Raw genomic sequence first — 57,671 nt, forward strand, 5'->3', positions numbered from 1 at the left:
AGCTGTCTGCCCTCCGTAGCGTGAGGAAGGTGTCGCATCAGGGTCGACATCTGACGAAGCGCGTCAGCGGAGGGCAGGCAGCGAGGAACGAGCTGTCTGCCCTCCGTAGCGTGAGGAAGGTGTCGCATCAGGGTCGACATCTGACGAAGCGCGTCAGCGGAGGGCAGCGAGGAACGAGCTGTCTGCCCTCCGTAGCGTGAGGAAGGTGTCGCATCAGGGTCGACATCTGACGAAGCGCGTCAGCGGAGGAACCACCAGGCCGCCCCCTGCAGGAGGACGAAGGCGACCATGGCCGCCACGGACGGCCCGGGCCGCCCGTGGCCGAGGCGGTGGACGCCGAGGGCGGACAGCGGGGCCGCGAGGAGGCCGGCGAGCGCGACCGGCCAGGGGTGGACGACCAGGCTCAGACCGTATGCCGCCACACCAGCCACCGCCCCGAGTCGCCGCAGCACCGGGGCCCGCAGCCGGGTGGCCAGCGTGTGCTTTCCCGCCGCGCGGTCGGCGTCGCGGTCGGCCCACTGCGTCTCGAGCAGGTTGACGAAGGTCAGCAGCGTGAAGGGGAGGAAGGTGAGGGCCGCGGGCCCGAGCGCGGCACCGGCGACCACGGCCCCGGTGGCCGGCAGCAGCAGGCCGCCCAGGAGCGCGTTGGCCACCTCGCCCCACCCGTGCCGTGAGAACGGCCAGGGCCCGACGGAGTAGCCCCATCCGCCCACCAGACCGAGCACGAGCAGCGCGGCCACCAGCCCGCTCACGATCCCGGTCACCAGGCCGAGAGCTGTCAGCACCGCAGCGAGTGCCGCCGCCAAGACGGCGACGCGCAGCGCGAACGCGGCGGGCAGCCCGTGCTCCCTCAGGGCCCCGCTGCCGCCGGAGAACCGGGTGCGGACGGTGCGGGCGTCGGTCTCGACGTCGGCGAACTCGTTGACCACGTGCACGCTGGTCGCGACCGCGACGACCACCAGGGCGGTCAGGGCCGCACCGGCCGGGGGCAGCGCCACCCCACCGGTCCTCACCCCCGCCGTCCCCGCGACCCAGCCCACGGCGTAGACCGCGAGGACGAGCAGGACCTGGTCGGGGCGGCTCATCCGGACGGCCGCGCGCAGCCGCACCGGCGCCGGCGCGGCGGGTCCGCCGCGGCTCACCGCCACGTGCCGACGAGCACCTGGACGTGGCCGCCCCGTCGGACCCAGCGTCGGGGCCGGCTCAGCTCCGGCTCGACGACCACCCAGGGACGGGCCCCGATGTCGGCTCCGCCGAGCCAGCAGGCCAGCCGGGCCAGCGGCGCGGCCCAGGCGGCGGCGCCGGTGGGCGGCGCCATGTCGACGACGGCGACACCCGCGCCCGGCCGGAGCACACCGGTGACTGAGCGCCACACCCCTGCCGGGTCGGGGGTCAGTGACAGCGCGTAGGTCGCGATGACGGCGTCGAAGGGCAGGCCCGCGGCCGCCTCCCGCAGCGCCTCCGGGTCGGCCATGTCCCCCTGGACCAGCCGCAGCCGCCCCGGACCCGTCGCCGAGGCTCGCTTGCGTCGGGCCACCTCCAGCATCGCGGGGCTGCGGTCCAGGCCCACGACCGTGCCCGTCGGGCCGACATCGTGCAGGAGCGCCGGAAGGTTGAGCCCGGTCCCGCAGCCGAGGTCCAGCACCCGTTGGCCGGGTCGCAGTCCCAGTGCCGGGACGGCGAGGCGTCGGCCCACCGCGTACACCGGCTCGCCGGAGAGCAGGTCGTAGGACCGGGCCGTGAGCGCGCCGTAGCGGTCCACCCTCACCCCGCCGGCCCGCCGGGGAGCACGCCGGCCCTCGCCCCTGCGTCGCACAGCCTGATGAAGGCCCCCAGCTGGAGCACGGCCGCCGGGCTCGCCGGCAGGTGGGCGGTGAGCACCTCGGAGCGGATGAGCACCGCCCGCCACTGCGCCCGGGAGATCGCGACGTTGAGCCGGTTGCGGCTCAGGAGGAACCCCATACCGCGCGGGACGTCGGCGGCGGACGAGGCGGTCATCGACAGGATCGCGACGACGGCCTCCTGCCCCTGGAACGCGTCGACCGTCCCGACCCGGACCTGCCCCAGCCCGGCCTCGGCGAGATGCTCCCGGACGAGCGCCACCTGGGCGTTGTAGGGGGCGACGACGAGGATGTCGCGCTGCCGGAGCGGTCGCGGCCCGGAGTGGTCCTCGGGGTCGGTCCAGGTGGCCCCGAGGTGCGCCCGCACCTGGCGGACCACCTCGGCCGCCTCCTCCGGCGACCCGGTCCGGTTGCCCCGGTGCTCGAGCCGCACGACCTCCAGGCCTGGCTCCAGGCCCTCGAGCAGCCGCCGGGCCGGCGGGTCCGCGGAGCCCAGCTGGCCGGCGTAGGCCAGGTCGGACACCGGAGCGGTGAGCGCCGGGTGCATGCGGAAGGTGTGCTCCAGGAAGTACCCCCGCTCCGGCGGCAGCGTCTCCTCCTCCCCCATGAGCCAGCCCAGCGCCGACTCGTCCACCGGCTCGGCGTGCGTGCCCTGGCTGACCTGCGGCAGCTGCTGCGGGTCGCCCAGCAGCAGGAGACGGCGGGCGGACCGTGCGGCCCCGACGGTCGGGGCGAGCGCGAACTGCCCCGCCTCGTCGATGACGAGCAGGTCCAGGCCGCCGGGCTCGACCAGGTCGGGGTGGGAGAAGGTCCAGGCGGTGCCGCCGAGGACGCACCCGGTCCCCCGGTGCTCCTCGAGGTATGCCGCCCGCGCCGCCGTCGTGTCCGTCAGGGTGGTCCAGGTCGGCTCGGCGCTCTTCGGTGCCGACTTCGCGACCAGTCCTGCGTCGAGCCCCGCCCGCACCATGGCACCGAGGACGTTCTCGACGACGAGGTGCGACTGCGCCACCACGCCGACCCGCCAGCCGTGCTCCTCCACCAGCCGACGGACGACCCGGGACCCGGTCCACGTCTTGCCGGTCCCGGGCGGGCCCTGCACGGCGACGTAGGAGTCGTCCATCGCCAGCAGCGCCGCCACGACGTCACCGAGCGCCCCCTCCCCGCCGCCGTGCGGGAGCGCACCACCGTCGCGCAGCCTCGGTGGACGACGTGCCAGCAGGTCCAGGGCCGCCGCACCGGGCAGCTCATGCTGGGCCAGGGCCTCGGCGGCGACGGCCGCGATGGCGGTCGGGATGGGCTCGGCGGGAGGCGGACGGTCCGGAGCGAGGGCCACGGGCAGGTCGGCGAAGACGTCGTCGGGCGGGCGGGCCTCGACCAGCCGGACCACCCGCGGGTCGTCCGCGTCGAGCTCGATCCCGTCCGCCCGGGCCGCGGCGTAGGGCGCACCCTCCGGACCATCGGCCCGCGCGGGCCCGGGAGCGGCGTAGACCACCTGCGCGCGCCGGGCCGTGCTCCCCGGCCCCCAGTCGCCCACGAGCCGCAGGGTGCGCCGCCAGCTGCGGGCCTTGCCCTCCGGGGGCGTCCAGTCGGCCACCACCTCGGCGGACTCGACGGCGAAGACGTCGCGGGTGCGCGCCCAGCTCTCCAGGGGGTGCTGGAGCCGGTCGAAGTGGCCCCACCAGAACTGCTTGGCCTCCCGCCGGTGGTAGCCGATCGCCGTGGCCAGCATGGCCCAGGCCTGCTCCTGCTCCGTCCGGTCGTGCGCGGGCCCGGCCCCGGCGCGGGCCTGCAGCGCCTCCTCCAGCACGCCCTCCTGCTCGGCGCTCTCCCGGGCCTGCGGCACCAGCACCCGGGGCACGACCTGGTCGCGCACCCCGGCCTCCTCGGCCCGCTCCAGCAACCAGTCGCGCAGCCGCAGCGTCGAGACGCAGTCGTAACGGTTGTAGTCGGCCAGGTCGTCCAGCCGCCGGGTGGCCTCCGCGGGAGCGGCCTCCTCCAGGAGGCGGAACTCGTGGTAGGCCAGGATCGAGGCGTCACCGGAGCTCACGCCGTCCTCCGGGCGCAGCTGGGAGCCCATGTAGAGGGGCTCCAGCTTCTTGATGCTGTAGGACGGGGCGGCGACGAGGACCGAGCCGCGCACCACCGCGTAGAGGTCGACGAAGACCTCGGCCCGCAGGAGGTCGTCGAGCTCCTCCTCGCGTACCCGGTAGCGCATCGCCATGGCCTTGAGCGCGCCGGTCTCGTAGGGGGCGTAGTGGTAGACGTGCAGGTCCGGCCACCGGCGGCGTCGCTCCTGCAGGTCGTCGACGAAGGCGACGAAGGCGTCGCGCTCGGCCGCGAAGGAGTGCGCCCACGTCGGGGTGTAGCACCCGGCCGTGTCGAGCACGCCCCAGAGGTACTGCAGACCCGCGTGGGCCCGGTCGCCCTCGTCGTGGTGCGGGTCGCCCTCGAAGTCGAAGAAGAGGTCGCCCTCGCTGGGAGCAGGGAGCAGGGCCAGGGTCTGTGCGGCGGAGTTGGTCAACCGGTGGGCCACGGCGGCGCCGTCCGTGCTGCCTGCCTGCAGCTCAGCCTGGTCGCGCAGCCGGTCGAAGGAGGCGGCCACGATCCCCTCCGGCGCCTCCTGCGCGCCGGCCAGGTCGGCGACGGTCGCGATCCCCGCCTCCCGGAGCCGGCCACGTCGTCGCGCGTCCACCCCGGCGACGAGGAGCACGTCGTCCGCGGCCTCCGCGGCGGCCAGGCAGTCCTCGCAGCGTCCGCACACGGCATACCGGTCCTGGCCCCAGCGCACCGGTTCACCCTCCTCCAGGTGCCCCCGCACGAACCGTTCGAACCGTCCGCGCACCTCGGAGAAGACCGCGACGAGATCGTCCGTGGGCAGGTCGCGCCGCTCGCCGGAGCCGAGCAGCAGGCTCGCGGTGGCGGAGACCGGCACACCCGCGCGGCGGAGCTGGTCGGCGTAGGCGCCGAGCTGGACCAGCGCGAGCGCCGACTCCGAGCGGGCCAGCTTGGCGTCGCACACGCGCCAGCCGTCGTCCGCGCGCTCGAGCACGTCGGCGTAGCCGAGCATCCGCCCGTCGAAGAGGCACGCCTGGGACACCGCCAGGGCGTCCCCGGCGAGCGCGGCGCGGGTCGCCCCGGCGGCCTCGCGCAACGACTCCACCGACAGCGGCGGGGCCGGTCGCGTCAGCTCGAGGAGCCCGCCGCGGTCCCGGTATGCCGTGAGCAGCTCGGCCTCGTGCCGGTCGCCCAGCCGGGCGAGCAGGTCGCGCACGGGGTCGCGTCGCGGCTCCGGGCGCGGCGTCCGCCCCAGCGCGGCGTCGAGGTGCCGCAGGAAGGCGTACTCGCACCCCAGTGCCGCACGCAGGTCCGACGGGCTCCACACCACCCGCTGCGGTCCCAGCACGAGCATCCGCTCCACCTCCTCCGGCGCGCCCAGCCTCGCACACGGCACCGACAACCTCCCTCGGCGTCCCGTGCCCCGGCACCGGGCCTGGGATCATGGCGGGCATGAACCGCCTGGAGCGTTGGGAGTCGCGCACCCAGACCCCGTTGATGATCGCCGCCATCGTCTTCCTCATCGCCTTCGCCATCCCCATCGTCAACCCGGCGCTGCCCTCGAGCGTCCTGCGCACCTGCACGGTGGTCCAGGACGCCATCTGGGGCGTCTTCCTCGTGGACTACGCCTACCGGCTCGTCGTGGCACCCCGTCGGTGGCAGTTCATCCGCAAGCACCCCGTGGACCTCGCGGCGGTGGCGCTGCCCGCGCTGCGGCCCCTGCGCCTCGTCGCCGCCCTCTCCTTCGTCCACCAGGTGGCCGGCGAGAAGCTGCGGGGCCACGTGGCGCTCTACGTCACCACCGCGACCCTGCTGGTCGTCACGATCTCCTCCCTGGCGGTCCTCAACGCCGAGCGGGGCCACCCGGACGCGACGATCCGGACGTGGCAGGAGTCGTTGTGGTGGTCCTTCGTGACCGTGACCACGGTGGGCTACGGCGACTACGCCCCCGTCACCGGCGAGGGGCGCCTCTTCGCGGTGGGTCTCATGCTGTGTGGCATCGCGCTGCTCGGCATCGTCACGGCGAGCCTCGCCTCGTGGCTCCTGGAGCGGATCGCCGAGCCCGACCCCACCCGGCAGCCGGCGACGGCGGCCGACGTCGCCGAGCTCACGCAGCAGGTCCGCGAGCTGCGGGCCGAGGTGGCCGGGCTGCGCGGGCCCGACCACACCTAGGCACCCGGGTCCAGCGCCTCGCGCAGGCGGGCGGCGTAGTCAGCCGCCTCGGGGCCGGCATACCTCGTCCGCGGCCAGAAGAACCCGCGCAGACCGTCGCCCTTCGTCCGCGGCACCACGTGGACGTGCAGGTGCGGCACCGACTGGCTGACCACGTTGTTCATCGCCACGAAGCTGCCCTGGGCCCCCAGCGCCGTCCGCACCGCCCCCGCGACGTCACGAGCGGCACCGAAGAGCGGCACGACGAGGTCGTCGGGCAGCTCGGTGAGCGTGTCGACGTGGCGCCGGGGCACGAGCAGCACGTGCCCCTTGAAGACCGGCCGGGTGTCGAGGAAGCCGACGACCTCCTCCCGCTCGAGCACGGTCTGCGCCGGCTCCTCGCCGGCGACGATGCGGCAGAAGAGGCAGGCCATGGCGCCCACGCTAGCCGCCGGTGGCCCCGAGCACCTGGTGTATGCCGCGGGCCACCCCCGCGGCGATCTGGTCCACCTCGGCGTCGCTCACGACGAGCGGGGGGCCGAGCAGCAGCAGGTCGCCGTTCGTCCCGTCCGCGCAGCCGGTGCTCGGGTAGACGAGCACCCCCTGCTCCCGGCAGGCTTCGGTGACCCGCTCGGTCACCCGCTCGGCACGGGGGAAGGGCTCCCGGGTCGTCTCGTCCGCGACCAGCTCGACGGCCTGCAGCAGCCCGCGCCCGCGCACGTCACCGATGCCGGGGACCCGGGCGAGGTGGCGGTGGAGGGCGTCGTGCAGCCGGGCACCCTGCCGGGCCGAGGCCTCGACGAGGCCGTCCCGCTCCAGGATGCGCAGGACGGCCAGCCCGGTGGCGGCACCGACGACGTGGTGGGAGTAGGTGAAGCCGTGGACGAACCCCGCGCGGGACAGCACCTCGTGCACCGGGCCGCTGACGACCGCGAGCCCCAGCGGCCAGTAGCCCGAGGCGGTGCCCTTCCCGGCCGTGAGCACGTCCGGACGCAGGCCGACGTGCTCGCTGGCGAACCACCGGCCGGTGCGCCCGAAGCCGGTCATGACCTCGTCGGCGACGACGAGGACGCCGTGGCGACGGCATACCTCGGTCACCGCCGGCCAGTAGTCGTCCGGCGGGACGCAGGCCCCCAGCCCGGCACCCGCGACGGGCTCGGCGATGAACGCCGCCACGCGCCCGGGGCCGATGCGCTCGATGGTCTCCTCCAGCACCTGGGCGTGGCGCGCGCCACAGCCGTGCGGATGGGTGTCCGGGAAGACGCAGCGGTACTCGTAGGGGGTGCTGGTGTGCTCGGCGCCGGTGAGCCAGGGCAGGTAGGGGGCCCGCAGCCCGGCGCGACCGGACACGCTCAAGGCACCCCTGCTGTTGCCGTGGTAGGAGCCGCGTCGGCCGATGACGACGTCCCGGTCCTCCCCGCGGGCCAGGTGGTAGGCCCGCGCCATCTTCAGGGCCGACTCCACCGCCTCGCTCCCCCCGGAGACGGGGTAGATGCGCGGGTCCTCCAGCGGGAGCAGCGGGGCGAGGGCGTCGGCATACTCCTCCAGCACCTCGCTGGAGAAGGTGGACCCGTGCACGTAGGCGACCCGCGACGCCTGGGCGGCGGCCGCCTGCACGACCTCCTCCACCCCATGGCCGACGCCGACGACGACCGCGCCACCGGCCGCGTCGAGGTAGCGGCGCCCGTCGACGTCGACGAGGACCGCGCCCTCGCCGTGGTCGATGCGGACCCGGTCGCCGCCGCCGCGGGAGAAGACGTGCCGCGAGCCCATGGGGTCAGCCGCCGTGCGACGCCGCGCCTGCGGCGGCTGCGACGGCCTCCCCGAAGAGGCGCAGACCGGTGCGGGCCTCCTCCGGCGTGACCACCAGCGGGGGCGACATGCGCACGACGCTCTCGCCCGCCTCGAGCACGAGCAGGCCACGCTCGAAGGCGGCCTGCTGCACGGCGGCCGACAGGGCGGAGTCGGCGAACTCGACGCCGATCATCAGACCGACGCCGCGGACGTCGACGACCGCCTCGGGGTGGGCGGCCTGGATCTCGCGCAGCCCGGCCAGGATCTCCTCGCCGACGGCGCGGGCGTGCTCCAGCAGGCCCTCGGACTCGATGACGCGCAACGTCGCAAGCCCGGCCGCGCACGGGACGGGGCTGCCGCCGTAGGTGGAGCCGTGGGTCCCGGTGCCCCAGCTCTCCATGAGCGAGGCCTTGGCGATGAAGGCCCCCAGGGGCAGGCCCGAGGCGATGCCCTTGGCGGAGAGCAGGACGTCGGGCTCGACACCGGTCTGCTCGATCGCCCACATGGTGCCGGTGCGGCCCATGCCGCACTGCACCTCGTCGGCGATCAGCAGGATGCCGTGCTCGTCGCACAGCTCGCGCAGCCGGCGCATCCAGCCCGCGCCGGGGACGATGTAGCCGCCCTCGCCCTGGATGGGCTCGACGAAGATGGCGGCGACCTCGCTGGGGGCCACGTCGTGGCGGAAGATCGTCTCCAGGGCGTCGAAGGTCGCGGTGTCGGAGGCGTCCTCGCCGGCGGCCACCTTGGCCGGGTCCGCGTAGGGGACGTGCAGCACGCCCGGCAGCAGCGGACCGAAGCCCTGGTGGTACTTCGGCTTGGAGCTGGTGAGCGAGACGGCCCCCATGGTGCGGCCGTGGAAGGCGCCGAAGAAGCTGATGACGTAGGGCCGCTTGGTGGCGTAGCGGGCGAGCTTGAGAGCACCCTCGACGGCCTCGGCGCCGGAGTTGGTGAGGAAGACCCGCACCGGCTCGCTCATCGGCGCGGTCCGGGCGAGCGCGTGGCACATCTGCGAGTAGACCGGCAGGAAGAAGTCGCTGGCCGAGTAGTGCAGCAGGTCGGCAGCCTGGTCCTGGACCGCCCGCACCACCTCGGGGTGGGCGTGGCCGGTGGAGTTCACCGCGATGCCGGCGTTGAAGTCCAGGAAGAGGTTGCCGTCGACGTCCTCGATGCGGCAGCCGCGGGCGCGACGGGGGGCGAAGGGGTAGGCGCGCGGCAGCGACGGGCTGGTGATGGCCTGGTCGCCGGCGACGACCTCCCGGGTCAGCGGGCCGGGGAGCTCGGTGCGCAGGTCGGGCACCGGGCGGGAGGGGTCGGCCCAGTCGGTGGTCGGCTCGGCCAGGGTGGTGTCGGTCATGAGGACTCTCCTCGGGTCGTGGGTGAGGTCGGGGTATGCCGCGCGGCCAGGTCCTGTCCGGCCCTCGCCCGGGAGGGGCGGGGGCGGGAGGACGGTCGGGGGCGGGCGGAGGGGCGGTGGGACGGGCCGGGCGGACCCGGCTCAGCCGGTGACGACGGTCTGGGACTGCTCGCGCATGAAGAGCTGGACGTAGTGCAGGCCGCCGCCCGCCTTGCCCGAGCTGCCCGAGCCCTTCCAGCCGCCGAACGGCTGCACGCCCGGCCACGCACCGGTCGTGGCACCGGCGGGCCGGTTGACGTAGACCACGCCCGCCTCGATGCCCGCCAGGAAGCGGTCGATCTCGTCCTGCTCGCCGGCGAACAGCCCGGCGGTCAGCCCGAAGACCGTGTCGTTGGCGCGTTCCAGCGCCTCGTCGAGCCCGTCGACGGGCGCGACGACGGCCAGCGGCACGAAGAGCTCGCTCGTGAACAGCTCGTCGTCGGCGGGCAGGCCGGAGATGAGCGTCGGCTGGACGAAGTAGCCGGGGAGGCCCTCGGTGCCCTGCAGGACCTCGCCGCCGGCGACGACGGTCCCGCCGGCCTCGCGCGCGTGCTCGACCGCACCGCGGAAGCGCTCGACGGCCTCGGCGTCGATGACCGGTCCGCAGAAGGTGTCGCGCTCCAGCGGGTCCCCGACGACGACCGCACCCAGCGCCTTGCCCAGGGTCTGGACCAGCTCGTCGTGGACGGCCGCGTCGACGTAGACGCGGGAGCAGGCCGAGCACTTCTGCCCCGAGGCGCCGGCGATGGACCGGGTGATGCCCTTCGCCGCGGCCTCGAGGTCGGCACTCGCGGTGACGATCGTGGGGTTCTTGCCACCCATCTCGGTGATGACCGGTCGCGGGTAGTCGCCGCGGAAGGCGTCCATGACGGCCATCCCGCCGGCGTAGGAGCCGGTGAAGGTCAGCCCGTCGATGCCCGGGTGCGCGACGACCGCCTTCCCGACGTCGTCCCCGCCCGGAAGGATCTGCATGAGTCCCTCGGGCAGACCGCCCTCGAGCATGGTCTCGTAGAGCTTCCACGCGACGTGGGTGCCCTGGACCGAGGGCTTGAGGACGACTGCGTTCCCGGCCACGAGCGCGGCGGCCGCGGGGCCGGCGGCGAGCGCCATGGGGAAGTTGAAGGGGCTGATGACGCCCCAGACGCCGTGCGGACGCAGGACCGAACGGGTGGTCTCGGTGGCGGAGAGCTGCTCCATCGCCGCCTCGAACCCGCCGTTCTTCTCCACCTGGTCGCAGTAGTAGCGGAAGAAGACGGCCGACTCCTCGACGTCGCCCAGCGCCTCCAGGCGGTTCTTGCCGACCTCCATGGTCATGAGGGCGGCCAGCTCGTTGGCGCGCTCGCTGATGAGGTCGGCGACCGCGCGCAGCACCGGGAGCCGCTCCTGCCAGGGCGTGGCCGCCCAGGCGCGTCCGGCGACCGCGGCCGCCTCGACGGCGGCGTCGACGGCGCCCGGCGAGGAGGCCCGCACCCGCGCGACGAGCACGGAGGGGTCGGCGGGGCTGGTGACGTCGACGGGATCGCCGGGCGCCGGGTCGCCGGGGGCGGGGATCTCCGCCCCGAGCCAGCCGCGGGCCACCTCGACACCGGCCTCGTAGGCCGTGTGCAGGTCGTCGTTGTCAGCGGTCAGGGTCGCGTAGGTCACCTTGTAGGGCTCGGACACCGTCGTCTCCTCTTGTCTCGCAGATTGCCGAGTTCATCCGCCATCTTGCCAGATCTACAGGACGATTGACGGTCATATGCGCGATCCGCCGGAAATCCTCCGAAGCGCTATCCGACCACGAGGTCCGTCGCACCGAGCTGGTCGAGGACGAAGGCGATCTCGAAGGCGGTCTCGCGCCAGGCGTCGTACCGGCCCGTCTTGCCGCCGTGCCCGGCGACCATCTCGGTCTTGAGCAGGATCGGACGCTGCATCGGGTCGCTGGTGACGGTCTCCCGGAGCTTGGCCACCCACTTGGCCGGCTCGACGTAGAACACGCGGGTGTCGTTGAGGCCCGTCGTGGCCAGGATCGCCGGATAGTCCACCCGCCGGATGTTCTCGTAGGGGGTGTAGGAGCGCATGAGCTGGTAGATCTGCGCCGAGTCGACCGGGTTGCCCCACTCCTCCCACTCGCTCACGGTCAGCGGCAGCGAGGGGTCGAGGATGGTGGTGAGCGCGTCGACGAAGGCGACCCCGGCATGGACCACGCGGAAGCGCTCGGGCGCGAGGTTGAGGACGGCACCCATGAGCAGCCCCCCGGCCGAGCGGCCCTCCGCGGCCAGCCGGTCGGGAGCCACCCAGCCGGTCTCGACCAGATGGTCGGCGCAGGCGACGAAGTCGGTGAAGGTGTTGGTCTTGTGCTCCATGCGGCCGTCCTCGTACCACCCGCGCCCCATCTCCCCGCCGCCGCGGACGTGCGCGACGGCGTGCACGACACCGCGGTCGAGGTAGGACAGCCGGGAGATCGAGAAGTGCGGGTCCACCGAGATCTCGTAGGAGCCGTAGCCGTAGAGCAGACCCGGGTGGCTCCCGTCCGGCTCGGCGTCGCGGCGGGCGACCAGCGAGATGGGGATCTGCGTGCCGTCCTGCGCGGTCGCCCAGAGCCGCTGCTGCTGGTAGTCGGCCGGGTCGTAGCCGCCCAGCACGGGCTGCTGCTTGACAAGGGTCAGCTCCCCGCTCCCGAGGTCCAGGTCGAGCACGCTGCGCGGGGTGACCAACGACTCGACGAGCACCTGCAGGGTGTCGGTCTCGTAGGTCGGGTTGGTGCCGGTCTCGATGGTGTAGACCGGCTCCTCGACCGGGACCTGGTAGCCCTCCCCCACCGGGCGCCCCTGCCCGGACAGGGGCAGGACCTGCAGCTGGGTCAGCCCGTCCCTGCGCAGGGACAGCACGAGGTGGCCGGCGAAGGCCTCCACCGCGGCCAGCCGCACCCCGTCCTCGCCGGGCACCACCGTCGACCAGTCCCGGGCCGAGGTGGTCGTCGCCGGCGCGACCGCGAGCTCGAAGTCGCGGTGGTCCCGGTTGTGCACGATCCACAGGCGCTCGCCCGCCGGCTCCACGTCGTACTCCACCCCCTCCTCGCGGGGGGCGACCACCCGGAGCTCGCCGGTGGGGTCCTCGGCGTCGACCAGCCGGACCTCGGAGGTGTTCTTGCTGCCGAGCCAGACGATGACGTGCCGGTCGTCGCGCGAGGTGCCGACGCCCATCCAGAACCGCTCGTCGTCCTCCTGGTGGACCAGCACGTCCTCCTCGGCCGGGGCACCGACCCGGTGGCGCCACACCTGGTGCGGGCGCCACGCGTCGTCGACCCGGACGTAGAACAGGTGCCCTCCGTCGGCGCTCCACGCCGTGCCGTAGCCGATGCCCCGCACGGCGTCGTCGACGACCTCGCCGCTGGTGAGGTCCTTGACCCTCAGGTCGAAGCGCTCGTCGCCGGTGGTGTCCACCGCGTAGGCGAGCCGGTCGCCGGCCGGGGTCACGTCGAAGGCGCCCAGGCTGAAGAACTCCTCGTCCTGCGCCTCGGCGTTGCCGTCCAGCAGCACCTCCTCCCCCTGGGGGGCCGCGCCGGGGTCGAGCTCGGGCCGCTCCGGCGACTCGCCGACGGCGACCCGCCCGTGGACGGCGTACTGCTCGCCCTCGATGGTGCGGGTGTAGTACCACCAGTCACGGTGCCGGACCGGGACCGACAGGTCCGTCTGCTGCACGCGGCCCTTGATCTCCTCGAAGATGCTCTGCTGCAGCTCGCCCAGGTGCGCGGTGCGGGCCTCGGTGTAGGCGTTCTCCGCCTCGAGGTGGGCGATGACGTCCGGGTCGGTCTTGTCCCGCAGCCACTCGTAGGGATCGACGACGTCCTCGCCGTGGTGCGAACGGACGACGTCGAGACGGGCGGCGCGGGGCGGGGCGGGCTCATGGGTCACCCACCCCACGCTACCCCGGAGCCGGGGCCGCCGACGGTGCGCGTCCACCGCCGCCCGGGTGGGGTCGGCATACCATCGGCACATCATGATCTCCCGCCCCGTCCGCCACCGCCGGGCCTGCTGGGTCGTGCGCGGCGCGGGCCGCGGGGGCACCCCGTCCCTGCGTCCCTCCCGGTATGCCCAGGTGCGGCTGCGCGAGGCCGAGGGTCTCCTCCTGGGGCCGGCGGAGGTGAGCGAGGTCTACGGCCCCGCGCCGCGGGAGCACACCCTCGAGCACCTCGTGGAGGTCACCGGCGAGTGGGTGGGCCTGCTGAGCGACGACGCGGAGCGCACCTGGGTGGCGATGAGCGACTTCCATGGCTTCGGGCACCTCTTCTGGTCCGTCCAGCCCGGCACCACCGGGCAGGACGTCTACCTCGGCACCACCCTGGACGCCGTCGTGGACCGGTTGCGGGGCGACGGCGTGGAGCTCGAGGTGGACTGGCCGGTCGCGCACACCACCCTGGCCTCGAACCACGTGCTCCTGCGCAACCAGTGGTCCCGTCGCACCCTGGTGCAGGGGGTCCGGTGCCTACGCCCGGACGAGCTGCTGGTCATCTCCGACCGGGGGGTCGGCACCGTCCCACGACCGATGACCACCGACCCGCGCGGCCGGGGGTACGACGAGCTGCTGGACGCCGGCATCGCCCGCGCGAGCGGGTTGCTGGCCCAGGTCGGCGACGCCGTGCCGGACCTGCGGGTCTTCGCCTCGGGCGGCAAGGACAGCCGCGTCGTCCTGTCGCTGCTGGACCACGCGGGCGTGCTGGACCGGACCAGCTTCGTGGCGGCGGACCCGAGCCGGTGGGCGGACGCGGCGGGTCGTGCAGGGCTGTGGCGCGACCTCGTCGTCTCCGACGAGCTGCGGCGGGCCGCGGGGCGGCCGTGGTACGTCGAGCCGGACTACGAGGACCGCATGCTGTCCTTCGCCGAGAGCATCGAGCACCACCAGAGCTTCCACGCCGGGAGCCAGTGGGCGGCCTCGGCGGAGCGGCAGCTGCGCTGGCCCACCGTCCCCTACGTCGCCGTCCGGGGCGGCGCCGGGGAGCTGCTGCGGACGGCATACCGGGCCATCCGCACCGGGGCGCCCTTCGCGGAGATGGGGCAGACCCTCGCGTCCCTGGAGGCCGACCTGCGGCGGCTGCACGACCTGGTGCTCCACCGGGGGGCTGCGCTGCCACCCGGTGCCCGGGAGGCGGGCGAGGACGCGGTCGTCGAGGCCTTCTCGCTGCTGCCGGACGCCCCCGTCGGCCAGCAGGTCGACGCGCACTACCGGCTGCACCGCAACCGCGCCCACTTCGGCCACGTGCTCCACTCGGCCCACCGACGCAGCCTGGCTCTGCACCCGCTGGCGACCCCGGAGTTCCTGCGGGCGGCGCACCTGCTGCCGTTCGCCGGGCGCGACCTCGGGCTGGCCGCCTTCGACGTCGTCGAGCGGCTGCGCCCGGACCTCAACCGGCACCGCTTCGCCTCCGGCACCTGGCCGGCCGAGCTGTGGCAGCAGCGCGGCGGGGCGCCCTCCCCGCTCCCGCGGGCCCCGCGGGGACCGTTCGGCCGCGAACGCGTCCCGGACTACTTCGCCGCCGAGGACCCCAACCACTTCCGGCGCGGCTGGACCAGCGGGCCGCTGCGCTTCGACATCCGCACGGCCGCGCAGACGAGGGCCGTCCACGACCTGTGGCGGCTGCACGACCTGGCGCCCGGGGAGGCCACGAGCGCCTTCGTGGCCTCCGTCGCCGACCTGGTCAGCACCTCGGCGCTCAACCCGGCGACCACGGTGGTGCGGGTGGCCTCGGTGCTCCGGGCGCTCGCCGCCCCCGCCGGCGACCCCCCGGCCTGCCTGGAGGTCACGGTCCGGCCCGACCGACGACGGCCGTGGCGCCGGCGGGACCGGACGGAGGTGGCGCCGGTGCGCTCGGGGGCGCAGGGGTCGGTGCGCAGCCTGCGCGAGTATGCCGCGAACGCCCCCACCGCGGGCCTGGAGCCCTTCGAGGCCGATCCTCGCACCGACCCCGGTGTCTTCTGCCACCTGGAGGTCGAGGACGGCACCCTCGTGGCCGCCCGGGTGGGGGCGGAGCGGGCCGGCTGGCCCCTGGAGCACACCTTCACGCTGACCCGCGGCGGTGAGCAGGTGACCGAGGTCACGACGCGGGAGACCCGGGTGTCCCTCGGCGTGGCGGCCGCCCCGGGTCGGTGGCGGGCGCAGCTCGCCGCGCGCCGCCTGGACCGTCCGGAGGTCGTGCTCCGCGCCACCTCACCGCCGCTGGTCGTGCCCGCACCGGACCAGACCGAAGGGGCGCGCTAGCGGTATCCCCCGCGACCGCGGCCAGGCTCTCGCGGGTGGCGCGGCCTCCTCGGCGCCGGCACCGCGCACCAGGGGCGACCACTCGAGCCACATCTGCACCAGGCGCCACAGGCTGCCGGGACGATCGCCTCTGACGGGGATATACCCCTGTCAGATGCACATGTCTCCGCACGCCGTGGCGCGTGGGGACAGCGGGAGGCCTGGGGCTGCGCCGCCGCTGCGTGCCTAGCTGCCGACGCAGGCGGGGCCGAGCAGGGCCTTGAGGTCGCCGAACAGCTCCGGGGTCGCGGTGACCCGCAGCCCCTCGTCGAGCTTGATGAGGACGGTGCGGCCGGGCTGGGTCAGCCGGACGTGCACCTCCGTGGCGCCAGGGTGGTTGGCCAGCACCCCCTTGAGCTGGTGGGCCAGCACGTCGTTGATGCGGGTCGGGGTCATGGTCAGCACGACCGGCCCCCGCGGCCCGGTCTTGATGTCCGGCAGCATCATCTCGTTGGCCATGAGCTCGGTGGAGTCGTCCTTCTTCAACCGGCCCTTGACCACGACGACGGTGTCCTCGGCCAGCATGGTCGAGATCGTCATGTAGGTCTTCGGCCAGAAGACGACGTCGAGCGAGCCGGCCATGTCCTCGACGCTGGCCCGCGCGTAGGGGTCGCCGTTCTTGGTCCGCTTGAGCTGCAGGTTGGTGATGAGCCCGGCGACCGTGACGAAGTCCCCGTCCTTGGCGCCGTCCTCGCCGATGAGCTGCAGGATGGAGGCGCTGGCGTGCTGGGACAGGATGTGCTCGATGCCGTTGAGCGGGTGGTCGGAGACGTAGAGCCCCAGCATCTCGCGCTCGAAGGCCAGCCGGGCGGTCTTGTCCCACTCGATGCCGGGGATGGGCGGGAGGGTGACGATCTGCAGCGGCTCGCCCTCGCTGTCGTCGTCACCGCCGAAGGACAGCCCGGAGAAGAGGCTGTCCTGGCCGATGGCCTCCTGCTTCTTCTCGTCGGCGAGCGCCTCGACATACCGCTCGTGGACCGTGACCAGCCCCTGCCGGGTGTGGCCGAGCCCGTCGAAGGCCCCGGCCTTGCACAGCGACTCGATGGTGCGCTTGTTGCAGACCACGGCCGGGCACTTGCGCAGGAAGTCCTCGAAGGAGGTGAAGGCGCCCTTGTCCTCGCGGGTGGCGACGATGGCCTGGACCACGTTGGCCCCGACGTTGCGGATCGCCTGCAGGCCGAAGCGGACGTCGTCGCCGACGGCGGCGAAGGTGCCGATCGACTCGTTGACGTCCGGCGGCAGCACGGGGATGCGCAGCCGGCGGCACTCGGCGAGGTAGAGCGCCGTCTTGTCCTTGTCGTCACCCACACTGGTGAGCAGGGCGGCCATGTACTCGGCCGGGTAGTTGGCCTTGAGGTAGCCGGTCCAGTAGGAGATGACGCCGTAGGCGGCCGTGTGCGCCTTGTTGAAGGCGTAGTCGGAGAACGGCACGAGCACGCCCCACAGCGCGGCGACGGAGGCCTCGCTGTAGCCGTTGGCCTTCATCCCGTCCGAGAAGGGGATGTACTCGGCGTCGAGCACCTCCTTCTTCTTCTTGCCCATGGCCCGCCGGAGGAGGTCGGCGTTGCCCAGGGTGTAGCCCGCCAGCTTCTGGGCGATCTCCATGACCTGCTCCTGGTAGATGCAGTTGGAGAGCACCATGCCCTGCGAGACGAAGTTGTGGATGTCGTCGACGGTGATGTCGTAGACCGGCTCGGCCTCGCCCACGGACACGTCCACCACCCGGTTCCAGTCCATGGATGCGTAGAAGCGGTCCTCGTCCGTGCCCATGGCCTCGAGGTATGCCTCCGCCGTGGCATTGAGCGGGTAGAAGCCACCTTCACCCTCGGCCGGGTGGCTCGTCTTCGCCTCCGTCACCAGCCCATGCCTCCAGAGGTGGCGGTGCAGCCCGGCGAGAGAAGCAGGCCCCCACCCCATGGAGTTCTTCGTCCGCGCCGACACCTCAGGAGCCTCGCGCAGCACATCGCTCGCGTGCTCGAGCATGCGCTGACGGTTCAGGCCGCGGCTGCGCGAGGCGATCTGCCGGTCCGCTCGCGCCGCTACCTTGCGCTGTTCGACCATCAAGGGGGTCACGAGCCGCCAGAAGCGCTCGTCGAACACGTGAACGGTCCAGACCCGCTGGCGACCACGACGCATCGAGGTGTACTCCCCGGCCTCGTGCAGTCGGGCAGGGATGCCCAGGCTGGACAACACCTCCAGGACGTCGCGCGCCAGCTGCTCGCTGATGGTCTTGTAGTAGGCCAGCTTGGCGCCGACGTGACCGTCACCGTCCCAGAGGGCCGCCACGAGGCGCCTCCGGGCCAGCGGATCGCTGCGCTTCAGCACCTCGGGGATGAACTTGTCCGCCGAGGTCGTCTTGGTGGTGAAGCCGAGATCGCGCAACCACGCGTTGATGCCGATGCTCGCGAAGCGGCCACGTCGCGGGTTCCGGCCCGAACCCGTACCCGCCGGTGAGGCGGCGAACCGCACCCGGGCGGCGGTCCTGTCCAGGCATTCCTCGACGGGGAACGTGTCGTCGAACAGCGTGGTGCAGAGCTGTGACACCTCGGCACGCAACTCCACGCTGGAACTGATGAAGCTGTTCTCGTGCAGGGTGATGTAGCCGTCCGACAGGAGATAGCCCAGCAGGGCAGCCTCCTCAGGCCGAACAGGAGAAGGGGTGCGGTAGTCGAAGACATCCCGGGGTCGAGCGATCCGGTCGTGCCCAGCACGGAGCTCGCCGGCCTCGACCCACCCACGCGCCGTCAGCACCGGGTGGTCCGCTGACAGGCGCAGCTGCTGTCCCGAGTTCGTCGTGACGGTGAGAACCGGCTTGTCAGGCATCTGCCACCAGTGGGTGACCCGTCGCCGGACCACCTTTCCGCGCTCGTCGACACCGAGCGTGAAGAACCCTTGCCTGACACGGTCCTCCAGCTCATCGACACGCACCCGCTCGCCGGTGTCGGCGTCGATGATGGGCGTCTCCCCCGCCACGCAGAGACCATAGGTGTTCTCCAGGATGGGCTGCAGGGCCGCCTCCATCTCCGGCTGCAGCTTGCCCTTGAGCTCGGGGTCCAGCGGGGTGTTCTCCTGCTTGCCGTTCTTGCGCAGGGCGAAGTTGGTGTGGGCGTTGACGCCCATGGGGCCTGGCCGGTAGAGCGCGAGCGCCGCCGAGATGTCCTCGAAGGTGTCCGGCTGCATGAGCCGGAGCAGCTGGCGCATCCCGTTGCCGTCGAGCTGGAAGACCCCGAGCGTGTCGCCCCGGCTCAGCAGGTCGTAGGTCGCCCGGTCGGTCATGTCCTTGGACAGAGCGTCCAGGTCGATGTCCTGGCCCCGGTTGTCCCTGATGTTGGTGATCGCGTCGTCGAGGACGGTGAGGTTGCGCAGCCCCAGGAAGTCCATCTTGACCAGCCCGAGCGACTCGCACGTCGGGTAGTCGAACTGGGTGATGATCTGGCCGTCCTGGTCGCGGCGCATGATGGGGATGACGTCGATGAGCGGCTCGCTGGACATGATGACGCCGGCCGCGTGCACGCCCCACTGGCGCTTCAGGCCCTCCAGCCCCGTGGCGGTGTCGAAGACCTCGGCGGCGTGCTCGTCCTCGGCGAGCAGCTCACGGAACTCGCCGGCCTCCGCATACCTCTTGTGCTGCGGGTCCTGGATGCCGGCCAGCGAGATGTCCTTGCCCATGACGCTGGGCGGCATGGCCTTGGTGAGCTTCTCCCCCATGGCGAAGGGGTAGCCCATGACCCGGGAGGAATCCTTGAGCGCCTGCTTGGCCTTGATGGTCCCGTAGGTGACGATCATCGCGACCCGCTCGTCGCCGTACTTCTCGGTGACGTAGCGGATGACCTCCGAGCGGCGCCGGTCGTCGAAGTCGACGTCGAAGTCGGGCATCGACTGCCGCTCGGGGTTGAGGAAGCGCTCGAAGATCAGGCCGTGCGGGATGGGGTCGAGGTCGGTGATCCCCATGGCGTAGGCGCACATGGAGCCGGCGCCCGAGCCGCGGCCGGGGCCGACCTTGATGCCGTTCTTCTTGGCCCAGTTGATGAAGTCGGCGACGACGAGGAAGTAGCCCGGGTACTGCTTGCCGATGATGACCTCGGACTCGTACTCCGCCTGCTTGCGCGCGTAGTCCGGGACCCCCTCCGGGTAGCGCCGCTGCAGACCGGTCTCGACCTCCTTGATGAACCAGCTGGTCTCGTCCTCGCCCTCCGGGACCGGGAAGCGCGGCATGTAGCGCCCCTCGCCCTCGGTGAAGGAGATGTCGCAGCGGTCGGCCACCAGCAGGGTGTTGTCGCAGGCCTCCGGCAGCTCGCGCCAGACGTCGCGCATCTCGGCGGCCGACTTGAGGTAGTAGCCGTCGCCGTTGAACTGGAACCGGTTGGGGTCCTGCATCGTCGAGCCGGACTGCACGCACAGCAGCGCGGAGTGCGCCTTGGCGTCCTCCTGGTGCGTGTAGTGCAGGTCGTTGGTCGCCAGCAGCGGCAGGGACAGCTCCCGGGCCAGCCGGAGCAGGTCCTGACGGACCACCCGCTCGATCTGGATGCCGTGGTCCATGAGCTCGAGGAAGTAGTTGTCCGCCCCGAAGATGTCCTTCATGTCCGAGGCGTACTGGACCGCCTGGTCCCACTGCCCGAGCCGCAGCCGCGTCTGGATCTCCCCGGACGGGCAGCCGGTGGTCGCGATGAGACCTTGGCCGTAGGTCTCCAGCAGCTCGCGGTCCATGCGGGGCTTGAAGTAGTAGCCCTCCATCGAGGCCAGGGAGGCCATCCGGAAGAGGTTGTGCATGCCGTTGTTGTTGCGCGCCAGCAGCGTCATGTGCGTGTAGGCGCCGCCTCCGGAGACGTCGTCGCGGCCCCCGTCGCCGTACTTGACCCGGGTCTTGTCGGTCCGGTGGGTGCCCGGCGTGACGTAGGCCTCGAGCCCGATGATCGGCTTGACGTCGTAGCGCTGGGCGGTCTTCCAGAACTCGTAGGCACCGAAGATGAACCCGTGGTCGGTCGTCGCGATCGCCGGCATCCCCAGCTCGGCGGCCGTCTCGAACATGTCGGTGATCCGCGCCGCACCGTCGAGCATGGAGTACTCGGTGTGGTTGTGCAGGTGGACGAAGTTCTGCTCGCGCCGGACGCTGCTGCTGGTGGGTGCTGACATCAGGACGGAATCCTAGTTCGCCTCGCTGACACTCCTCCCGCCCCGTCCCGGGTCACCCGCGGATGCGCTCCAGCGCCTGCGCCAGCTCCTGCGGGTATGCCGAGGCGAAGCTCACGCGTTCGCCGCTGCCGGGGTGGTCGAAGGCGAGCTCGGTGGCGTGCAGCCACTGGCGGTCCAGGCCCAGGTCGCGCGCCAGCGTGGGGTCGGCGCCGTAGGTGAGGTCACCGCAGCAGGGGTGCCGGAGGGCGGAGAAGTGCACCCGGATCTGGTGGGTCCGACCGGTCTCGAGGTGGATCTGCAGCAGGCTCGCCCGCCGGTGCGCCTCGAGCAGCTCGTAGTGGGTGATGCTGGGCCGGCCGCTGGTCATCACCGCGAACCGGTAGTCGTGCCCCGGGTGGCGTCCGATGGGGGCGTCGATGGTGCCCTCGTGCGGGTCGGGCAGACCCTGCACCAGGGCGTGGTAGGTCTTGTCGACCACCCGGTCACGGAAGGCCTGCTTGAGCACCGTGTAGGCGCGCTCGGACTTGGCCACGACCATGAGGCCGCTCGTGCCGACGTCGAGCCGCTGCACGATGCCCTGCCGCTCCGGGGCCCCCGACGTGGAGATCCGGTAGCCGGCGGCCGCCAGCCCACCCACCACGGTCGGGCCGGTCCAGCCGACGCTGGGGTGGGCCGCCACGAAGGCGGGCTTGTCGACCACGACGATCTCCGGGTCGTCGTGCACGATGCTCATGCCTTCGACCGGTTCCGCGACCACGGCCAGCTCGGCCGGCTCGACGGCCGCGGGCATCCGCACCTCGAGCGAGGCGCCGGCGGTGAGCCGCTCGGACTTGCCGACCGTGCGACCGTCCACGACGACGTGACCCTCACCCGCCAGGGCCGCCGCCCTCGACCGGGACAGCCCCAGGAGCCGCGGGAGGGCGGCGTCGACGCGCTCCCCCTCCAGCCCCTCGGGGACGGTGAACAGCCGGAAGTCGCTCACCGGGCCTCCTCCAGATCGGCGCGATCCTCGCCCTCACGGGTGCCGTCAGGGTGGTAGCCGCGCAGCGACAGCAGGACGATGAGGACGGCAGCGGTGGTCACGCCCATGTCGGCGATGTTGAAGACCGGGAAGTTGGGCAGCGCGATGAAGTCCACGACGTGGCCCAGCCCGACCGAGGGCGGGCGCAGGTAGCGGTCGACGAGGTTGCCGACGGCTCCGCCCAGCAGCAGGCCGAGGGTGATGCCCCACACCAGGCTGCGGGTGCGGAACGCCTGCCAGACGATGAGGACCGACACGACGGTCGCCACCGTCGTGACGACACCCGTCCAGCCGGTCCCAAGGGAGAAGGCCGCCCCGGAGTTGTAGGTGAGGTGCAGCTGCAGGACCTCGCCGAGCACCGGCACCGACTCCCCCCGGGTGAGGGTGGCCTCGGCCCACGCCTTCGTGGCCTGGTCCAGGCCGGCCCACAGCAGGGCGACGAGGAGCACCACGGCGGTGCGTCTCGGGGGACGAGTGGTCAGCGGCGTTCCTGCTTCTGCTTGCATGTCATGCATAGCGTCGCACGAGGGAAGGCCTGCAGCCTCATCTTGCCGATCGGGGTCCCGCAGGACTCGCAGTCGCCGTAGGTGCCCGCCTCGACCCGGTCCAGCGCGTGCGCGTTCTGGTCGATGAGGTCCCGCGCGTTGTTGGTGACGGACAGCTCGTGCTCGCGTTCCCAGGTCGCGGCGCCCGCGTCCGCCTGGTCGTCGCCGGCCCCGTCCCCGAAGGAGCGACCGCGGTCCAGCAGGTCGTGCTCGGCCTCCTCGACCTCCCTGCGCAACCGGTCGATCTCGGCCACCAGCTCACCGCGCAGCTCGTCCAGCTCGGCGGCCGTCCACGGGCTCTCGTCATCCCGCACGCTCAGCGCCCGGTGCGCTCCCGACCCGTTGGTGCCACGGTCCGAACGGCTCGCACCGCTCGGACCCCCCTTCTTCACACTCGTCGCCACGGCTGTCCTTCGATCGTGGGCTGCGCTCCCCCTGCCAGGCGAGCGATGGTGCTGGGAGAATAGATCAGCAACCTGGCGATGACAACGGGAAACGACATCATCCTGGGGTGGGACGCGACGACGCCCCGACCGGTCGTGGTCGGGGCGTCGTCGCGCTCGGCGGTGCGCCGCCTCAGGAGCTGGGCCGGGACCCGTCCAACCGCTCCATCTGGTCGGCCAGGAAGGCCCGCAGCCGCTCGCGGAGGTCGCGTTCTTGCGACTGCAGCCCACCGATGGTGGCGGACAGCGCGCTCTCCTGGCCGTGCAGGTCCTCGAGCACCGTGCTGCGCTTCTGCTCGGCCTCGCTGACCATCTGGTCGTGGCTCTCCTGGCCCTCGGCGACCAGCCGGTCACGCGTCTGCTCGCCGGTGCTGACGAGCTCGTCGTGGCGGCTCTGCCCGGTCTGCACGAGCTCGTCGTGGCGGCTCTGCCCCGTCTGGACCAGCTCGTCGTGGGTGGCCTGACCCTCGGCCACCAGCCGGTCGTGGGTCTCCTGGCCGGTGCGCTGCAGCTCGGCGCTGTGCTCGTCGGCCTCGGCGACCACCCTGGTCCGGTAGGTGTCGCCCTCGTCGATGAGCCTCGCGCGGGTGCTCTCCCCCTCGGCGACGTGCTGGTCGTGCAGCCGCTGCGCCAGGGAGATGATGGAGCTCGGGTCCTCGCCGTCGCCGCCCGGGCCGGCCGCCGCGGCGCCGCCGGTGGCGGCTGCCTCCAGGGACGAGCGGGCGTCGTCACGGTCACGCTCGGCGGCGCCGGCCCGCTCCTCGGCCTCCTGGGCCCGTCGCTCGGCCGCCGCCCGCGCCTCCTGGCACTCGGCCAGCTGGCGACGCAGGGCGTCCAGCTCCTGCGCGTCGGCCCCGTCCTCGGGGCTGTCGCCCGTCCGGGCGGGGCGCGCCGTCCCACCGGCCCCGCCGGCGACGCCCCTGCTGGCGCGGCAGTCCTCCAGATCGGTGCGCAGTCCGTCGTTCTCCGACACGAGCCGACGCAGCTCGACGACGACCTCGTCGAGGAAGTCGTCGACCTGGGTCTCGTCGTAGCCGCGCCGCAGGTGCGTGGCGCTGAAGCTCTTCTTGATGACGTCCTCGGGGGACAGAGCCATGGTTCACCTCTTGGTCCAAGGGGCCATCACCCTGGCACCGCGTCACGGCAGCGGCGATGGCGTGCGGGCATGCACTGCAGCGAGCACTGTAACGCACCGACCGGCCCCGGTCACCGGGTCGTCAGGCTGCTCCCCGGCCGCGCCGCAGAGGAACGCCCCAGGTCAGAAGGGCAGCGAGAGGGCCAGGGAGCGGCCGACGCCGACCGCGATGATGAGCACGAGGAAGCCGAGGTCCAGGGCCACGCCGCCGAGGCGCAGGGGCGGGATGACCCGCCGCAGCGCCCGCAGGGGCGGGTCGGTCAGGCTGTAGACCCCGTTGGCCAGGACGAGGACGGGGCCCTTGGGCCTCCACTCCCGGGCGAAGACCTGCACCCAGTCGAACACCAGGCGGGCGATGAGCACGAAGAAGTACAGGTTGAGCACGAGCGCGAGGATCTGGCCGATCATGGAGCCAGCCTACGCGGGCGACCTGGGCGTCGGCTGCTGCGGGCCGACACCGGCACGGTCGGACGTCAGCTCTGGTTGAAGGGCCCTGCCGCGCCGCGCGTCTGCTCGGCGGTCGCGCCCCCGTCGACCTCGACGAAGGACGGGCTGAGCAGGAACACCTTGCTCGTCACGCGCTCGATGGACCCGTGCAGGCCGAAGGCCAGGCCGGCGGCGAAGTCGACGAGCCGCTTGGCGTCCGAGTCGTCCATGTCGGACAGGTTCATGATGACCGGCACCCCGCCCCGGAAGGCCTCGCCGATCGTCTTGGCCTCGTTGTAGGTGCGCGGGTGGATCGTGGTGATGCGGTTCAACTCGCCGACCTCCGGCTCGCGGACGACCTGGGAGACAGGAGTGCTGGACGGCAGCGTCGCGACCGTGGCGTGCTGACCGGTCCCGTGGTCGTCCTCCCGCAGCTGTCGCACGCTGGCACCGGTGGAGCGCTGGTCGGGCGCCTCGTCGGCGTAGGTGTCGTAGTCGTCGAAGCGCTCGTCGGACTCGGCGAGTCCGAGGTACTCCATGGTCTTGCGCAGTGCCCCGGCCATGTGTGCGAGCTCCTAGGTGCGTGTCGGGTCGTAGCTCCCGTGGGTGGATCGGTCGTGCACGACGCTACCGCTGGGGTGGTCGCGAACCGAGGATTGCGCTCCCGACACGCAGGTGTGTCGCACCGGCCGCGACGGCGAGCTCGAGGTCTCCGCTCATGCCCGCGGACACCCAGGTGGCGCCGGGGTGGGTGTGCCGCAGCTGCTCCCCCAGCCCGACGAGCCGGTCGAAGGCGCGCCGGGTGTCGTCCGGGGCGAGGCCGAGGGGCGCGATCGCCATGACCCCCCGCAGCTCCAGCCACCGCGCGTCTGCCACGTCCTCGGCCAGCGAGGACACCTCGTCCGGCGCCGCCCCGCCGCGGCCCGCCTGCTCGCCCTCCCCGAGGTCCACCTGGAGGAGCACCTGCAGCGGGTCCTCCTGGTCACCGTCGTCGACGGCCTCCGCCCGGCCCCGCTCGAGGGCACGGACCAGCCGCGCCCGGTCGACCGACTGGACGACGTCGGCATAGCGGGCCACACGCCGCGCCTTGTTGGTCTGGAGCTGGCCGACGAAGTGGACCCGCACGTCAGCGCGCAGCTGCCCGGGCAGCTCGGCGACCTTGTCCCCCGCCTCCGGGTCACGGCTCTCGCCGATGTCGGTGACGCCCATCCCGGCCAGCAGCTCCACGTCGCTGCCGGGGAAGAACTTGGTCACGACGACCAGGGTCGGACGCTGCGCCTCCCGGCCGGCGGCCGCGCAGGCGGCGTCGACGCGACCGCGGACAGCGTCGAGCCCGGAGGCGAGCTCGGCCGCTCGGAGGCTGCTCATGCTCAAGCCACCCGCTCCGGCGGCAGCAGCCGCACGACCCCGGCGAAACGACCGGTGACGCCGTCCCGACGGTAGGAGTAGAGGTCGGACCGCTCCCGGGTGCAGCCGGGCAGCCACCGGAGGGTCACCTCGAGCTCGCTGTCGGCGAGCTGCTGCACCACCCCCGAGGCGACGTCGATCGCGGGGGTGCCGGTCCAGGAGACGGCGGCGGCGGCCGGGGTGAGCGCGGCCGCCTCGTCGCGCAGCCCCCGGGGCACCTCGTAGCAGCGCGGGCACACCGAGGGGCCCACCACCGCCTCGAGCCGGCGTGCGCCCAGGTCGCCCAGCACCTGCAGCGCCGCCGGGACGACCCCGGCGAGCAGCCCCGGACGGCCGGCGTGGACCGCGGCGGCGAGACCCTCGGTGCGGTCGACGAGCAGGAGGGGCACGCAGTCGGCCACGAGGACCACGAGCGCCTCGTCGGTGCTGTCCGTGACGAGGGCGTCCGCGGCGGGCGCCGGGTCGACCCGGTCCGTCCCGGGTGGCGGCGGTGCGCCACCCGGGGATCCCGCCCGGGTGGACGGGGTGAGGGCCACGCAGCGCCCGTGCTGCTGGTCCATGAGGCGCAGGTCGGCTCCGCGCAGGCCCAGCTCGTGGGCCAGCCGGTGGCGGTTCGTCTCCACCGCCTCCGGCAGGTCACCGACGTGACCGCCGAGGTTGAAGGAGGCGTAGGCGTCCTGGCTGGCACCGCCGTGCCGGTCGGTGACGGCCCACTCCACCCCGTATCCGTCGCCGGTCGGCTCGAGCCGCTCTCGCCAGGTGAACACGCTCAGCAGGGTATCGGGCGCCCCCGGGGCAGCAGGGGGCGTGCCCCCACCACGGGTGGTCCCGTCAGCTCACTTCAGGAAGTCCGGCACGTCGAGGTCGTCGGAGTCCTCGAAGGTCACCTGGCGCGGGGGCTGCTGCACGGGACGCTGGGCCGGCTGCGCGACGTCGTCGCCGTCACGCTCCGCCTCCACCTGCGGCACGCCCTGGCCGGACTGACCGCCGCCCTGGGTCGCGGCGCCGGCCCCCCCGGGGGCACCCTGCCCGGCGGGGCGCTGCCCGCCCTGGTCCGGCGTCGGACGCTGCTGCTGCGGCTGCTGCTGGCCTCCGGAGGGGCGCTGCTGACCCTGGGGGGCCTGCTGGCGGTTCGCGCCGCCGGCGTGGACCTGGCCGAGGGCGCGGTCGTTGTTCTCGCCCCGCGCCTGCGGGGCGCCGCCGTCGAAGCCGGCCGCGATGACCGTGACCCGCACCTCGTCGCCCAGGGAGTCGTCGATGACCGCACCGAAGATGATGTTGGCCTCCGGGTGGGCGGCCTCCTGCACCAGGCGGGCCGCCTCGTTGATCTCGAACAGCCCCAGGTCCGAGCCGCCCTGGACCGACAGCAGGACACCGTGGGCGCCCTCGATGCTGGCCTCCAGCAACGGGGAGGAGATCGCCAGCTCCGCCGCCTGCACCGCGCGGTCCTCGCCCCGGGCCGAGCCGATGCCCATGAGGGCGGACCCCGCCCCCTGCATGACCGACTTCACGTCGGCGAAGTCCAGGTTGATGAGGCCCGGCGTGGTGATGAGGTCGGTGATGCCCTGGACACCCGAGAGCAGCACCTGGTCGGCGCTGCGGAACGCGTCGAGCATGGACACCGTGCGGTCCGAGATCGACAGCAGCCGGTCGTTGGGGATGACGATGAGGGTGTCGACCTCGTCGCGCAGCGTGGCGATGCCGGACTCGGCCTGGTTGGCCCGGCGCCGGCCCTCGAAGGTGAACGGCCGGGTCACCACACCGATGGTCAGGGCCCCCAGGCTCTTGGCGATCTTGGCGACCACGGGAGCACCCCCGGTGCCCGTGCCACCGCCCTCCCCGGCGGTGACGAAGACCATGTCGGCCCCGCGCAGGGCCTCCTCGATCTCCTCGGTGTGGTCCTCCGCCGCGCGGCGCCCCACCTCCGGGTCGGCGCCGGCGCCGAGCCCCCGGGTGAGCTCCCGGCCCACGTCGAGCTTGACGTCCGCGTCGCTCATGAGCAGGGCCTGGGCGTCGGTGTTGATGGCGATGAACTCGACACCCTTGAGGCCGACCTCGATCATCCGGTTGATGGCGTTGACGCCACCTCCGCCGATGCCGACGACCTTGATGACGGCCAGGTAGTTCTGCGCTGCGGACACGATGGACCTTTCGGAACGGGTGCGGGTGCGATGCATCGATTGCGGTGCGTGCCGCGAGCATACGCGGGCGAGGAGGGCCGGTCCCCCAGCATGAACCTCGACCTCAGGTCGAAGGTCGAGGGTCGATCAGCCCGTGGCCTCGGGAAGCCCGGTGACCACCGGCGTGCCGGGGACCCGCACGTCGATCGTCATGGCCAGCGCACCCTGCGGGTCGATGGTCTCCTGCCCCACCAGGGCGGTGACGACGTGCCACTTCTTCTCGTTGTCCGTCGGGGCGCCCCACAGCAGCGTGAGCTGACCCAGGTCCATCTCGACCGAGCCGTCCCGGGCCACCGAGGGCGCGCCCAGCTCGCCCTCGAGGGTGTCCGGGTCCGGTCGCGTGCGCCACAGCTCGGCCAGCCCGGTCACGGTCCGCCGGTCCAGCTCGGTCGGGTCGGTGCGCAGCGCGATGAGCGGGAGCTTCTTGCTCGGCGTGTCCACCTGCTCGTAGAGCACCCCAGAGGCGTCGGCGAGCCAGGTGGTCCCGGCCCCGCGCAGCGCCAGCGCAGGGTCGCGCTCGGTCACCACGAGGGTGATCGAGGAGGGCCAGTCGCGCTCGACCTCCACCGAGGCGATGCGGGGGTCGGCGAGCACCCGCTCGCTGACCCGCCCCTCCGACACCCGTGCCAGGGGCCGGCCCTGCGGGATCTGCGCCTTCTCCAGGGCGCTGGCCGCCACGTCCTCCCGGCCACCCTCCACCTGCACGTCCTCGACGACGAAGGCGACCGAGAAGTAGAAGAGGAAGACCATCGCGGCGGCGGCCGCCAGGACCCCACCGCCCCACAGCACCAGGGTCCGCCGACCGAGACCGACGCGGCGCGCCCGGGCGGCGCCCCGGCGGGCGGCCCGCCGCCGGCGTGGCCAGCGCGGGCTCACGGTGCTCCCTCCTCGACCGTCCGTGGCGCGGCGACGCCGCTCCGGCGCTCACGCTCCAGCAGGTCCAGCAGCTCGGCGCCGACACCGGTGACGTCGCCGGCCCCGACGGTCACGACCAACGACTCGACGCCGTCGGCGACCACCTCGGCGAGCGCGGGGGCGGCCCCCCGGACCGACCCCACCTCGAGGACGCGGGGTGCCGCGGCGTGCGCGCGCAGGCCGCTCGCGAGCAGGCCGGAGGTCACCCCGGGGTGGTCCTCCTGACGCTCGCGCGCGGCATACACCGGCAGCAGGACCACGACATCGGCCCCGGCGAGCCCCTCGACGAAGCCCGGCGCGAAGTCGCGCGTCCGGGAGAACAGGTGCGGCTGGAAGGCGACGACCAGGCGACGCCCGGCCGCCGCGCTGCGGGCGGCCCGCACGAGCGCCGCGACCTTGGGGGCGTTGTGCGCGTAGTCGTCGACGACCTCGACCCCGTCCACCGCGCCGACCGGTTCGAAGCGCCGGTGGACCCCCGCAAAGCGCTCCAGCCCGTCCACGGCCGCGCCCAGCGGCAGGCCCAGGCCGGCGGTGGCCGCCAGGAGCGCCGCGACCGCGTTGTGCACGGTGTGCTCCCCGGGCGCCGGCAGGCGCAGCCGCACCGTCGTGCCCTCCTCGAGCCCGGGCACGTCGGGACCGACCACGACGGTGCCCGAGGCGGTCGTGCCCTCCGAGCGCAGGTCGTCCACGAGCACGTCCGCGCCATCGGTGCCCCACGTCACGACCCGGAGCCCGGACGCCCGGGCGTACGCGGCCAGCCGCGCGGCGCCCGGGTCGTCGAGCGTGGTGACGAGCAGGCCGTCGCGGGGGACGGTGTCGACGAAGTCCCGGTATGCCGCCTCGACGGCGGCCGCGTCGCCGTAGTGGTCGAGGTGGTCGGGCTGGACGTTGGTCACCACCGCGACCTGGGGTCGGTAGGTGAGGAAGCTGCCGTCGCTCTCGTCCGCCTCGACGACGACCGGGGCGTCCGGCGCCCCGGGGGCGGCACTCACGCCGGTGCTGGCCAGCGGTGCGCCCAGGACGTATCCCGGGTCCGCCCCCGCCGCCTGGAGGGCCGCCGTGGTCAGCGCGCTCGTCGTGGTCTTGCCGTTGGCCCCGGCGACGGCCACCGCCGACCGCCCGTGCAGGAAGGCGGCGATGCCCTGGGCGCGATGCAGGACGGTCAGCCCGGCCGCGCGGGCGGCGGCCAGCTCGGGGTTGTCCTCGCGGACCGCCCCCGAGACGATCACCGTGCGGGCGTCACCCAGGTGCGCCGGGTCGTGGCCGACGTGGACCCGGGCCCCGGCCTGCTCCAGCGAGCGCAGCGTCGGGCTGTCGCGCTGGTCCGAGCCGGACACCGGCACCCCGCGGGAGAGGAAGAGCCGGGCCACCCCGGAGACGCCGGACCCGCCGAGGGCGATGACGTGCACCGGCCCGAGCTCCTCGGCTCTCGGGACGGGTGCGGTGAAGTCGAAGCGCGCCCCGCTCACCGCTGACCACCCGCCGCCTCGAGGACGAGGTCGACCAGCCGGTCGGCGGCGTCCCGGTCCCCGTGCTCGGCCGCCGCGGCGGCCATGACCTGCAGCCGTGGGCCGTCCTGCAGCAGCGGGAGCACCACGCCGCGCACCCAGCCCGCGTCGACCTGGGCGTCCTCGACGAGCAGCCCGCCACCGGCCTCGACGACCTCACGGGCGTTGAGGCGCTGCTCGCCGTTGCCGATGGGCAGCGGGACGTAGACGGCCGGGAGCCCGACCGCGGCCAGCTCGCAGACCGTCCCCGCACCGGCCCGGCAGAGGGCGAGGTCGGCGACGGCGTAGGCGAGGTCCATCCGGTCGGTGTAGGGCAGGGCGAGGTAGCGGGCGCCGGTCCGGGGGTCCGGACCGGGCACCGGCACCTCCTTGCCCGCGCCGGTGAGGTGCAGCACCTGGACCCCCGCGGCCAGCAGCTCGGCGCCGGCGCCGGCCACCGCCTCGTTGAGCCGCTGCGCCCCGAGGGAACCGCCGAAGACCAGCAGCGTGGGACGGTCCGCGTCCAGACCGAACTCGGCACGCGCCGCGCCGGCCAGGGCCTCCCGGTCCAGGGTCCGGATCTCCTCGCGCAGCGGCAGCCCCACCCGGGTCGCGTGCGGGAGCTCGGTGGAGGCGAAGGTCGTGGCCACCCGCGCGGTGAAGCGGGCCCCGAGCCGGTTGGCCAGCCCGGGCCGGGCGTTCTGCTCGTGGATGACGATCGGGACCCCGGCCCGGCGGGCGGCGAGGTAGGCCGGGGTGGCGACGTAGCCGCCGAACCCCACCACGACCTGGGCGTCGCCGTCGCGGATCGCCCGAGCCGCCGTCGCGATCGCCCGGCGCAGGGCCCCGGGGAAGCGCAGCGCGCGGGTGTCGGGCCGCCGGGGGAAGGGGACCTTGGGCACGACGACGAGCGGGTAGCCGCGCTCGGGCACCAGGCGTGCCTCCAGCCCCTCGGCGGTGCCCAGCACCCGGATGTCCGCGCCCGGCACCCGACGACGCAGCGCCTCAGCGGTCGCGAGCAGCGGGATGACGTGCCCTGCGGTCCCCCCACCGGCCAGCACGACGCGCACCCTGCTGCGGTCCGGCGCGTTCACCGCTTCCCGCCCCGGCCCCGGCCCCGGGTGCTCCGGCGGGCGGGGGTGGCCGGCCGGCGCCGCGAGCCGGCCGCACCGGGGACGGCCGCCAGGGTGCGCCGCAGCGTCCCGGTGCGTCCGCGCAGCGCCTCGTCGGCCCCCGGGAGGGAGCGGGCGAGCGAGAGGAGCAGGCCGATGCCGATGAGCGCGGCGATGAGCGCGGACCCACCGCTGGAGACCAGGGGCAGCGGCACCCCGATGATGGGCAGCATCCCGATGACCGAGCCGATGTTGATGAGCGCCTGGCTGAGGAACCACACCATGATCCCGGCGGCCGCCAGGCGGGTGAAGCCGTCCTCGGCCTGGGTGACGACCCGGAAGCAGGAGTAGGCCAGCACGGCGAAGAGCGCCAGGACCGTGAGGCTCCCCGGCAGCCCGAGCTCCTCCCCGATGATGGCCAGGATGAAGTCGTTGTGCGGCTCGGGCAGGATGCCCCACTTCTCCCGGGACTCCCCCAGCCCCAGACCCCACCAGCCGCCGTCGGCGAGGGCGTACTCCGCGTGGACCTTCTGGTAGCAGCCGTCGACGTGCGGGCTGTCGCAGATGCCCCCGATCCACGTCTGGATGCGCTGCATCCGGTTGGCGCTGCCCGCGGCGAGGAACGCCACGCCGACCGAGGCCACGGCGCCGAGACCGACGAACCACCGCGCCGGCAGCCCGGCCGCCCAGAGCAGGCCCACGATGATGGCGAGCATGATCATGCCCGTGCCGAGGTCGTGACCCTGCAGCACCAGGCCGACCAGCAGCATGCCGAAGGGGAAGACGAGCGGGACCGCGGCGTGCACGGGCTTGTGGATGACCCGCCGCTTGGCGGCGAGCACGGCGGCACCGAAGACGACGAGGGCGACCTTGCCGAACTCCGAGGGCTGCAGCGAGAACCCGCCGAAGGAGATCCAGTTGCGGTTGCCCTGGAAGTCCATGCCCAGGGGGGTGAAGACCGCGACCTGCAGCGCCAGGGCGAGGAAGACCCCGGGCCAGGCCAGCCTCTTCCACAGGCCCACCGGGAGCCGCGAGCCGATGACGGCGAGCACGATGCCGACCGAGCCGAAGACCAGCTGGTTGAGGAAGACGGTGTAGGAGCTGCCGCTCTCGCGGTAGGACCCGACGCTGGAGGCCGAGAGCACCATGACCAGGCCCAGCCCGGTGAGCATGGAGGCGGACACCAGGGCGAGGTAGTAGGGCGCGACCGGCGAGCGCAGCCACTCACCCACCGACTGCAGGCTCCAGCCGGTCTCCTCGCTCCCCCCGCGGGAGGACGAGCCGCGGGGTCGGTCCAGGGTCGTCGTCACGACGCCTGCCCTCCCAGGTGACGGCGGACGGCGGCGGCGAAGGTGTCGCCGCGGCTGCCGTAGCTGGGGAACATGTCGAGCGAGGCCGCGGCGGGCGAGAGCAGGACCACGTCGCCCGGGCGCGCGAGCGCGGCGCACCGGGCCACGACGTCGTCCATCACCCGGTCCAGCGCAGCCATGTCCCCATGGTCGGTGACACCGGCGTCGTGGACCGGGACCTCGGGCGCGTGTCGGGTCAGCGCCTGCGCGATCAGCCCCCGGTCGCTCCCGAGCAGCACCACCGCCCGCAGCCGGGGGGCGACCTCGGCCACCAGCTCCTCGACCTCGGCACCCTTGAGCTGGCCGCCGGCCACCCAGACGAGGTGGGGGTAGGAGCGCAGCGCGGCGAGGGCGGCGTGCGGGTTGGTGGCCTTGGAGTCGTCGACCCAGGTCAGCCCCTCGTGCTCGGCGACGACGCTCATCCGGTGGGCGTCCGAGCGGAACCCGCGCATGCCGTCGCGGACCGCGGCCGGCGTGATGCCGGCCGCCCGCGCCAGGGCGGCGGCCGCGAGGGCGTTGGCGACGAGGTGCGGCGGGGGCGCGGCCGAGCCGTCGCCGCCGGAGGCCCGGGCCAGGTCGGCCAGGGTCCCGAGCTCGGCGGCCGAGGTGCGCCGCTCCTCGACGAAGGCACGGTCGGCGAGGACGTCGTCGACGAGCCCCAGCATCGACAGCCCCGGTGTGCCGAGGGTGAAGCCGATGGCCCGGCACCCGTCCACGACCTCGGCCTGCTCCACCATCGCCTCGGTCTGCGGGTCCTGGACGTTGTAGACGCACGCCACCTGGGTGCGCTCGTAGATCCGCGCCTTGTCCGCGGCATACGCCTCCAGCGACCCGTGCCAGTCGACGTGGTCGGGCGCGAGGTTGAGCACGCAGGAGGCGAGCGGGCTCATGCTGTGGGTGAAGTGCAGCTGGAAGCTGGACAGCTCGACGGCCACGATGTCGTAGGGGTCCGGGTGCTGGACCGCGTCGAGTACCGGGGTGCCGACGTTGCCGGTGGCGATGGCCCGCAGACCGGCCGCCTGCAGCATCGAGGTGAGCAGCTGGACGGTGGACGTCTTGCCGTTGGTGCCGGTCACCACGAGCCAGGGCGCGGCGCCCACCCGCGGGCGCAGGCGCCAGGCCAGCTCGATCTCGCTCCAGACGGGTATGCCGCGCTCCAGCGCCGCCGCCAGGACCGGGTGGTGGGGGGGCCACCCCGGGGAGGTGACCACCACGTCGACCTGCAGCGGCGCCCCACCCCCCTCCTGGGCGTCCGGGCCGTCCTGCGGCCAGCCGGTCACGTGCTCCGGACCGCGGCGCACGTCGGCCCCGAGGATGCCGAGGATCCCCGCCTGCGTGTCCTGCTTCTCGGTGGCGTTGCCGGTGTCGAGCACCGTCACCCGGGCGCCGTGCTGCAGCAGCGCGTCCGCCGCGGCGAAGCCGGTGACGCCGAGGCCGGTCACGAGGGCGCGCAGCCCGCTCCAGTCCGCGTCCCGGTGGGTGAGCTCGCTGAGGTCGGCGCTCACAGGTTCGCCACCCACTCGCCGTAGAAGAGCCCCAGGCCCACCGCGACGCAGATGCCGGCGATGATCCAGAAGCGGATGACGATGGTCACCTCGGCCCAGCCGAGCAGCTCGAAGTGGTGCTGCAGCGGCGCCATCCGGAAGACCCGCTTGCGGGTGAGCTTGAAGCTGGCCACCTGGATGATGACCGAGAGGGTGATCATGACGAACAGCCCGCCGAGCACCGCCAGCAGCAGCTCCGTGCGCGTGGTGATGGCCAGCCCGGCGAGCCCGCCGCCCAGGGCGAGCGAGCCGGTGTCGCCCATGAAGATCTTGGCGGGCGAGGCGTTCCACCACAGGAAGCCGAAGCAGGCACCGGCGACCGAGCAGGCGACCACGGCGAGGTCGAGCGCGTCCCGGACGTCGTAGCAGTTGGGCCCCGGGGCCAGCTGGCAGTTCTGGTTGTACTGCCAGATGCCGATGACCGAGTAGGCGGCGAACACCATGACCGAGGCACCCGTCGCCAGCCCGTCCAGCCCGTCGGTGAGGTTGACTCCGTTGGACGCGCCCGCGATGAGGACGTTGGCCCACAGGATGAAGAGGATCACCCCGAGGACGGGGCCGGCGAAGGCCAGGTCGACCGAGGTGTCCCGGACGAAGGAGACGGCGGTGGACGCCGGGGCCCGGGTGCTGTCGCCCTCGAGCAGCAGCGCGGCCAGCGCGAACACGATGGCGACCACGGTCTGGCCGGTGAGCTTCTCCGCCGAGGTGAGGCCGAGGCTGCGCTGCTTGGAGATCTTGGTGTAGTCGTCCAGGAAGCCGATGAAACCCAGGCCGGTGATGAGGAAGAGGACGAGGACGGCGCTGAGGCTGAACCGCGAGTGGGTGACCTCGAGGATGCCGGTGACGTCGAGCAGGATGAGGAGCAGGTGGGAGACGACGTAGCCGGCCAGGGTGGCGCCGATGATGACCGCACCGCCCATGGTGGGCGTCCCGCGCTTGGTGTGGTGGGAGGTGGGGCCGTCGTCGCGGATGAACTGGCCGTAGCCGCGGCGCACGAGGAAGCGGATGAACAGCGGGGTGCCGAAGAGGGAGAAGACCATGGCGACCGCGCCGGCGAGCAGGACGTTGACCATCAGCCGCCCACCAGCTCGTCGCCGAGCAGGCGCAGCCCGGAGTCGCGGCTGCTCTTGAGCAGCACGACGTCACCGGGACGCAGCGTCCCGCGCAGGTGCGTCAGCGCCTCGTGCCGGTCCGCCAGGGTCCTCGCGCTGCTTCCCCCGGCGGCGAGGTATGCCGTCGCCGCCGGCCCGGCGACCGGTCCCACGACGACCAGCTCGTCGACCCCGAGGTCGGCCGCGAGCGCGCCGACTCGCTCGTGCTCGAGGTCGCTGTCGGCGCCGAGCTCCAGCATGCCGCCGACGGCGGCCACGGTGCGGCCCTCGCCGCGGCGCATCGCCGCCAGGGCGCGCAGCGCGGCCCGCATCGACTCGGGGTTGGCGTTGTAGGCGTCGTTGACGACGGTGACGCCGTCGGGGCGCTCGGTGACCTCCATGCGCCACCGGGACCGCGCGGTGGCGGCGCCCAGCGCGGCCGCGACCTCGCGCCACGGCATACCCCACTCGGCGGCGACCGCGGCGACGGCGAGGGCGTTGCCCACCTGGTGCTCCCCCGTGAGCTGCAGCGTCACCGGCTCGGCCACCCCGCCGGGGGCGGTGAGCACGAACGAGGGGCGCCCGAGGGCGTCCAGGGTGACCTGCTCGGCGCGGACCTCGGCGTGCGGGGCGAGCCCGACGAGCACGGTGCGCGCCCCGGCCCGCGCCGCGACGTCCGCCATAGCGCTGACGACGTCGTCGTCGGCGTTGAGCACCGCCAGGCCGTCCTCGGGCAGGGCGGCCACGATCTCGGACTTGGCCCGCCCGATGGCCTCGCGCGAGCCGAACTCGCCGAGGTGGGCGCTGCCGACGTTGAGGACCACCGAGACCAGCGGCGGGGCGGCCTGCGTCAGGTGGGCGATGTGCCCGGCGCCCGAGGCGCCCATCTCGGCCACGAGGTAGGCCGTGTCCTCGGTGAGCCGGCAGACGGTGAGCGGCAGCCCCACCTCGGAGTTGTAGGACGCCTCGGGGGCCAGCGTGGGCCCGAGCCGCGGCAGCACCTGGGCCATGAGGTCCTTGGTGGAGGTCTTGCCGGAGGAGCCGGTGATGGCCACCGTCCGCAGCCCGCCGTGCGCGGCGCAGCGGTCGTGCACCTCACGGGCGAGGGCGGCGAAGGCCCGGGTGACGGCGTCGTAGGGAGGCCGGTCCGGGCGGTCCGAGAGGCGCGCCGGGTCCTCCTCCACGACCACGCACGGCAGGCCCTCGACGGGGCGGTTGGTGAGGGCGGCGGCCGCTCCGCGCTCCGCGGCTGCGGCGACGAAGTCGTGCCCGTCGGCGCTCTCCCCGCGCCGGGCGACGTAGAGGCCGCCGGGGAGCGCCTCGCGGGAGTCGGTGACCACCGGGCCGGTGATGCGGACGGAGGCGTTCTCGGGGGAACCCGGGTGCACCCGGCCACCGGTCAGGCGAGCGACCTCACCGAGGCTCAGGGGGATCACCCATCGGTCCTTTCGTCCTTGATGGCGAGGTCTCCCAGTGTGACACCCTTCTGGCCGGGCACCGGCTCCTCGGGGTCGAACTCGATCTCGAACTCCGCGGGCGGGGTGCTCGCCGGGGCGATGCCCTCCTGCTGCAGCGCGTAGCGCATGAGGTCGGCGAAGACCGGTCCCGCGACGACCCCGCCGAACTCGCTGATCCGGGTGGGCCGCTGGATGACCACGGCCACGACGTATTTCGGGTCGTCGGCCGGCGCGAACCCCATGAAGGAGGAGGTCACGCTGCCGTCGTAGCGACCGGTCTCCGGGTCGATCCGGGACGCCGTGCTGGTCTTGCCGGCGACGTGGTAGCCGGGGACCGCCGCGAGCGGGGCGGTGCCCCCGGTGGACGGGACCTGCTGCATGATCTCGGTGAGGCTCTGTGCCGTCTCTTCGCTGACGACGCGCTGGTCCTCCTCCGCAGCCACCGGCTCCTCCGCGGTGTAGCGCCCGTCCTCGTCCACCGTGCCGGCGATGATGCTCGGGTGCACCCTGAGGCCGTCGTTCGCGATGGTCTGGAAGACCCCCATCTGCTGCAGCAGCGTGCCGGAGAGCCCCTGGCCGAACATGAAGGTGTAGCGCGTCGTCGCGCTCCACGTCGAGGGCTCGGGCACCAGGCCGGCAGACTCCCCGGGCAGGCCCAGGCCGGTCCGGTCACCGATGCCGAAGCGGCGCATCCAGTCGTAGATCTGCTGGTCGCTGAGCTTCTCGCCGTAGAGGATCGTGCCCATGTTCGAGGACTTGGCCAGCACGCCCCCGAAGGTGAGGTACTCGATCGGGTGCGGCTCGGCGTCCTTGAAGCGGGTCCCGCCACGACTCATGGTCACCGGCACCTCGATCGGGGTGTCCGGCTCGACGATGCCCTCCTCGAGGGCGGCGGCGGCCGTGATGAGCTTGGAGGTCGACCCCGGCTCGTAGACGTCCTCCACGGCGGCGTTGCGCATGTCCGCGGCGTCCTGGGTGCTCTGCGAGGGGTCGAAGCCCGGGTAGCTCGTCAGGGCGCGCAGCTGGCCGGTCTCGACGTCCATGACCGCGGCGTAGCCGGAGAGCGCCCCGGCCTCCTTCACCCGCGTGCGCACGGCGTCGTAGGCACGCCACTGCAGGTCGGCGTCGATGGTGAGGCGCAGGTCCTGGCCGGGCTGGGCCGGATCCTCCTCGTAGACACCGGTGCTGATCCGCTGGCCGTCCTGGCCGATCTCGTAGAGCGCCTCCCCCGGCTCGCCGGTCAGCTCCTCGTCCCTGACCAGCTCGATCCCGCCGGCGGCCATCTCCCCGGAGCCGATCCAGCCCAGGAGCGGCGCGGCGGCCTCTCCCAGGGGGTACTCGCGGCGCATGAGCTCCTCGCTGGTCACCCCGCGGACGTTGGCGGCCTTGATCTCCTGCCACTCCTGAGGGGACGCGTCGGGGACGAGGACGGCGTACTGCTCGCCCAGCGGGTCGACCAGCCGGCGGAGCACGTCGGCCTGGTCGGCGCCGGTGATCTCGGACACGACCTGGGCCGCCGCGGCATACCCGGTCCCGACGACCTGGCGGGAGCCGTCCGCCGCCTTCTCCGTGCGTTGGTAGTCCACGACGAGGGTCGGGTCGGCCACGATGCGCCGCCGCTCGACGCTGACGGCGAGGGCGTCGCCGTGGACGTCGGTGATGCTCCCGCGGGCGGCGGGGATCGTCCGGGACTGCAGCCGCTCCCCCAGGGCCGCCGCGGAGACGCTCGCCGCGTCCAGCCCCTGCAGCCGCACCAGCTGGGCGGCGAAGAGGCTGAGGACGATGAGGACCCCCAGCATGAGGGCGCGGGCGCGTCGGGCCGGGTGGGCGACGCCGGCCGCGACGGCCGGGGAGGACGGGGAGCGATGGCCGGTGCGCGGTCGTGCCACGGTGCTCACCCCTTGTCAGTCGTCCTTCGCCGGAGCCGTGCCCGTCGAGGGCAGATCAACGGTAAGCGTGCGCGAACCATCCACCTTGGACGCCACGCCGGTGATGGAGCCGTCGGACAGGCGCAGGGTGGCGGTGGAGGTGGAAGGCACCATCTTGAGCTTGGTCGCGGCCTGCGCCAGGCTCTCCGAGGACCCCTTGCTCTCGAGCTCGTCGGCCAGGGTGACCTTCTGGTCGTGCAGCGCCGTGGCCTCGACCTCCAGGGTGCTGAGGACGTAGGACCCCTCGGCGCGGACCGTGTTGAGCAGCAGCACGGCGGTGAAGGTCAGCGCGACGAGCAGGACGCACAGCAGCGCGAACCCGTTGGCGGTGGAGGCGGGCGCCGCGTCCACGGCCCGGGCACGGACGCCGCCCCCGACGCGGGTGGGCGCGACCCGACCGATACGGCTGGAGATGGTCATCTGGCTCATGGCGTGGTGGGCTCCTCGCGGGCGGTGCGGACGGGCTGGTCAGGGGTGGTGCGGAGGCGTTCGGCGGCGCGCAGACGGACCGAGGCGGACCGGGGGTTGGACTCCTGCTCCTGGGCGTCGGCGCGCTCGGCCCCGCGGGTCAGCAGGCGCAGCCAGGGCTGGTGCTCGGGCAGCTCGAACGGGAGGTCGGGCGGAGCCGAGCTGGTCGCCCCCGCCGCGAGGCCCTGCTTGGTGATGCGGTCCTCGAGGGAGTGGTAGGACAGGACGGCGATGCGACCGCCGGTCACCAGCGCGCGCAGCGCCGCGGCCAGCCCCTCGCGCCAGGTCGAGAGCTCGGCGTTGACCTCGATCCGCAGAGCCTGGAAGGTGCGCTTGGCGGGGTGGCCCCCGCTGCGCTGCGACGCTGCCGGGACGACGTCGTGCAGCAGCTGCACCAGGGGCCCGGACGTCGTGAACGGCTCCTCCTCGCGACGGCGCACGATGGCGCGGGCGATCGGCCGGGCGAAGCGCTCCTCGCCGTAGTCGCGCAGGATCCGGGTGAGGTCGCGGACGTCGTAGGTGTTGAGCACGTCGGCGGCGGTGCCGGGGACCGACTGGTCCATCCGCATGTCCAGCGGGGCGTCGGCCCGGTAGGCGAAGCCTCGCTCCAGCTCGTCCAGCTGCAGCGAGGAGACCCCCAGGTCGAAGAGGACGGCGTCGGCGCCCTCGACGCCGACCTCGGCCAGGAGCGACGGCAGGTCCTCGCTCACGGCGTGGACGGGGACGAAGCGGTCGCCGAAGCCCGCCAGCCGCTCGGTGGCCAGGGCCAGGGCCTGCGGGTCGCGGTCGATGCCGACGGCGCGGGCCGCGGGGCAGGCCCGGAGCAGCGCCTCGGTGTGCCCGCCCATCCCGAGGGTCCCGTCGACGTAGACCGCGCCCTCGTGCTGCAGGGCCGGGGCGAGCAGCTCGACGCACCGCTCCAGCAGGACCGGCACGTGCCGGTCCTGCGTCGCGCGCGGGGTCTGTGCTGCCATGACGGTCGGTCCCTGGTCGCGGGTGACGACGGTGGCCGGTCCCTGGTCCCCCACCGTCCGCCCCCTCCCGGCCCGGGGGAAGTCGGGTCGGGTCGAGGGTGCGGTCCCGGCTCCGGGGAAGAGGAGCCGGGGCGTCGACGGACGGGGGGAGGCCAGGGTGCGGTCGCCCGAGGTCACATGAGTCCGGGGACCACCTCCTCGGACAGGTCGGCGAAGGAGTCCTCGTGCGCCTCGGTGTAGGCCGCCCAGGCCCCGGAGTCCCAGACCTCCAGCCGGTTGCCCGCCCCGATGACGGTGCACTCCCCGGTCAGGCCGGCGTAGGAGCGCAGCAGCGGCGGCACGGTGACCCGTCCCTGCTTGTCCGGGATCTCGTCCGAGGCGCCGGAGAGGAAGAAGCGCTGGTAGTCGCGGACCGTCTTGGAGGAGGTGGGGCTGTCCTGCCACTGCTGCACCAGGCGCTCGAAGTCGGCCTGGGTGAAGACGTAGAGGCAGTGCTCCTGCCCCCGCGTGATGACGAGGCCCCCGGCCAACCGCTCACGGAACTTCGCCGGCAGGATCATCCGGCCCTTGTCGTCCAGGCGGGGCGTGTAGGTGCCGAGGAAGAGCACGTCACCACCCCTTCGGTCGATCGGCCGGCGTCTCCAAGTGCCCCCACTCTACTCCACTTCGCCCCACCAAGGCCAGCAAACCAGCGTCATCGTGCCACATTTCTCATCAACGTCGCAGGTCAGACCGGGTGGTGCGGGGTGGGGAGATATTGGGCCGACCTCGACCTCCGCCGAGCGCAGCGCCAACAGCCACGCCCGAGAGCCACCAGCATCGCCGCAGGTCAGGGCACCGAGCCGGCGGTCCCGCCGGCGGCCGGGACCGCCCGGACCATCCGGACGAGCCGTCGGTGGGGCGAAGTGGAGGGCGGGGGTCCGACGCCTCCTGGTGCGGGACGGCGGCGCGGCTCGGAGCGACGTTTGGCAAGATCGGTGTCATGTCTGCCATCTCGCCCGCGCCCGACACCGTCGACCTGGAGGCCGTGCGGTCCGTCGCCGGCGCGGTGCACCGGGCCATCGCGACCGTCATCGAGGGCAAGGACGAGGCGGTCGCCACCGCGGTGACGGCCCTGCTGGCCGAGGGCCACCTCCTCGTCGAGGACGTCCCGGGCGTGGGCAAGACCATGCTGGCCAAGGCCCTGGCGCGGGCCATCGACTGCCGGGTGAGCCGGGTGCAGTTCACCCCCGACCTGCTGCCCAGCGACATCACCGGGGTCAGCGTCTTCAACCAGGACAGCCGTGAGTTCGAGTTCCGCCGCGGCGCCATCTTCGCCAACGTCGTCGTCGGGGACGAGATCAACCGCGCCTCGCCCAAGACGCAGTCGGCGTTGCTGGAGTCCATGGAGGAGCGGCAGGTGACGGTGGACGGGCAGACCTACGCGCTGCCGCGGCCCTTCCTCGTCATGGCCACCCAGAACCCCATCGAGATGGAGGGCACCTACCCCCTGCCCGAGGCCCAGCGGGACCGCTTCATGGCCCGCATCTCCATGGGCTACCCGTCGGCGAGCTCGGAGATGACGATGCTCGAGACGCACGGATCGGTCAGCCCCCTCGAGGGCCTGCACCCCGTCACGACCGCGGCCGACGTGGAGCAGCAGATCGACAACGTGCGCGGTCTGCACATCTCCACGGCGCTGCGCCAGTACGTCGTGGAGCTCATGTCGGCCTCCCGGGCGCACCGCATGCTGCGGCTGGGGGCCTCACCCCGGGCCGGGCTGCAGCTGCTGCGCGCAGCGCGCGCCCACGCCGCGCTGGCCGGCCGCGACCACGTCCTCCCCGAGGACGTGCAGGCGATGGCGGTGCCGGTGCTCGCCCACCGGGTGCTCCCGACCGGCGAGGCCTCGCTGCCCCACCGCAGCACCGCCGACATCGTGCGCGACCTCGTCGAGCGCACCAGCGTCCCCTCCGGACGATGAGGCTGGGCCGCCGCCGATGACGCAGGCCACCGGCCCGTGGGGAGCGCTGACGACGAGGGGCAAGGCGTTCCTCGTGCTCGGCCTGCTCATGGCCGTCGCCGGCATCCTCCTGGGCTACGAGGACGTCACCCGCATCGGCCTGGCCCTCGTGGCCCTGCCCGTGCTCGTGCTGATCCTCATGCCCCGCCGCCCCCCACGCATGACCGTCACCCGTGAGGTCGACCCCCCACGGCTCGTCCCCGAGGAGCGCGGGGAGGTCGAGGTGCGCTTCCGCAACCTCGGTCCCCGCTCCGCGGTCTACCTCGCCGAGGAGCACCTCGACTACCAGCTGGGCGACCGCCCGCGCTACATCCTGCCCCGCATGGTGACCGGGGAGGAGCGGAGGCTGCGCTACACCGTCCGCTCGCGGCACCGCGGCGCCTATGCGCTGGGGCCCATCGTGCTCCGGCAGCGCGACCCCTTCGGCCTGACCTTCCGCACCCTGCAGCTGGCCTCGCGCACCGAGCTGCTGGTCCTGCCCCGCGTCGTCGGCCTGGGCGATGACCGGATGCGCGGCAGCTCGCGAGGCAGCGAGGGCGAACAGCCCCAGATGATCGCGCTGCACGGCGAGGACGACGTCAGCATCCGGACCTACCGCGACGGGGACGAGCTGCGCCGTGTCCACTGGCCGGCGACCGCGCACCGGGGCGAGCTCATGGTCCGCCAGGAGGACCGTCCGGCCCGTCGCCGTGCGGTCCTGCTGCTGGACTCCCGGGCCCAGGCCCACCCCGGCTCGGGGATGCGCCCGTCCTACGAGTGGTCGGTGAGCGCCCTGGCCTCGGTGGCGCGGCACCTCGTGGCCGACGGGTTCGTCGTCCACCTGCTCACCGACGCCGCCCTCCGGGACGGCACCGCCCAGCACCCCGTCGAGCTCGGTCCGGCGATGGACGCCCTCGCCCGGGTCCAGCCCGAGCCCGACGCGCGGCTCGACCGCCTCTCCGGAGCCGCCTCCTCGTTCAGCTCCGGCGGGGTGCTCCTCGTCGCCGCGGTCGTCGCGCACGACGACAGGGAGCTGCGGACCCTCGCCTCCATCCGCCAGCCCGGGTCCCCGGCCCTGGCCTTCGTCCTGGACCCGGCCCGCTTCGGCGGCCCGTCGACCGAGCACGCTCCCACCGGGGTCCTGGCCGAGGCCGGGTGGCGCACGGTGACCGTGGGCCCGCACACCGGCATACCCGAGGCGTGGACCTCGCTGCGGGCCGCCGCGGTCGGGAGGACGGCGTGAACGACGACCGCGACTGGGTGGCCCGGGGACTGTGGGCCGAGGGACTCGTGGCAGCCCTCGCCACGCTGACCGTCGCGTGGCCGCTGACCGACCTCCTGCGGGAGGGCAGCTGGCTCGCCCCCGGCGTGACGATGGTGCTCCTCGTCGCCCTCGGCGGCGCCGTCCTCCGCTCCATCGACACGCCGCCGACCCTGGTCGCGCTGGGCCAGCTCGCGCTCGGCCTCGGTGGGCTGGCGGTCATCTACCTGCAGGAGACGCTGTGGCGCGGGGTGCTGCCCACCCGCGAGACGCTGGAGATGGTCGGCGCCCTCCTGGCCCAGGCCGGCACCGTGCTGCAGACGTATGCCGCGCCCGCCCCGACCACCCAGGGCGTCTCGTTCCTCGTCGTCGCGGTCCTCACCCTCACCGCGGTCTCGGTGGACTCGATGGGGGTGACCGGGCGCGCCCCGGCGAGCGCCGGCATACCCCTCGTCGCGGGGTTCCTGGTCTCGGTCTCCAACACCGGGCAGGCCATGGAGCCGTGGTACTTCGCCGCCGTGCTCGTCATGTGGCTCCTCATGCTCGCCCAGCAGGGACGGCGGCTGTCCCTGTCCTGGCCCTCCGCGGGCCGCCGCGAGTCCCACGGCGCCGGTGACGTCTCCGAGGGTCCCCGCACCTACCGCGGCCTGGCCCAGCTGGTCGGCGCCCTGACCGTCGTGGCGGCCGTGCTCGGCGCCGCCTTCCTGCCCCACCTGCCGCCGACCTTCTTCGCGGACGGTCTGGCGCGCAACCCGGACGCCCGCGACATCGACGCCGACGCCGGCGACGTCTCCTTCACCGAGACCATGGACCCGGGCCAGGACCTGCGCAACCAGTCGCAGGCGCCGGTCCTGACCTACCGCACCGACGCCATCAGCCTGCAGCCGCTGCGCGTCACCGCCACCGAGCGCTTCGAGGACGGGCGGTGGGTCGCTCCCGAGCGCCTCACCTCCGCCCTCCTCCCCCAGGGCGCACCGATCCCCGAGCCGCCGGGGCTCGGTGAGTCGGTGCCGGTCGGCCAGTCCGAGTTCCAGGTCCTCGACAACGTCCTCGAACCGCCCCACCTGGCCGTCCCTCCCCTGCTCACCGCCCTGGAGCTGCAGGGAGCCGGCTACCGGTACGACCCCCAGGACGCCACCGTGGTGCTGCAGGGTCAGAGCTCGCGCTACGACGCGACCTACCTCACCATCGACGTCGGGGGTCAGCTCCCGGACGGCGTCGGCGACCAGCCGGCGGCGGCCGGCGACTTCGACGAGGACCTGCTGGCCGTGGACGAGGTCTCGCGGGAGGCGGTCTCCGCGCTCGCCGACGAGGTGGTCGGCGATGAGGACAACGCGCTGCAGGCAGCCGTCCTCATCCAGGGGCACCTGCGCAGCGACGGCGACTACCAGTACTCCCTGGAGCTGGAGCCCGCCGCCGAGGCCGGGGCCGACGACCCGATCGGGGGGTTCCTCGAGACCCGGCAGGGCTACTGCGTGCAGTTCGCGACGGCCATGGTGATGATGGCCCGGCACGAGGGCATCCCCGCGCGCATGGCCGTCGGCTTCCTGCCCGGCACCCCGCAGCAGGACGGGTCCCGGCAGATCATCGCCGCCGACGCGCACACCTGGCCCGAGCTGTGGATCGACGGCCTCGGGTGGACCCGCTTCGAGCCGACTCCGGGGGTCCGTGCCGGCACCCCGCCGGCCTACGCCCGGTCCACCGACGAGGGTGACGCCGCCCCGAGCACCTCCGAGGTGCCCCAGGAGATCACCCCCACCCCCGAGCCCACGGCGGCACCCGCGCCGGGCGACCCCACCCTGCTCGACCGGCTCGGAGACCTCCTGCCGACCCTGCTGCGCACGCTGCTGGCGCTGCTGCTCCTCGCGGCCCTCGGGACGGTGCTGCCCTGGGCCGGCCGCCGGTACCGCGAGGCCGGCGTGCGCTCGGCCACCACCGCGTCCGAGCGCATCGAGGGCGAGTGGCAACTGCTCACCCGGTCGCTGAGCGACCTCGGCGTCGCCACGCCGCCGGAGCGCAGCCCGCGGAGCATGCGCCGGCACTACCTCGGCGGCACCACGATGGAGGACACCGGCGATCGCGCGCTGGGGCGCGCGGTGGCGACCCTCGAACGCTCCCGGTATGCCGCTCCCGGCACCCTCGACGAGGACGAGGCGCACCAGATGAGCGAGGACGTGCGCACCGTGGTGGACGAGGTACGGCATACCTCCCCCTGGAACCAGCGCGTCAACGCCGCCCTGCTCCCGGGCAGCGGGGTGGCCGGGGTGCACGAGGGCGTGCGGCGCCTCCTGCGCCGCTGACCCACCGGGGGCGCGTCCGGCCCCGCGGGGTGGCGTCCGGCAGGCGTAGACGACAGAGTGGTGACCCATGACCGCACCGCTGACCGTCGTCCTGTTCGGAGCCACCGGCGACCTCGCCCGTCGCAAGCTCATCCCCGGGGTGCTGCACCTCTTCCTGTCCGGTCTCGTCGACGACCTGCGGGTGGTGGGGACCTCGCTCGACGACATGTCGGCCGACGACTTCCGGGACCTGGCGATGGAGGCCGTCCAGGAGTTCAGCGTGCGGGAGTGCGAGGACTCGGCCCTGCGCGACTTCGCCCAGCACCTGGACTACGTGCCCGGCTCGGAGGGGCCCGAGGCGCTGCGCGCGGCGGTCGACCGCTCCGAGGAGCAGCTCGAGGGCGACGAGCCGCTGCGCCTGCACTACCTCTCGGTCCCGCCGAGGGCGGCGCTCAAGGCGGTGGGCACCATCGCCGCGGCCGGGCTCGTCGAGCGCAGCCGGATCATCATGGAGAAGCCCTTCGGCACCGACCACGCCTCCGCGGTCGAGCTCAACGCCCAGTTGCACGAGGTGTTCGACGAGGACCAGATCTTCCGCATCGACCACTTCCTCGGCAAGGAGCCGGCCCAGAACATCCTGGCCTTCCGCTTCGCCAACGGCCTGTTCGAGCCCATCTGGCACCGCAACCACATCGACCACATCCAGATCGACGTGCCCGAGACGCTGGGGCTGGCCCAGCGCGGAGACTTCTACGAGCAGACCGGCGCCTTCCGCGACATGGTCGTCACCCACCTGTTCCAGATCCTGGCCTTCACCGCGATGGAGCCGCCCACCTCGCTGGAACCGCTCGCGATCAGCCGGGAGAAGAACAAGGTCTTCCGCTCCATGCTGCCGCTGGAACCCGGCGACGTCGTGCGGGGGCAGTACGTCGGCTACCGGGACGAGCCCGGGGTGGGCGAGGACAGCCAGACCGAGACCTTCGTGGCGCTCAAGTGCTACGTCGACAACTGGCGCTGGGCCGGGGTGCCGTTCTACCTGCGGACCGGCAAGCAGCTGGCCGAGGGCGCGCGCATCATCTCCATCGCGTTCCGGGAGCCGCCCCAGTCGATGTTCCCCCCGGGGTCGGGTGTCGGCGACCACGGACCCGACCACCTCACCTTCGACCTCGCCGACCGGGCCCGGATGTCGCTGAGCTTCTACGGCAAGCGGCCCGGCCCGGGGATGAAGCTGGACAAGCTGTCGATGCAGTTCTCCATGCAGGACACCGACTGGGCCGGCGGGGTGCTGGAGGCCTACGAACGGCTCATCTACGACGCCGCCCGGGGCGACCGCACGCTCTTCGTGTCCGCGTCGGGCATCGAGCGGCTGTGGGAGATCAGCCAGCCGCTGCTGGACAACCCACCCGTGGTCCGGCCCTACCAGAAGGGCTCCTGGGGCCCGAACCAGATCCACCAGCTCATCACCCCGTTCACCTGGCGCCTGCCCTTCGAGCGGCAGTGGCGCGAGTCCTCCAACCAGCGGGGATGAGACGAGCCCGACCACCGGGCGGGGCGCCAGGTGGTCGGGCTCGAGGTGGTGCTGCCCGAGGTGGTCGGGCTCTGGTGCTCAGTCCAGGTAGTCGCGCAGCACCTGCGAGCGCGAGGGGTGGCGCAGCTTGGACATCGTCTTGGACTCGATCTGGCGGATGCGCTCACGGGTGACGCCGTAGACCTTGCCGATCTCGTCCAGCGTCTTGGGCTGGCCGTCGGACAGGCCGAAGCGCATGGACACCACGCCCGCCTCACGCTCGGAGAGCGTGTCGAGGACGGAGTGCAGCTGCTCCTGCAGCAGGGTGAACGAGACCGCGTCGGCGGGCACGACTGCCTCGGAGTCCTCGATGAGGTCGCCGAACTCGCTGTCGCCGTCCTCGCCGAGCGGGGTGTGCAGGGAGATCGGCTCGCGGCCGTACTTCTGGACCTCGACGACCTTCTCCGGCGTCATGTCCAGCTCGGCGGCCAGCTCCTCCGGGGTGGGCTCGCGACCGAGGTCCTGCAGCATCTGGCGCTGGACCCGGGCCAGCTTGTTGATGACCTCGACCATGTGCACGGGGATCCGGATGGTGCGGGCCTGGTCGGCCATGGCGCGGGTGATGGCCTGCCGGATCCACCAGGTCGCGTAGGTCGAGAACTTGTAGCCCTTGGTGTAGTCGAACTTCTCGACCGCCCGGATGAGGCCCAGGTTGCCCTCCTGGATGAGATCGAGGAAGAGCATGCCGCGGCCGGTGTAGCGCTTGGCCAGCGAGACGACGAGGCGCAGGTTGGCCTCGAGCAGGTGGTTCTTGGCGTTCTTGCCGTCGTTGGAGATCCACCAGAGCTCGCGCTTGAGCTTGGCCTCGATCTTCTCCCCGGAGTTGAGCTTCTCCTCGGCGAACAGACCGGCCTCGATGCGCTTGGCGAGCTCGACCTCCTGCTCGGCGTTGAGCAGCGCCACCTTGCCGATCTGCTTGAGGTAGTCCTTGACCGGGTCGGCCGTCGCTCCGGCCGTGACGACCTGCTGGGCGGGCGCGTCGTCGTCGTCGGCGGTCGACAGGGTGAAGCTGTCCTCGTCGCCCTTGGTCGCCGGGGTCTTCGTCTTGGCGACCTCAGGGGTCTCCGGCGCCTCCTCGACCTCCTCGGCGTCCTCGGCCTCGACGTCCTCCGGCGAGGGGGCCTCGACGATCTCGTCGACGACGTCCTTCTTCTTGCGGCCGCGCCCCTTGGCCGGGGCGGCCGGCTCGTCGGTGGACCCCGCGGCCGCCGAGGCGGCCTTGCGCGCGGTCGTGGTCTTGGCGGTCGCGGTCTTCGCGGCCGTGGTCTTCGCGGCCGTGGACTTGGCGGCCGTGGACTTGGTGCCGGACGTCTTGGCGCCGCTCGCCTTGGCGGCGGTGGAGGCCGACGTGCGGGCGCTCGTGGTCTTGGCGGCCCCGGTCTTGGTGCTCGTGGCGGGCGCCGACTCCTCGGTCCCGGCCGAGCCCGACGAGGTGCTCGTGGACGAGGTGGTGCGGCTCTTGGTGGAACGGCTGGCCCGCTTGCGGGCCGGCGCCGGCTCGGCACGCACCTCGATCGCCTGGTCGCTGAAGACCCGGAGCACCTTCTTCTGCGTCGCGGCGGAGGTGACGTCGGCGGCCTCCAGGGCCGTCTTCACCTGCTCGGCCTCGACAAAGCCCTGCTCGGTCCCGGTCATGAGCAGGGCCCGGAGGGCCTCGTGCTCGAAGGCGGGCGGGAGCTCGGGGGTGCTCGTGCGGGTCGTCCTGGCTGTCACGGGGTGGACCAACTCTCTGTGGGGCAGCAGGTGTAGCGCAGACGGGCATGAGGAACCCGACGCGGCTCAAGAAGTGGTGAGTGGTGCCGGGTGCGGCACGCGGCTCACACCATTATAAAACCTGGAGGCCCCCGCGCACATTCCCCGGGGTGCGCGCAGCGCCCCGGTGGCGCCCCGATCGGAGGCGGCGCGCGGGTTCGCGGCCCGGCTCAGTCGTGCTCGCCGGCCTTCACCGCGAGCACCGGGCACTGCGCCTCCAGGAGGATGCGCTGCGCGTTGGAGCCCAGGATGAGCTTGCCGATGGGGGTGCGCCGCCGCAGTCCGATGACGATGAGGTCCGCGTCGCTGTCCCCCGCCACCTCGATGAGGTCCTCGGCCGGCTCGTTGCCCCGCGCGAGGGCGCGGACCTCGTGCTCGATCCCGGCACCGTCCAGCTCCTCGCCGACCGCCGCCAGCTCCTCCTCGAAGCGCCGCGCCTCCCCCGCGTCGAAGTCACGTCCGCCCCGGTGGGAGTTGACGACGACGAGCTTCACCTTCCGCAGCAGCGCCTCGGTGCGGGCAGCCACCAGCGCCGCCCTGCCCTCGCGGGTCGGGATGTAGCCAACGATGATCGACATGAACGGCGCCCTCCTACGTGACGAGATGTGCCGCGAGGCTACACCTCAGGCCGCCGGGCGCCCTCCTGAGCGTCCCCGGGCGCGTCGCCCGACGGGTCTCCCGGCGCCACGGCCGGACGGACGACCCGGTTCCTCACGGGGCGGGCGCAGCCCGACCTCCAGCGCCCGCCGGAGCAGGCCGGCCAGCTGCGAGCCCGGGTCGACCTCGAGCGCGAGGTCGCACATCTCGTTGGCCACGGTGCCCTCGCCACGGGTCCAGGCGACCATGGCGCCCAGGGTGAGCAGCGGTCCGCCGAGATCACGGGGCACCTGCGAGGCCAGGGTGAGCAGCCCCTCCAGGCCGTCCTGCCAGGTCGTCGTGGGCCACGGCCGCAGGGCCCGGCTCGCCTCGACCAGCTCGCCGGGGACCGACGCGCCCTCGGCCCAGGGCAGGTCGGGCAGCCAGCGGGCCAGCACGGCGTCACGCGCCCACCGGTCGTGCAGCACCACGGTCACCTGCGCCCGCTGCCGGGCGTCCAGCGTCCTGCCCTCGTGGACACAGGCGTCCAGGTCCCGCAGCGCACGACCTTCGTCCAGCCGTCCGGGAGCGAGGTGGAGCAGGCGCAACGCGACGTCGGTCGCCCGGGACGCCTCCTCGTCCCGGCGTCGCACGGACGCGGCGACGGCTGCCCGGGAGGGCAGCACGGCCCGCCCGCTCAGGACGAGGTCGGCCGCGGCGGGGACGTCCGGGGCGGAGGGCGCCGGACACCAGCACTGCTCCTGCCGGGTGACGTCCTCGCCGTCGGCGACCACGGCGCGCATCTGCCGCCCGGAGTCCGTGTCGCGGACGAGCACCAGGTCGTGCACGTGGCAGCCGGTGTCGTCGGCCAGTCGCCGCGACGCGGCGAGCAGTCCCTCCACTGCGGACCGGTCGACCTCGCCGTCGGGGCCGGTCGGCAGGTCGTGGCCGAACACGGCCAGCAGGGTCGGGCCGCTCGAGCCGTCCGCCGCCTGCTGCACCGCGAAGCGCAGCTGCTGGAGCCCCATGCGCAGGTCCGGTGTCGCCGGCAGGTCGAGGCGGCCGGTGAAGACCACCCGCCCCAGCGTGCCCCGCGGGTCGAGCGACAGCGCCACGACGACGATGCTGCGCTCGGGCCGGTAGCCGAGGAGGTGGGGAAGCACCGCCAGCAGCTGACCGGCACCGCTGAGCCGCACCGCGGGGTCCGGGGCGGGCGAGGAGGTGGAGGTGGTGTCGGGTGCGGGGAGGTCGGGCTCCGGCGAGCGCCCCCCGGGCTCGTGGTTCGTCATACCTCCAGCGTGCCGCGAGCGGGCCCGCCGTGGCGGACCCGCTCGCGATCTGTGGATAACCCTCAGCCGGCGGCGGCGCCCGCCTCCCGGTCGGCGAACTCCCGGCGCGCGTGGTCGGCGATGCGCTTCATGAGGTAGCCGTCCAGCCCGGCGCCGATGACGCCCCCGGCCACCGGCACGAAGCGCACGAAACGGCCGAGGGCCCGCCCGCCGACGGCCGTCAGCAACCGGAACCCGACGGCCTTGTTGACCATCATGGCCGCCGCCTTGGGCAGCCGGGACGTCGCCAGGTTGGCCAGCCGGCCGGACCCGGTCATGCCCATGGCCGTCGTGACCCCCGCCTTGCGCATGAGCTCGTCGGCATCCGCGCCGACGAGCGACAGCAGGACGGCGGCACGGGTGGACCTGCTGCTCACGTCGTAGCCGCGCTCCTCGGCGATGGCGGCGACCATGCGGGTGGCGAAGGTGTAGAACTCGAGCACGTTGACCGGGATGGCCACCGGCATGGTGAAGATGCCTCCCACGCCGGTGACGAAACCGCCGACCGCCCCCTTGCGGATGTGCTCGGAGACGATGGCGTCGACCACCCGGTCACGGTCCTCGCCGTGCTTGCGCCGCACCCGGGCCAGGACTTCGCTGGAGGACTGCAGCGGACCGATGCCGTCGACGCCGAAGTCGAGCAGCTTGCCGATGAACGCGTTCGCCAGGGCGTCCAGGCGCCCTCCCTCCTCCAGCTCGGGGTCGGGCTTTACGGCCACGTCGGACTCGGGTCCAGCCACGTCGTCTCTCCTCTTCTCGGGGCACAGGGTCGCGCTCATCCTGACACGGGGTGCGTTAGGTTGCGCGGTATGACGTCAGGACGGCGGGCGAGGGGCGCCCGGCTGCTCTGGCCGCTGGCCGTGCTGCTGGGCCTGACCGGCCTGGTGCTGCTGGCCCTCGGGGCCAGCGGCTCGGCCGGACGGTCCACGACCGACCTCGTGGGGGTGGTGCCGGGGCAGGAGGTGGTGGTGCCGCCGGAGGGGATGTCCGTCTGGTCGCGCTCTCCGCAGACCCGGGCGGCCACTGCCTGCACGCTCGACGACACGGTGATGCTGCGACCCGAGCAGGACTTCACCACCCGGGTCGAGGGCCAGGACTTCCACGAGGTCGCGCGCACCGGACCCGACCCGGGCGAGGGCCCGGCCACGCTGGTCTGCGACACCGGTGACGCCGTCTACGCCGGTCCCTACGGACCCGCGACCGCCCCCACCGGGCTGCGCGGCGGCACCGGGCTGACCCTCGGCCTGCTGCTGCTCCCCCTCGGCCTGGCGTGCGCCGCCCTGGCCGTGCTGGCCGGCCGGCGCGAGCAGGTCGCGGAGCCCGGCCCGGACCCCGCGGCGTACACCCTGGCCCGCCGGCCTCCCGGGCCGCCCACCGGGCAGAGGAGCCGGCAGGCGTCGCCGACCGACGCCCCGACCGGCCCGCGTTACGACCTGCCGCCGCCGTCCTGACCCTCGGCCGGCGGCGTGGGCCCCTCCCCCTCGTCGGCGCCCTCGTCGTCGACCGACTCCGGGTCGCGCAGGAAGGCCTCGAACTGCGCCCCGATCTCCTCGGCGCTGGGCAGGTTGGCGACCTCGGCGGCCAGCAGGCTCTTGCGCCGCTGGCCCTCGATGAAGTGGTCGTAGCGCTTCTCCAGGCCCTCGACGACCTCGCGGGCCTCCTCGTTGCTGGCGAGCTCGTCCTCGATCCGCCCGCGGGTCAACCCCGCCATCGCGACCAGGTCGGTCGTCGGGAGCACGAGCCCGCTGAGGTCCATGAGGGCGTCCGCGGCCGCCACGACCGCGTCCCCGAACTGGGTCTCGGCGAGGTAGTGGGGCACGTGCACGGCCACGCCCATGGTGAGCAGCCCGGACTCGGCGAGCCGCAGGTGCAGCAGGGAGTCGGCGCTGGAGGGGATGCGCACCTGCCCGAAGAGGGGCGTGTAGTCCCCGAGCACCGAGCTGTCGCTCGCGAACCGCGTGGTGCCCACCGGGCGGGTGTGCGGGACCGCCATGGGGATGCCGTGGGCGCTGACCATGCGGCGCACGCCGAAGGCCAGCCCCAGCTGGCGGACGGCGTCGACGAAGGCCTCCCAGCGGTAGTCCGGCTCGATGCCGTGCAGCAGCAGGAAGGGCTCCCCGGCGGCGTCGACGAGCCGGTAGAGGACCAGCGAGGGGTCGTCGTAGTCGGTGTAGTGGTCGGAGTCGAACGTCATGAGCGGACGGCGCGAGCGGTAGTCGACGAGCTCGTCGACGTCGAAGGTCGCGACCAGCTCGTGCTCGAGGGTGTCGAGCAGGTGCTCGGCCAGCGTGGACCGCACCTGCCCGGCGTCGAGGAAGCCCTCCAGCGACACCAGCAGCAGCGGGGCTGGCTGGGGCTGGCGGGCGGCGTCAGCCTCCAGCCGGAACAGTGGCGAGTGCGTCGTCACGGTGTCTCCTCTCAGGTCTGCCCTCTCAACGCGCCGACCCGGCGCGGGATTCCGGGCCGCCCGTCGCCGGGGAGCGACGGCGCACGTCAGGAGGCAATGATAGGAACGGGGTATGACGTCACCGGCGACCCCCTTCCACGACCTGTCCCACTACGTGGCCCTCCCCCGGGTGTCCGGGCTGGCGCTCAGCGCGGACGGGACGCGTCTGGTGACCACGGTGTCGACGCCCACCTCCTCGGGCACCGGCTTCGTCTCCGCGCTCTGGGAGCTGGACCCTGCGGGTGAGCGGGCGGCATACCGCCTGACGCGCAGCGCCAAGGGGGAGACCGGGGCCGCGTTCAGCGCCGGCGGCGACCTCTACTTCACCTCCGCCCGTCCCGACCCCGACGACGAGGACGGCGAGCCCTCCGCAGCGCTGTGGCAGGTCCCGGCGACCGGCGGTGAGGCGCGCGTCGTCCTGCGACGCCCCGGCGGGGTGTCGGGCGTCGTGTGCGCGCGCGACGCCGAGCGCACCCTCGTCGTCGCCGGCCTGCTGCCCGGCGCCTCGGACGAGGCCGGGCACCGGACCCTGCACGAGGGGCGGAGCGAGGCCAAGGTGGACGCGATCCTGCACTCCTCCTACCCCGTCCGCTACTGGGACCACGACCTCGGCCCGCAGGTGCCGCAGGTGTTCGCCCTCGAGGACGGCCCGGACCCCTCCCTGGAGAAGAGTGAGGAGGAGGCCGGGCTGCCCGGGACGACCGACCGGGCCCGGCAGCGCCACCTGCGGCTGCTCACCGGGGGCCAGCACCCCCCGCTGCACGAGCCCGGCCCGAGGATGGCGCCGGACGGCAGCTTCGCGCTCGTCGACCTCACCGTGCCCCTCGGGCGGGCCGACCTGCGATCCACGATCGCCCGGGTCGACGTCGCGGACGGCGGCCTCCGGACGATCCTGGACCTGGAGGGCTCGGAGGCGCACGCCGGGCCGGTGAGCCCGGACGGCACCCGGGCCGTCGTCGTGGTGGGCGAGATGACCGCCCCGGACCGGCCGCCGCACCCGCGCCTGCACGTCATGGACACCGGGACCGGCGCGCTGACCCCCCTGGCCCACGACTGGGACCGCTGGGCGCAGCCGGTCGCCTGGACCCCGGACGGATCGTCGGTCCTGGTGCTGGCCGACAGCGACGGACGTCGCCCGGTGTTCCGGATCGACGTCGCCGACGGGACGGTCGAGCAGGTCACCCACGACGAGGCCGCGTGGAGCGATCTCGTCGTCTCCCCGGACGGCGCCACCGCCTACGGCGTGCGGTCCTCCTACCTCTTCCCGCCCGAGGTCGTCCGGCTCGACCTCGCCACCGGCGAGGTGACCCCGCTCCCCGGTCCGACGGAGCGTCCGCAGGTCCCCGGCCGGCTCGAGGAGGTCGAGACCACCGCGGCGGACGGCAGCCGGGTCCGCGCCTGGCTCGCGCTGCCCGAGGGCGAGCCGACGTCCGCGGCCGGCCACCCGCTGCTGCTGTGGATCCACGGCGGGCCGCTCGGGTCGTGGAACGCCTGGACGTGGCGGTGGAACCCGTGGCTCATGACGGCCCAGGGGTATGCCGTGCTCCTCCCCGACCCGGCGCTGTCCACCGGCTACGGCCAGGAGTTGGTGCGGCGCGGCTGGGGTGCCTGGGGCGACGCTCCCTACACCGACCTCATGGCGGTCACCGACGCGACGGTGGCGCGCAGCGACATCGACGCCGACCGCACCGCGGCGATGGGCGGCTCGTTCGGCGGCTACATGGCCAACTGGGTCGCCGGGCACACCGACCGCTTCCGGGCGATCGTCACGCACGCCTCGTTGTGGGCGCTGGACGGCTTCGGCCCGACGACCGACGCCGCGTTCTACTGGCAGCGCGAGATGACGCCGCAGATGAGCGCGGACCACAGCCCGCACCGGTTCGTGGAGCAGATCGTCACCCCGATGCTCGTCATCCACGGCGACAAGGACTACCGCGTGCCGATCGGCGAGGGCCTGCGGCTGTGGTACGAGCTGCTCTCGCGCTCGGGGCTGCCCCAGGCGGAGGACGGCACGACCCCGCACCGGTTCCTGTACTTCCCGCAGGAGAACCACTGGATCATGAGCCCGCAGCACGCGAAGGTCTGGTATTCCGTCGTCAGCGCCTTCCTGGCCGAGCACGTGCTCGGTGAGGAGCCGCCGGCCGCCGCCGAGCACCTCGGGCTCACGCCCCCTCCCGCACCGGACGCGCAGTAGGGCCGCACCGGACGCGTGATCAGGACACACCGGACGCGCGGTCAGGACACACCAGACGCGCGGCCAGGACACACCAGACGCGCGGTCAGAACAAGCCGGACGCGCGGCCAGGACACACCAGACGCGTGGCGGTGGCAGGACCGTCAGTCCATGCCGAGGCGCAGCCGCGCCGCCGACGCCGGGTCCGCCGAGGCGATGACGACCTCGTCGGACGCGCCTGAGGCTCTCCCGTCGGCGGCGGCCTGCCCGTCACCGGTCAGCATGAGCAGGCCGCGGCGGCGCAGACCGTGGCGCACCGCTGGTTCGTCGAGCGCGCCCAGGTCGACGCCCTCGCCGAGCGGCCGTCCGAGCGCGGCCTCGACCCGGGCGCGGAGGCGTTCGTCCTCACCGGAGCTGCCCGCCCCGGGCGCCGATCCCGGTATGCCGTCCGCCAGGTGCTCGCGGAACGGCACGATCCGGGCGGACCACAGGTCGTCGACGCGTCGGCGCAGGTCGTCGAGGGTGCCGGAGTTGTCGAGGAGCACGTCGGCCGCGGCCCGCCGCTGCCCGTCGTCCGCCTGCGCCCGGATCCGTGAGCGGGCCGCCTGTTCGTCCATGCCGCGCAGCTCGACCAGCCGGCGCAGCCGCTCCTCTTCGGGCACGTCGGCGATCACGGTGAGGGCGTAGTCGGCGCCCATCCCCAGCTCGACCAGGAGCGGGACGTCGTGCACGACGACCGCGTCATCGGGCGCGGCCTCGAACAGCTGCTGCGACCGGCGACGGATCAGGGGGTGGGTGATCGCCTCCAGGTCACGGCGGGCCTGCGCGTCGCCGAACACGACCTGTCCCAGCGCGGGCCGGTCGAGGCTGCCGTCCGCGGCGATGACGTCCGGGCCGAAGCGTCCGGCGATCTGCGCCAGCCCGGGCGTGCCAGGACCGACGACCTCGCGCGCGACCGCGTCGGCGTCCACGACGACCGCACCGAGCGACGCCAGCTGCGCGGACACCGTCGACTTCCCCGAGCCGATGCCGCCGGAGAGTCCGACGCGCAACGTCATACCTGCTGCTCTCCGCTGCCCTCGCGGCCCTGCCACGTGCACACGCAGACCTCGTTGCCCTCGGCGTCGGCGAGCACCCACCAGGACGGGGCGAACTCGTCGGTGACGAGACGTCCCCCGGCGGCCACCGCGGCCTCCACCCGCTGCCGGGCCACGTCGTGCGGCACGGTGATGTCGAGGTGGAAGCGGCCCCGACCGGGGCGCGCCTCGCCCATCTGCTGGAACCACATCGGCGACAGCCGCCCGGCCGCGTCCCGGAGCTGGTGCTCGCCGTCGGTCTCGTAGCCGAGGACGGCCGCCCAGAACGGCTCGACGGCGGGCGCGTCGAGGACGTCGAGCGCGATCTCGAGCGCACTGACCTGGTGCGGCGCAGCCGTGACCCGCTCCTCACGCGCGAGCCGGCTGATCGCCGCCGCCAGCCTGCGGTCCCGGGCGGTCAGCCGGCCGACGTCGTGGCTGATGGTCGTCACCGTGACGTGCCCGTAGCGCAGGTCGACGTCCGGGTGGTGGTCCAGCTCGTCCGCGACCTCGGCGATCCGGGCGACCAGGCGCGCCCCGGTCGTGAAGTCACCGGTGAGCAGCCGGGTGTGCAACCGGTCGAGGATGACCCGCCAGTCGCCGAGCTCGGGGTCGGTTGACAGGTCGTGGTCGGTCGGGTCGGGAGGAGCCATACCCCGACTGTGCCAGAGGGTCGGACCGGTGCGCGCCCGCCACCATGCGCGGCACCCGGTGCAGGACAGGGCAACCATTCGCGACGCCCGGTGCAGGACAGGGCAACCATTCGCGACGCCCGGTGCAGGACAGGGCAACCATGCGCGACGCCCGGTGGGAGAGTCAGGTCAACTCGCCGCCTCGGCACGGTCCATCGCGGCGTAGATCCGCTTGGCCGACACCGGGGCGGGCGTGCCGAGCCGCTGGGCGAAGAGGGAGACCCGCAGCTCCTGGACGGACCAGACGACCTCCAGGACGTCGGGGTCCTGCCGGCGGTGCGGCGGCAGCGCCTCGAGGAAGTCCGCGAGGTCGCGCTCGACGACGTGCACCTCCTCCATGCGGCGGCGATCGCGGGGCAGGTCCTGGACCCCCTTGTCCAGCCGCTCGGCCATCGCCCGCAGCCACACGACCATCCGC

45 protein-coding genes (1 of these 45 running past the window's edge) are annotated in these 57,671 nt (G+C 73.5%); 8 read left to right on the forward strand and 37 right to left on the reverse strand.

The window, feature by feature from the left end:
• Positions 1-239: 239 nt before the first annotated feature.
• From Q0967_RS00005 to Q0967_RS00015, 3 genes are read right to left on the reverse strand one after another with little or no spacing between them, the layout of a single operon-like run.
• Positions 240-1,148: a UbiA family prenyltransferase gene (locus Q0967_RS00005; protein WP_298748165.1), complete on the reverse strand. Its 909-nt coding sequence runs from the start codon at positions 1,146-1,148 to the stop codon at positions 240-242.
• Positions 1,139-1,768 carry a class I SAM-dependent methyltransferase gene (locus tag Q0967_RS00010; protein WP_298748163.1) on the reverse strand — a complete coding sequence of 210 codons (630 nt, stop codon included), beginning with the start codon at positions 1,766-1,768 and terminating at the stop codon, positions 1,139-1,141. Before Q0967_RS00010 ends, Q0967_RS00005 begins: the two co-directional genes overlap by 10 nt.
• Complete coding sequence (locus tag Q0967_RS00015) at positions 1,765-5,292, reverse strand: TM0106 family RecB-like putative nuclease (RefSeq protein ID WP_298748162.1); 3,528 nt, start codon at positions 5,290-5,292, stop codon at positions 1,765-1,767. The genes Q0967_RS00010 and Q0967_RS00015 overlap by 4 nt, the downstream gene beginning before the upstream one ends.
• Before the next feature lie 56 nt (positions 5,293-5,348).
• Here Q0967_RS00015 and Q0967_RS00020 point away from each other — a divergent pair, with 56 nt between their 5' ends.
• The gene (locus tag Q0967_RS00020; protein ID WP_298748159.1) at positions 5,349-6,068 is read left to right on the forward strand and encodes a potassium channel family protein; all 720 of its coding nucleotides are present in this window, start codon (positions 5,349-5,351) and stop codon (positions 6,066-6,068) included.
• On the opposite strand, the gene Q0967_RS00025 is transcribed toward Q0967_RS00020, so the two are convergent.
• The 5 genes from Q0967_RS00025 to Q0967_RS00045 all read right to left on the reverse strand — a co-directional run bounded on the left by Q0967_RS00025 (position 6,065) and on the right by Q0967_RS00045 (position 13,130).
• Positions 6,065-6,481, reverse strand: coding sequence for an HIT family protein (locus Q0967_RS00025; protein WP_298748155.1), 417 nt, complete (start codon positions 6,479-6,481; stop codon positions 6,065-6,067). The genes Q0967_RS00020 and Q0967_RS00025 overlap by 4 nt on opposite strands.
• Before the next feature lie 10 nt (positions 6,482-6,491).
• Entirely contained in the window at positions 6,492-7,820 is a 1,329-nt protein-coding gene (locus Q0967_RS00030; RefSeq protein ID WP_298748152.1) for an aspartate aminotransferase family protein, read from the reverse strand.
• 4 nt (positions 7,821-7,824) lie between these two features.
• Entirely contained in the window at positions 7,825-9,195 is a 1,371-nt protein-coding gene (locus Q0967_RS00035; RefSeq protein ID WP_298748150.1) for an aminotransferase class III-fold pyridoxal phosphate-dependent enzyme, read from the reverse strand.
• Between the two features lie 141 nt (positions 9,196-9,336).
• Positions 9,337-10,896 carry an aldehyde dehydrogenase family protein gene (locus Q0967_RS00040; protein WP_298748149.1) on the reverse strand — a complete coding sequence of 520 codons (1,560 nt, stop codon included), beginning with the start codon at positions 10,894-10,896 and terminating at the stop codon, positions 9,337-9,339.
• 107 nt (positions 10,897-11,003) lie between these two features.
• Positions 11,004-13,130 (reverse strand): S9 family peptidase, encoded by a 2,127-nt coding sequence (locus tag Q0967_RS00045; RefSeq protein ID WP_298748147.1) that lies wholly within the window; start codon positions 13,128-13,130, stop codon positions 11,004-11,006.
• A gap of 85 nt (positions 13,131-13,215) precedes the next feature.
• On the opposite strand from Q0967_RS00045, the gene Q0967_RS00050 reads away from it, so the two are divergent.
• On the forward strand, positions 13,216-15,471 hold the full coding sequence (locus Q0967_RS00050; RefSeq protein ID WP_298748144.1) for a hypothetical protein: 2,256 nt from the start codon (positions 13,216-13,218) through the stop codon (positions 15,469-15,471).
• Between the two features lie 225 nt (positions 15,472-15,696).
• Here the strand turns inward: Q0967_RS00050 and dnaE are convergent, their stop codons facing one another.
• The 21 genes from dnaE to mraZ all read right to left on the reverse strand — a co-directional run bounded on the left by dnaE (position 15,697) and on the right by mraZ (position 40,733).
• Entirely contained in the window at positions 15,697-20,643 is a 4,947-nt protein-coding gene (dnaE, locus tag Q0967_RS00055) for a DNA polymerase III subunit alpha (RefSeq protein WP_299448763.1), read from the reverse strand.
• Positions 20,644-20,695: 52 nt separating this feature from the next.
• Complete coding sequence (locus Q0967_RS00060) at positions 20,696-21,625, reverse strand: RluA family pseudouridine synthase (RefSeq protein ID WP_298748137.1); 930 nt, start codon at positions 21,623-21,625, stop codon at positions 20,696-20,698.
• Positions 21,622-22,116, reverse strand: a complete 495-nt coding sequence (gene lspA / locus Q0967_RS00065) for a signal peptidase II (protein WP_298748135.1) — start codon at positions 22,114-22,116, stop codon at positions 21,622-21,624. Before lspA ends, Q0967_RS00060 begins: the two co-directional genes overlap by 4 nt.
• Before the next feature lie 26 nt (positions 22,117-22,142).
• The gene (locus Q0967_RS00070; RefSeq protein WP_298748132.1) at positions 22,143-22,523 is read right to left on the reverse strand and encodes a TraR/DksA family transcriptional regulator; all 381 of its coding nucleotides are present in this window, start codon (positions 22,521-22,523) and stop codon (positions 22,143-22,145) included.
• A gap of 262 nt (positions 22,524-22,785) precedes the next feature.
• Positions 22,786-23,748: a DivIVA domain-containing protein gene (locus Q0967_RS00075; RefSeq protein ID WP_298748129.1), complete on the reverse strand. Its 963-nt coding sequence runs from the start codon at positions 23,746-23,748 to the stop codon at positions 22,786-22,788.
• Positions 23,749-23,910: 162 nt separating this feature from the next.
• A complete protein-coding gene (locus Q0967_RS00080) occupies positions 23,911-24,195 on the reverse strand; it encodes a YggT family protein (protein ID WP_298748126.1) in 285 nt (94 codons plus the stop codon).
• A 65-nt stretch (positions 24,196-24,260) separates the two neighbouring features.
• Positions 24,261-24,776, reverse strand: coding sequence for a cell division protein SepF (locus tag Q0967_RS00085; RefSeq protein ID WP_298748124.1), 516 nt, complete (start codon positions 24,774-24,776; stop codon positions 24,261-24,263).
• Positions 24,777-24,840: 64 nt separating this feature from the next.
• On the reverse strand, positions 24,841-25,581 hold the full coding sequence (locus tag Q0967_RS00090) for a YggS family pyridoxal phosphate-dependent enzyme (protein WP_298748122.1): 741 nt from the start codon (positions 25,579-25,581) through the stop codon (positions 24,841-24,843).
• Positions 25,582-25,583: 2 nt separating this feature from the next.
• Positions 25,584-26,387 carry a polyphenol oxidase family protein gene (locus Q0967_RS00095; protein ID WP_298748120.1) on the reverse strand — a complete coding sequence of 268 codons (804 nt, stop codon included), beginning with the start codon at positions 26,385-26,387 and terminating at the stop codon, positions 25,584-25,586.
• A gap of 69 nt (positions 26,388-26,456) precedes the next feature.
• Positions 26,457-27,761: a cell division protein FtsZ gene (gene ftsZ / locus Q0967_RS00100; RefSeq protein ID WP_298748118.1), complete on the reverse strand. Its 1,305-nt coding sequence runs from the start codon at positions 27,759-27,761 to the stop codon at positions 26,457-26,459.
• Between the two features lie 126 nt (positions 27,762-27,887).
• Entirely contained in the window at positions 27,888-28,676 is a 789-nt protein-coding gene (locus tag Q0967_RS00105; RefSeq protein ID WP_298748116.1) for a cell division protein FtsQ/DivIB, read from the reverse strand.
• Positions 28,673-30,184, reverse strand: coding sequence for a UDP-N-acetylmuramate--L-alanine ligase (gene murC / locus Q0967_RS00110; RefSeq protein WP_298748114.1), 1,512 nt, complete (start codon positions 30,182-30,184; stop codon positions 28,673-28,675). Before murC ends, Q0967_RS00105 begins: the two co-directional genes overlap by 4 nt.
• On the reverse strand, positions 30,181-31,296 hold the full coding sequence (gene murG, locus Q0967_RS00115) for an undecaprenyldiphospho-muramoylpentapeptide beta-N-acetylglucosaminyltransferase (protein ID WP_298748112.1): 1,116 nt from the start codon (positions 31,294-31,296) through the stop codon (positions 30,181-30,183). Before murG ends, murC begins: the two co-directional genes overlap by 4 nt.
• Positions 31,293-32,624 (reverse strand): putative lipid II flippase FtsW, encoded by a 1,332-nt coding sequence (gene ftsW, locus Q0967_RS00120; protein WP_298748110.1) that lies wholly within the window; start codon positions 32,622-32,624, stop codon positions 31,293-31,295. The genes murG and ftsW overlap by 4 nt, the downstream gene beginning before the upstream one ends.
• Entirely contained in the window at positions 32,621-34,168 is a 1,548-nt protein-coding gene (gene murD / locus Q0967_RS00125; RefSeq protein WP_298748108.1) for a UDP-N-acetylmuramoyl-L-alanine--D-glutamate ligase, read from the reverse strand. The genes ftsW and murD overlap by 4 nt, the downstream gene beginning before the upstream one ends.
• Complete coding sequence (gene mraY / locus Q0967_RS00130; RefSeq protein ID WP_298748106.1) at positions 34,165-35,280, reverse strand: phospho-N-acetylmuramoyl-pentapeptide-transferase; 1,116 nt, start codon at positions 35,278-35,280, stop codon at positions 34,165-34,167. The genes murD and mraY overlap by 4 nt, the downstream gene beginning before the upstream one ends.
• The gene (gene murF / locus Q0967_RS00135) at positions 35,280-36,734 is read right to left on the reverse strand and encodes a UDP-N-acetylmuramoyl-tripeptide--D-alanyl-D-alanine ligase (protein ID WP_298748104.1); all 1,455 of its coding nucleotides are present in this window, start codon (positions 36,732-36,734) and stop codon (positions 35,280-35,282) included. Before murF ends, mraY begins: the two co-directional genes overlap by 1 nt.
• Complete coding sequence (locus Q0967_RS00140) at positions 36,731-38,644, reverse strand: penicillin-binding protein 2 (RefSeq protein WP_298748102.1); 1,914 nt, start codon at positions 38,642-38,644, stop codon at positions 36,731-36,733. Before Q0967_RS00140 ends, murF begins: the two co-directional genes overlap by 4 nt.
• 15 nt (positions 38,645-38,659) lie before the next feature.
• Entirely contained in the window at positions 38,660-39,112 is a 453-nt protein-coding gene (locus tag Q0967_RS00145; RefSeq protein ID WP_298748100.1) for a hypothetical protein, read from the reverse strand.
• Complete coding sequence (gene rsmH, locus Q0967_RS00150; protein ID WP_298748197.1) at positions 39,109-40,125, reverse strand: 16S rRNA (cytosine(1402)-N(4))-methyltransferase RsmH; 1,017 nt, start codon at positions 40,123-40,125, stop codon at positions 39,109-39,111. Before rsmH ends, Q0967_RS00145 begins: the two co-directional genes overlap by 4 nt.
• A 173-nt stretch (positions 40,126-40,298) precedes the next feature.
• The gene (mraZ, locus tag Q0967_RS00155) at positions 40,299-40,733 is read right to left on the reverse strand and encodes a division/cell wall cluster transcriptional repressor MraZ (RefSeq protein ID WP_298748097.1); all 435 of its coding nucleotides are present in this window, start codon (positions 40,731-40,733) and stop codon (positions 40,299-40,301) included.
• Between the two features lie 374 nt (positions 40,734-41,107).
• Between mraZ and Q0967_RS00160 the strand changes: the two genes are divergently transcribed.
• The 4 genes from Q0967_RS00160 to zwf all read left to right on the forward strand — a co-directional run bounded on the left by Q0967_RS00160 (position 41,108) and on the right by zwf (position 47,171).
• A complete protein-coding gene (locus tag Q0967_RS00160; protein ID WP_299448770.1) occupies positions 41,108-42,085 on the forward strand; it encodes a MoxR family ATPase in 978 nt (325 codons plus the stop codon).
• A 16-nt stretch (positions 42,086-42,101) separates the two neighbouring features.
• Complete coding sequence (locus tag Q0967_RS00165; RefSeq protein WP_298748090.1) at positions 42,102-43,346, forward strand: DUF58 domain-containing protein; 1,245 nt, start codon at positions 42,102-42,104, stop codon at positions 43,344-43,346.
• Entirely contained in the window at positions 43,343-45,664 is a 2,322-nt protein-coding gene (locus Q0967_RS00170) for a DUF3488 and transglutaminase-like domain-containing protein (protein ID WP_298748087.1), read from the forward strand. The genes Q0967_RS00165 and Q0967_RS00170 overlap by 4 nt, the downstream gene beginning before the upstream one ends.
• Positions 45,665-45,731: 67 nt before the next feature.
• A complete protein-coding gene (gene zwf / locus Q0967_RS00175; protein WP_298748084.1) occupies positions 45,732-47,171 on the forward strand; it encodes a glucose-6-phosphate dehydrogenase in 1,440 nt (479 codons plus the stop codon).
• 78 nt (positions 47,172-47,249) lie between these two features.
• On the opposite strand, the gene Q0967_RS00180 is transcribed toward zwf, so the two are convergent.
• The 4 genes from Q0967_RS00180 to Q0967_RS00195 all read right to left on the reverse strand — a co-directional run bounded on the left by Q0967_RS00180 (position 47,250) and on the right by Q0967_RS00195 (position 51,606).
• A complete protein-coding gene (locus tag Q0967_RS00180; protein WP_298748195.1) occupies positions 47,250-48,845 on the reverse strand; it encodes an RNA polymerase sigma factor in 1,596 nt (531 codons plus the stop codon).
• 287 nt (positions 48,846-49,132) lie between these two features.
• The gene (locus Q0967_RS00185; RefSeq protein ID WP_298748081.1) at positions 49,133-49,540 is read right to left on the reverse strand and encodes a universal stress protein; all 408 of its coding nucleotides are present in this window, start codon (positions 49,538-49,540) and stop codon (positions 49,133-49,135) included.
• Between the two features lie 45 nt (positions 49,541-49,585).
• The gene (locus Q0967_RS00190) at positions 49,586-50,827 is read right to left on the reverse strand and encodes a DUF4192 domain-containing protein (RefSeq protein ID WP_298748078.1); all 1,242 of its coding nucleotides are present in this window, start codon (positions 50,825-50,827) and stop codon (positions 49,586-49,588) included.
• A 62-nt stretch (positions 50,828-50,889) separates the two neighbouring features.
• A complete protein-coding gene (locus Q0967_RS00195; protein ID WP_298748075.1) occupies positions 50,890-51,606 on the reverse strand; it encodes an EcsC family protein in 717 nt (238 codons plus the stop codon).
• Between the two features lie 69 nt (positions 51,607-51,675).
• Here Q0967_RS00195 and Q0967_RS00200 point away from each other — a divergent pair, with 69 nt between their 5' ends.
• Complete coding sequence (locus tag Q0967_RS00200; protein ID WP_298748072.1) at positions 51,676-52,317, forward strand: hypothetical protein; 642 nt, start codon at positions 51,676-51,678, stop codon at positions 52,315-52,317.
• Here the strand turns inward: Q0967_RS00200 and Q0967_RS00205 are convergent.
• Positions 52,293-53,273, reverse strand: coding sequence for a PAC2 family protein (locus Q0967_RS00205; protein ID WP_298748069.1), 981 nt, complete (start codon positions 53,271-53,273; stop codon positions 52,293-52,295). The two genes, Q0967_RS00200 and Q0967_RS00205, sit on opposite strands and share 25 nt — an antisense overlap.
• A 112-nt stretch (positions 53,274-53,385) precedes the next feature.
• On the opposite strand from Q0967_RS00205, the gene Q0967_RS00210 reads away from it, so the two are divergent.
• On the forward strand, positions 53,386-55,506 hold the full coding sequence (locus Q0967_RS00210; protein ID WP_298748066.1) for a prolyl oligopeptidase family serine peptidase: 2,121 nt from the start codon (positions 53,386-53,388) through the stop codon (positions 55,504-55,506).
• Positions 55,507-55,649: 143 nt separating this feature from the next.
• Here Q0967_RS00210 and coaE read toward each other — a convergent pair whose 3' ends face one another.
• The 3 genes from coaE to hrpA form a co-directional block, all read right to left on the reverse strand.
• Positions 55,650-56,543 (reverse strand): dephospho-CoA kinase, encoded by an 894-nt coding sequence (coaE, locus tag Q0967_RS00215; RefSeq protein ID WP_298748063.1) that lies wholly within the window; start codon positions 56,541-56,543, stop codon positions 55,650-55,652.
• Positions 56,540-57,214, reverse strand: a complete 675-nt coding sequence (locus tag Q0967_RS00220; protein WP_298748060.1) for a VOC family protein — start codon at positions 57,212-57,214, stop codon at positions 56,540-56,542. Before Q0967_RS00220 ends, coaE begins: the two co-directional genes overlap by 4 nt.
• A gap of 168 nt (positions 57,215-57,382) precedes the next feature.
• Positions 57,383-57,671, reverse strand: partial view of an ATP-dependent RNA helicase HrpA gene (hrpA, locus tag Q0967_RS00225; RefSeq protein ID WP_298748057.1) — the 3' portion only. 3,857 nt of this gene lie beyond the right edge of the window; only the last 289 of its 4,146 coding nucleotides appear in the window; its start codon lies off the right edge, out of view — the gene reads right to left on this strand; it ends in the stop codon at positions 57,383-57,385.

It is taken from the genome of uncultured Serinicoccus sp., assembly GCF_947500995.1.
Lineage (GTDB): Bacteria > Actinomycetota > Actinomycetes > Actinomycetales > Dermatophilaceae > Ornithinicoccus.

What these genes read in the sequence shown, in the direction of transcription:
- Q0967_RS00020 (WP_298748159.1), top strand. Translation starts at nt 5,349, where the DNA reads ATGAACCGCCTGGAGCGTTGGGAGTCGCGCACCCAGACCCCGTTGATG.
- Q0967_RS00025 (WP_298748155.1), bottom strand. Translation starts at nt 6,481, where the DNA reads ATGGCCTGCCTCTTCTGCCGCATCGTCGCCGGCGAGGAGCCGGCGCAG.
- Q0967_RS00030 (WP_298748152.1), bottom strand. Translation starts at nt 7,820, where the DNA reads ATGGGCTCGCGGCACGTCTTCTCCCGCGGCGGCGGCGACCGGGTCCGC.
- Q0967_RS00035 (WP_298748150.1), bottom strand. Translation starts at nt 9,195, where the DNA reads ATGACCGACACCACCCTGGCCGAGCCGACCACCGACTGGGCCGACCCC.
- Q0967_RS00050 (WP_298748144.1), top strand. Translation starts at nt 13,216, where the DNA reads ATGATCTCCCGCCCCGTCCGCCACCGCCGGGCCTGCTGGGTCGTGCGC.
- dnaE (WP_299448763.1), bottom strand. Translation starts at nt 20,643, where the DNA reads ATGTCAGCACCCACCAGCAGCAGCGTCCGGCGCGAGCAGAACTTCGTC.
- Q0967_RS00075 (WP_298748129.1), bottom strand. Translation starts at nt 23,748, where the DNA reads ATGGCTCTGTCCCCCGAGGACGTCATCAAGAAGAGCTTCAGCGCCACG.
- Q0967_RS00080 (WP_298748126.1), bottom strand. Translation starts at nt 24,195, where the DNA reads ATGATCGGCCAGATCCTCGCGCTCGTGCTCAACCTGTACTTCTTCGTG.
- Q0967_RS00085 (WP_298748124.1), bottom strand. Translation starts at nt 24,776, where the DNA reads ATGGCCGGGGCACTGCGCAAGACCATGGAGTACCTCGGACTCGCCGAG.
- Q0967_RS00090 (WP_298748122.1), bottom strand. Translation starts at nt 25,581, where the DNA reads ATGAGCAGCCTCCGAGCGGCCGAGCTCGCCTCCGGGCTCGACGCTGTC.
- mraY (WP_298748106.1), bottom strand. Translation starts at nt 35,280, where the DNA reads ATGGTCAACGTCCTGCTCGCCGGCGCGGTCGCCATGGTCTTCTCCCTC.
- Q0967_RS00145 (WP_298748100.1), bottom strand. Translation starts at nt 39,112, where the DNA reads ATGAGCCAGATGACCATCTCCAGCCGTATCGGTCGGGTCGCGCCCACC.
- rsmH (WP_298748197.1), bottom strand. Translation starts at nt 40,125, where the DNA reads ATGGCAGCACAGACCCCGCGCGCGACGCAGGACCGGCACGTGCCGGTC.
- Q0967_RS00160 (WP_299448770.1), top strand. Translation starts at nt 41,108, where the DNA reads ATGTCTGCCATCTCGCCCGCGCCCGACACCGTCGACCTGGAGGCCGTG.
- Q0967_RS00165 (WP_298748090.1), top strand. Translation starts at nt 42,102, where the DNA reads ATGACGCAGGCCACCGGCCCGTGGGGAGCGCTGACGACGAGGGGCAAG.
- zwf (WP_298748084.1), top strand. Translation starts at nt 45,732, where the DNA reads ATGACCGCACCGCTGACCGTCGTCCTGTTCGGAGCCACCGGCGACCTC.
- Q0967_RS00180 (WP_298748195.1), bottom strand. Translation starts at nt 48,845, where the DNA reads ATGACCGGGACCGAGCAGGGCTTTGTCGAGGCCGAGCAGGTGAAGACG.
- Q0967_RS00185 (WP_298748081.1), bottom strand. Translation starts at nt 49,540, where the DNA reads ATGTCGATCATCGTTGGCTACATCCCGACCCGCGAGGGCAGGGCGGCG.
- Q0967_RS00190 (WP_298748078.1), bottom strand. Translation starts at nt 50,827, where the DNA reads ATGACGAACCACGAGCCCGGGGGGCGCTCGCCGGAGCCCGACCTCCCC.
- Q0967_RS00200 (WP_298748072.1), top strand. Translation starts at nt 51,676, where the DNA reads ATGACGTCAGGACGGCGGGCGAGGGGCGCCCGGCTGCTCTGGCCGCTG.
- Q0967_RS00210 (WP_298748066.1), top strand. Translation starts at nt 53,386, where the DNA reads ATGACGTCACCGGCGACCCCCTTCCACGACCTGTCCCACTACGTGGCC.
- coaE (WP_298748063.1), bottom strand. Translation starts at nt 56,543, where the DNA reads ATGACGTTGCGCGTCGGACTCTCCGGCGGCATCGGCTCGGGGAAGTCG.
- Q0967_RS00220 (WP_298748060.1), bottom strand. Translation starts at nt 57,214, where the DNA reads ATGGCTCCTCCCGACCCGACCGACCACGACCTGTCAACCGACCCCGAG.